Origin of the sequence: Roseateles saccharophilus (genome assembly GCF_004342485.1) — a bacterium.
GTDB lineage: Bacteria > Pseudomonadota > Gammaproteobacteria > Burkholderiales > Burkholderiaceae_C > Pelomonas > Pelomonas saccharophila.
In genome coordinates, this window is record NZ_SMBU01000028.1 from 1 (window position 1) to 56,809 (window position 56,809).

At 70.2% G+C, this 56,809-nt stretch carries 49 protein-coding genes and 1 pseudogene (1 of these 50 cut by a window edge); 20 read left to right on the top strand and 30 right to left on the bottom strand.

The window, feature by feature from the left end:
* Positions 1-197: 197 nt before the first annotated feature.
* On the top strand, positions 198-704 hold the full coding sequence (locus EV671_RS19245; protein WP_132574739.1) for a DUF6756 family protein: 507 nt from the start codon (positions 198-200) through the stop codon (positions 702-704).
* An 87-nt stretch (positions 705-791) separates the two neighbouring features.
* Here the strand turns inward: EV671_RS19245 and EV671_RS19250 are convergent, their stop codons facing one another.
* The 8 genes from EV671_RS19250 to EV671_RS19285 all read right to left on the bottom strand — a co-directional run bounded on the left by EV671_RS19250 (position 792) and on the right by EV671_RS19285 (position 12,484).
* Positions 792-2,462, bottom strand: a complete 1,671-nt coding sequence (locus EV671_RS19250) for a SulP family inorganic anion transporter (RefSeq protein WP_132574741.1) — start codon at positions 2,460-2,462, stop codon at positions 792-794.
* On the bottom strand, positions 2,462-3,448 hold the full coding sequence (locus tag EV671_RS19255; protein WP_132574743.1) for a Bug family tripartite tricarboxylate transporter substrate binding protein: 987 nt from the start codon (positions 3,446-3,448) through the stop codon (positions 2,462-2,464). The genes EV671_RS19250 and EV671_RS19255 overlap by 1 nt, the downstream gene beginning before the upstream one ends.
* A 25-nt stretch (positions 3,449-3,473) precedes the next feature.
* Positions 3,474-4,487 (bottom strand): Bug family tripartite tricarboxylate transporter substrate binding protein, encoded by a 1,014-nt coding sequence (locus tag EV671_RS19260; protein WP_132574745.1) that lies wholly within the window; start codon positions 4,485-4,487, stop codon positions 3,474-3,476.
* Positions 4,484-6,544 (bottom strand): tetratricopeptide repeat-containing diguanylate cyclase, encoded by a 2,061-nt coding sequence (locus tag EV671_RS19265; RefSeq protein WP_132574747.1) that lies wholly within the window; start codon positions 6,542-6,544, stop codon positions 4,484-4,486. Before EV671_RS19265 ends, EV671_RS19260 begins: the two co-directional genes overlap by 4 nt.
* Entirely contained in the window at positions 6,541-8,652 is a 2,112-nt protein-coding gene (locus tag EV671_RS19270) for a GGDEF domain-containing protein (RefSeq protein WP_132574749.1), read from the bottom strand. The genes EV671_RS19265 and EV671_RS19270 overlap by 4 nt, the downstream gene beginning before the upstream one ends.
* 113 nt (positions 8,653-8,765) lie before the next feature.
* On the bottom strand, positions 8,766-10,463 hold the full coding sequence (locus EV671_RS19275) for an ABC transporter ATP-binding protein (protein ID WP_132574751.1): 1,698 nt from the start codon (positions 10,461-10,463) through the stop codon (positions 8,766-8,768).
* 60 nt (positions 10,464-10,523) lie between these two features.
* Complete coding sequence (locus EV671_RS19280) at positions 10,524-11,549, bottom strand: ABC transporter permease (protein ID WP_132574753.1); 1,026 nt, start codon at positions 11,547-11,549, stop codon at positions 10,524-10,526.
* Entirely contained in the window at positions 11,546-12,484 is a 939-nt protein-coding gene (locus tag EV671_RS19285; protein ID WP_132574755.1) for an ABC transporter permease, read from the bottom strand. The genes EV671_RS19280 and EV671_RS19285 overlap by 4 nt, the downstream gene beginning before the upstream one ends.
* A gap of 155 nt (positions 12,485-12,639) precedes the next feature.
* Here EV671_RS19285 and EV671_RS19290 point away from each other — a divergent pair, with 155 nt between their 5' ends.
* The 8 genes from EV671_RS19290 (at position 12,640) to EV671_RS19325 (ending at position 21,363) form a co-directional block, all read left to right on the top strand.
* Positions 12,640-14,439: an ABC transporter substrate-binding protein gene (locus EV671_RS19290; RefSeq protein WP_132574756.1), complete on the top strand. Its 1,800-nt coding sequence runs from the start codon at positions 12,640-12,642 to the stop codon at positions 14,437-14,439.
* On the top strand, positions 14,436-16,244 hold the full coding sequence (locus tag EV671_RS19295) for an ABC transporter substrate-binding protein (RefSeq protein ID WP_132574758.1): 1,809 nt from the start codon (positions 14,436-14,438) through the stop codon (positions 16,242-16,244). Before EV671_RS19290 ends, EV671_RS19295 begins: the two co-directional genes overlap by 4 nt.
* Before the next feature lie 104 nt (positions 16,245-16,348).
* On the top strand, positions 16,349-16,678 hold the full coding sequence (locus EV671_RS19300) for a PspC domain-containing protein (protein ID WP_132574760.1): 330 nt from the start codon (positions 16,349-16,351) through the stop codon (positions 16,676-16,678).
* Positions 16,679-16,787: 109 nt separating this feature from the next.
* Entirely contained in the window at positions 16,788-18,431 is a 1,644-nt protein-coding gene (locus EV671_RS19305) for a wax ester/triacylglycerol synthase family O-acyltransferase (protein ID WP_132574762.1), read from the top strand.
* Between the two features lie 36 nt (positions 18,432-18,467).
* A complete protein-coding gene (locus tag EV671_RS19310; protein ID WP_132574764.1) occupies positions 18,468-19,310 on the top strand; it encodes an alpha/beta fold hydrolase in 843 nt (280 codons plus the stop codon).
* Positions 19,307-19,759 (top strand): GFA family protein, encoded by a 453-nt coding sequence (locus tag EV671_RS19315; RefSeq protein ID WP_132574766.1) that lies wholly within the window; start codon positions 19,307-19,309, stop codon positions 19,757-19,759. Before EV671_RS19310 ends, EV671_RS19315 begins: the two co-directional genes overlap by 4 nt.
* A gap of 28 nt (positions 19,760-19,787) precedes the next feature.
* Positions 19,788-20,390 (top strand): ATP-dependent Clp protease proteolytic subunit, encoded by a 603-nt coding sequence (locus tag EV671_RS19320; RefSeq protein ID WP_132574768.1) that lies wholly within the window; start codon positions 19,788-19,790, stop codon positions 20,388-20,390.
* 79 nt (positions 20,391-20,469) lie between these two features.
* Positions 20,470-21,363, top strand: a complete 894-nt coding sequence (locus tag EV671_RS19325) for an alpha/beta fold hydrolase (RefSeq protein WP_132574770.1) — start codon at positions 20,470-20,472, stop codon at positions 21,361-21,363.
* Between the two features lie 41 nt (positions 21,364-21,404).
* Here EV671_RS19325 and EV671_RS19330 read toward each other — a convergent pair whose 3' ends face one another.
* Entirely contained in the window at positions 21,405-21,836 is a 432-nt protein-coding gene (locus EV671_RS19330; protein WP_132574772.1) for a copper chaperone PCu(A)C, read from the bottom strand.
* Positions 21,837-21,939: 103 nt separating this feature from the next.
* On the opposite strand from EV671_RS19330, the gene EV671_RS19335 reads away from it, so the two are divergent.
* From EV671_RS19335 to EV671_RS19350, 4 genes are all read left to right on the top strand, one after another.
* Positions 21,940-22,335, top strand: a complete 396-nt coding sequence (locus tag EV671_RS19335; RefSeq protein ID WP_132574774.1) for a GntR family transcriptional regulator — start codon at positions 21,940-21,942, stop codon at positions 22,333-22,335.
* Positions 22,332-23,210 carry an ABC transporter ATP-binding protein gene (locus EV671_RS19340; protein ID WP_132574776.1) on the top strand — a complete coding sequence of 293 codons (879 nt, stop codon included), beginning with the start codon at positions 22,332-22,334 and terminating at the stop codon, positions 23,208-23,210. The genes EV671_RS19335 and EV671_RS19340 overlap by 4 nt, the downstream gene beginning before the upstream one ends.
* On the top strand, positions 23,210-24,661 hold the full coding sequence (locus tag EV671_RS19345) for a hypothetical protein (RefSeq protein WP_132574778.1): 1,452 nt from the start codon (positions 23,210-23,212) through the stop codon (positions 24,659-24,661). The genes EV671_RS19340 and EV671_RS19345 overlap by 1 nt, the downstream gene beginning before the upstream one ends.
* Before the next feature lie 124 nt (positions 24,662-24,785).
* On the top strand, positions 24,786-26,702 hold the full coding sequence (locus EV671_RS19350; RefSeq protein ID WP_415840456.1) for a potassium transporter Kup: 1,917 nt from the start codon (positions 24,786-24,788) through the stop codon (positions 26,700-26,702).
* Positions 26,703-26,708: 6 nt separating this feature from the next.
* Here the strand turns inward: EV671_RS19350 and EV671_RS19355 are convergent, their stop codons facing one another.
* Positions 26,709-27,152: an SRPBCC family protein gene (locus EV671_RS19355; protein ID WP_132574780.1), complete on the bottom strand. Its 444-nt coding sequence runs from the start codon at positions 27,150-27,152 to the stop codon at positions 26,709-26,711.
* Between the two features lie 10 nt (positions 27,153-27,162).
* Positions 27,163-27,639: a flavin reductase family protein gene (locus tag EV671_RS19360; RefSeq protein WP_243655808.1), complete on the bottom strand. Its 477-nt coding sequence runs from the start codon at positions 27,637-27,639 to the stop codon at positions 27,163-27,165.
* 39 nt (positions 27,640-27,678) lie between these two features.
* Between EV671_RS19360 and EV671_RS19365 the strand changes: the two genes are divergently transcribed.
* On the top strand, positions 27,679-28,623 hold the full coding sequence (locus tag EV671_RS19365) for a M48 family metallopeptidase (protein WP_132574782.1): 945 nt from the start codon (positions 27,679-27,681) through the stop codon (positions 28,621-28,623).
* A 13-nt stretch (positions 28,624-28,636) separates the two neighbouring features.
* Here the strand turns inward: EV671_RS19365 and EV671_RS19370 are convergent, their stop codons facing one another.
* The 3 genes from EV671_RS19370 to EV671_RS19380 form a co-directional block, all read right to left on the bottom strand.
* Entirely contained in the window at positions 28,637-29,269 is a 633-nt protein-coding gene (locus EV671_RS19370) for a Crp/Fnr family transcriptional regulator (protein WP_132574784.1), read from the bottom strand.
* 115 nt (positions 29,270-29,384) lie between these two features.
* The gene (locus EV671_RS26840; protein ID WP_165917646.1) at positions 29,385-30,062 is read right to left on the bottom strand and encodes a helix-turn-helix transcriptional regulator; all 678 of its coding nucleotides are present in this window, start codon (positions 30,060-30,062) and stop codon (positions 29,385-29,387) included.
* Positions 30,063-30,179: 117 nt separating this feature from the next.
* Entirely contained in the window at positions 30,180-30,824 is a 645-nt protein-coding gene (locus tag EV671_RS19380) for an MBL fold metallo-hydrolase (RefSeq protein WP_132574786.1), read from the bottom strand.
* Between the two features lie 49 nt (positions 30,825-30,873).
* On the opposite strand from EV671_RS19380, the gene EV671_RS27990 reads away from it, so the two are divergent.
* Positions 30,874-31,389: a DUF7482 domain-containing protein gene (locus EV671_RS27990; RefSeq protein WP_420893162.1), complete on the top strand. Its 516-nt coding sequence runs from the start codon at positions 30,874-30,876 to the stop codon at positions 31,387-31,389.
* Positions 31,390-31,445: 56 nt separating this feature from the next.
* On the opposite strand, the pseudogene EV671_RS19385 reads toward EV671_RS27990, so the two are convergent.
* The 13 genes and pseudogenes from EV671_RS19385 to EV671_RS19445 all read right to left on the bottom strand — a co-directional run.
* A pseudogene (locus tag EV671_RS19385) lies at positions 31,446-32,519 on the bottom strand (acyltransferase family protein); the annotation flags it as partial.
* A 60-nt stretch (positions 32,520-32,579) separates the two neighbouring features.
* Entirely contained in the window at positions 32,580-33,272 is a 693-nt protein-coding gene (locus tag EV671_RS19390) for a LytR/AlgR family response regulator transcription factor (RefSeq protein WP_132574790.1), read from the bottom strand.
* A complete protein-coding gene (locus EV671_RS19395; RefSeq protein ID WP_132574792.1) occupies positions 33,260-34,327 on the bottom strand; it encodes a sensor histidine kinase in 1,068 nt (355 codons plus the stop codon). The genes EV671_RS19390 and EV671_RS19395 overlap by 13 nt, the downstream gene beginning before the upstream one ends.
* Before the next feature lie 76 nt (positions 34,328-34,403).
* On the bottom strand, positions 34,404-35,792 hold the full coding sequence (locus tag EV671_RS19400; protein ID WP_165917647.1) for an efflux transporter outer membrane subunit: 1,389 nt from the start codon (positions 35,790-35,792) through the stop codon (positions 34,404-34,406).
* A 1-nt stretch (position 35,793) separates the two neighbouring features.
* Complete coding sequence (locus tag EV671_RS19405; protein WP_132574796.1) at positions 35,794-39,087, bottom strand: efflux RND transporter permease subunit; 3,294 nt, start codon at positions 39,085-39,087, stop codon at positions 35,794-35,796.
* Positions 39,088-39,105: 18 nt separating this feature from the next.
* Entirely contained in the window at positions 39,106-39,882 is a 777-nt protein-coding gene (locus tag EV671_RS19410; protein WP_132574798.1) for an efflux RND transporter periplasmic adaptor subunit, read from the bottom strand.
* Entirely contained in the window at positions 39,883-40,314 is a 432-nt protein-coding gene (locus EV671_RS19415; protein ID WP_132574800.1) for an efflux RND transporter periplasmic adaptor subunit, read from the bottom strand. It lies immediately after the preceding gene.
* A 167-nt stretch (positions 40,315-40,481) separates the two neighbouring features.
* Complete coding sequence (locus tag EV671_RS19420; RefSeq protein WP_207911206.1) at positions 40,482-42,059, bottom strand: peptide MFS transporter; 1,578 nt, start codon at positions 42,057-42,059, stop codon at positions 40,482-40,484.
* A 148-nt stretch (positions 42,060-42,207) separates the two neighbouring features.
* The gene (locus tag EV671_RS19425; RefSeq protein ID WP_132574802.1) at positions 42,208-42,771 is read right to left on the bottom strand and encodes a L,D-transpeptidase; all 564 of its coding nucleotides are present in this window, start codon (positions 42,769-42,771) and stop codon (positions 42,208-42,210) included.
* A 138-nt stretch (positions 42,772-42,909) separates the two neighbouring features.
* Entirely contained in the window at positions 42,910-43,722 is an 813-nt protein-coding gene (locus EV671_RS19430) for a hypothetical protein (RefSeq protein WP_132574804.1), read from the bottom strand.
* A gap of 37 nt (positions 43,723-43,759) precedes the next feature.
* Entirely contained in the window at positions 43,760-44,089 is a 330-nt protein-coding gene (locus EV671_RS19435; RefSeq protein WP_132574806.1) for a hypothetical protein, read from the bottom strand.
* A 180-nt stretch (positions 44,090-44,269) separates the two neighbouring features.
* A complete protein-coding gene (locus EV671_RS19440) occupies positions 44,270-46,849 on the bottom strand; it encodes a CHASE domain-containing protein (RefSeq protein WP_165917648.1) in 2,580 nt (859 codons plus the stop codon).
* Positions 46,850-47,224: 375 nt separating this feature from the next.
* On the bottom strand, positions 47,225-48,019 hold the full coding sequence (locus EV671_RS19445; RefSeq protein WP_132574810.1) for an exodeoxyribonuclease III: 795 nt from the start codon (positions 48,017-48,019) through the stop codon (positions 47,225-47,227).
* 187 nt (positions 48,020-48,206) lie between these two features.
* Between EV671_RS19445 and EV671_RS19450 the strand changes: the two genes are divergently transcribed.
* The 3 genes from EV671_RS19450 to EV671_RS19460 all read left to right on the top strand — a co-directional run bounded on the left by EV671_RS19450 (position 48,207) and on the right by EV671_RS19460 (position 51,982).
* Positions 48,207-50,522: a TonB-dependent receptor gene (locus EV671_RS19450; RefSeq protein ID WP_132574812.1), complete on the top strand. Its 2,316-nt coding sequence runs from the start codon at positions 48,207-48,209 to the stop codon at positions 50,520-50,522.
* A 108-nt stretch (positions 50,523-50,630) separates the two neighbouring features.
* Positions 50,631-51,299, top strand: a complete 669-nt coding sequence (gene pyrE / locus EV671_RS19455) for an orotate phosphoribosyltransferase (protein WP_132574814.1) — start codon at positions 50,631-50,633, stop codon at positions 51,297-51,299.
* Positions 51,299-51,982, top strand: coding sequence for a hypothetical protein (locus tag EV671_RS19460; RefSeq protein ID WP_132574816.1), 684 nt, complete (start codon positions 51,299-51,301; stop codon positions 51,980-51,982). The genes pyrE and EV671_RS19460 overlap by 1 nt, the downstream gene beginning before the upstream one ends.
* Positions 51,983-52,000: 18 nt before the next feature.
* Here the strand turns inward: EV671_RS19460 and gatB are convergent, their stop codons facing one another.
* The 3 genes from gatB to gatC form a co-directional block, all read right to left on the bottom strand.
* Positions 52,001-53,452 (bottom strand): Asp-tRNA(Asn)/Glu-tRNA(Gln) amidotransferase subunit GatB, encoded by a 1,452-nt coding sequence (gatB, locus tag EV671_RS19465; protein WP_132574818.1) that lies wholly within the window; start codon positions 53,450-53,452, stop codon positions 52,001-52,003.
* Positions 53,453-53,534: 82 nt separating this feature from the next.
* Positions 53,535-55,022 (bottom strand): Asp-tRNA(Asn)/Glu-tRNA(Gln) amidotransferase subunit GatA, encoded by a 1,488-nt coding sequence (gene gatA / locus EV671_RS19470; RefSeq protein WP_132574820.1) that lies wholly within the window; start codon positions 55,020-55,022, stop codon positions 53,535-53,537.
* Positions 55,019-55,318, bottom strand: coding sequence for an Asp-tRNA(Asn)/Glu-tRNA(Gln) amidotransferase subunit GatC (gene gatC, locus EV671_RS19475; protein WP_132574822.1), 300 nt, complete (start codon positions 55,316-55,318; stop codon positions 55,019-55,021). The genes gatA and gatC overlap by 4 nt, the downstream gene beginning before the upstream one ends.
* 210 nt (positions 55,319-55,528) lie before the next feature.
* On the opposite strand from gatC, the gene EV671_RS19480 reads away from it, so the two are divergent.
* Together EV671_RS19480 and mreC are read left to right on the top strand one after the other, a co-directional pair.
* Complete coding sequence (locus tag EV671_RS19480) at positions 55,529-56,572, top strand: rod shape-determining protein (protein WP_132574824.1); 1,044 nt, start codon at positions 55,529-55,531, stop codon at positions 56,570-56,572.
* Positions 56,573-56,595: 23 nt separating this feature from the next.
* Positions 56,596-56,809, top strand: the 5' portion of a protein-coding gene (mreC, locus tag EV671_RS19485; protein ID WP_132574826.1) for a rod shape-determining protein MreC. The gene runs 779 nt beyond the window's last position; the window shows 214 of its 993 coding nt (coding positions 1-214); the start codon lies at positions 56,596-56,598; its stop codon lies beyond the right edge, outside the window.

The following is a 56,809-nucleotide window of genomic DNA, read 5'->3' on the forward strand; positions in this document are numbered from 1 at the left end:
TGACGTGTCGGTCATCTCGGCGCTGCCGTCCACCTTGTAGCTCATCGTCGTTTCTTCAGGGACACCTGGCCCGCATGCGGGGTTGGGTTGCTCAGTGGCCAAGGCTCTGCTGTTGAAGGCGCGATGAATCGCCCAGGGCGGCATGCGGCCATGAACCGTCTCTCGCCGATGCCGGGTTTCGCGTAGGCTCTGCGCCCATGACGAGTCGCGACTTGCTTACGGACGCCTCAAAGGCGCTTGGCCTGGAGCGACAGCTCACTCTTGTTGAGCCGCATCGTTACCAAGACATTCTTGAACGCATCATTTCCGTTCGAACTTTGCTTCCTAGGCGTGCAACAAACGCGCTCTGGTGGTGGGAGTCGCTCCGTGAGCCCGTCGCTAGCTTCCAGCCGAACGCCCCATTGCAGGCGCTTCATCTGCTAATTCCGCGGGACGAGGTCGTTTGGTTCGTGGTCGAAGAACTCACCGGCTCCAAGAAGCACGGCAATTTCTGGCTCTACGAATCCACGGTCGACGTGATCTACGCTGCACTTGGGGAAATGCCGCACGTCGAGTACTACATCGTTTCAAAGAATTGCGACTGGCTGATTTGCGAGAACCACCACGGCTTGCTCATCGCAAGTGGTGAAGAGATGGCAACCAAGCTCTCCAAGTTGTCAAGACAGCTTCATCCGACCTCCACCAGCCGCTCGGCTGATCGGTGACGTTTAGCGTCTGCTAACGGGCGACCAAATCAGCGAAGTCGACGGCTGCTCAGGGTCGAAAGCCGTCCCAGCCACTCCCTACCGCCCCTACAACTGCCCCGGCGCATCGTGGTCCGCCAGGCTGGGCCGCAGCGCATGCTCGCCTGCCTGCATGCCCTCGTGGTGGCTGAGGTAGAGGGACACGTCGTAGTGCTCCAGCCAGCCAATGGCCTTGAGGCGGTCCAGCACCGGGCCCTTGACCTCGGAGAACTCCAGCCTCAGGCCCTCGGCCGCCAGTGCGCCGCGCAGCTCCTGCAGCGCCACGAGGCCCGACACGTCGATGTGGTTGACCGGCGCCATCAGCATCAGCACGCGCTGCGGCTCGCCGACGCCGCGGCGGTGCTCGCGCACATGGGCCAGCACGACGTCGACCAGGCCGCGCGCGTTCGTGAACACCAGGCTCTCGTCGATGCGCAGGCCGACGACCTCGGGCCGGCATTCGACGGCGAAGCGCTCGACATTGCGGAAATGCTGGGTGCCCGGCACGCGCCCGATGCGCGCGACATGTGGCCGCGCGGTGCGCTGGATCAGCAGCGCGACGGACCCGACGACGCCGATGGCCAGCGCCGCGCCAATGCTCCACAGCAGCACGGCCGCCGTGACGGCCGCCATCAGCAGCCCCTCGGCCCGCGCATAGCGCCAGGCCTCGCCGTAGTGGCCCAGCGTGAAGCCGCCCAGCACGGCGACGACGATGGTGGCCGCCAGCACCGGCTTGGGCAGGTGGGCCAGCGGCCCGGCCAGCATCAGCATCGCAAGGAACATGAAGCCGGCGACGAAGACCAGGCTCCAGCGGCTGTGCGAGCCGGCCTCGTGCAGCAGGATGCTGCGCGAGAAGCTGCCGGCCACCGGCATGCCGCCGGTCAGCGAAGCGACGACGTTGGCCGCCGCCAGGCCGCGCAGCTCGGCCGCCGGCAGCAGCTTCTCGCCGCGGCGCTGCGCGAGCGACTCCGACACGGCGAGGCTGGACACGAAGGCCATCAGCGCGACCAGGGCCGCGCTGGGCAGCAGTTGCAGCCACAGCGCCGCGTCCGGCGGCGGCAGGCCCAGCGGCACGGCCAGCGACGGCAGCGCGCCGACCTGGGCCACGCCGCCAGAGGCCGGCGTGAAGGCCGACAGCAGCATCGCCGTGACCAGCAGGAGCAGCGGCGCCAGCCGCGCCAGCAGCTTGGAGCCCGCGCGCCGCGACAGCAACAGCAGCACGATGGCCACGCCGCCCCAGGCCGCGCTGAGCGGATTGAGGCCGCCATGCGGCGCCGAGCGCAACAAGTCGGGCAGCGTGAAGCCGGTGGCCGCGCTGCCCAGCAGCACGGGCAGCTGACCGGCCGCGATCATCAGCGTCGCGCCGTTCTCGAAGCCGCGCAGCGCCGGCACCGACAGCAGCGAGGCCAGCGCATCCAGGCGCAGCAGCGCGGCCAGGCCGAGGACGCCGCCCACCTCGGCGGCCAGCACCAGCGCGCCGGCCTCTGCCGACACGCCGGCCGGCAGCCCGCCCAGGGCCTGGGCGATCATCAGCGCCAGCACCGCCACCGGGCCCAGGCCCAGTACCGGGCTGGAGCCCAGGGCCGCATAGGCCAGCAGCGGCAGCAGGCTGGCGTACAGGCCCACCTGCGGCGGCAGGCCGGCCAGCATCGCGTAGGCCAGACTCTGCGGGATCAGCAGCACGGCAACGACCGCGCCGGCCATCAGGTCGGCGCGCCAGTGCGAGGTCTTGTTGTCCATCAATCGACCTTCGCGCCCGACACCTTGACGACCCGCGCCCACTTGGCGGTTTCCGCAGCGATCAACGCGGCGAACTCGGCCGACGAGCCGCCGCCAGCGACAGCGCCCTGGCTGGCCAGGCGCTCGCGCAGCGCCGGCGTGTTCAGCGCCGCGGCCGCCTCGCGCTGCAGGCGCGCGACCTGCTCGGCGGGCTGGCTGCTGGGGGCCAGCAGGCCGAACCAGGAGCTGGCCTCGTAGCCCTTGAGCGCGGGGCCGCCGGCCTCTGCGATGGTGGGGAGATCGGGCACGGCCGGGCTGCGCTGTGCGCCGGTGACGGCCAGGGCCAACAGCTTGCCGGCCTTGATCTGCGGTAAGGCGGAGGGCAGGTTGTCGAACATCAGGTCCATGTTGCCGGCCACCAGATCCAGCAGGGCCGGGCCCGAGCCGCGATAGGGGAAGTGCAGCATGTAGCTGCCGGTCATGCTCTTGAAGAGCTCGCCGGCCAGGTGGATGGAGGTGCCGTTGCCGCTGGAGGCCATGTTGAGCTTGCCGGGGTTGGCGCGCGCGACACGGGCCAGGTCGGCGACGCTCCTGATGCCATAACGCGCCGCGTTGGCGGGGTTGAGCACCAGCACATTGGGCACCGCGGCGACCAGCGTGACGGGCGCGAAGTCCTTCACCGGGTCGTAGGGCAGCCGCGGGTAGAGAGCCGCGTTGATCGCGTGCGTACCGACCGTGCCCATCAGCAGCGTGTGGCCGTCGCTGGCCTTGGCGACTTCGGCCGCACCGATGTTGCCGCCGGCGCCAGCGCGGTTCTCGACGACGACCGGCTGGCCCAGGCGCTGCTGCAGCTCGGGCGCCAGCGCGCGCGCCAGCAGGTCGGTGGTGCCGCCGGGCGTGAAAGGCACGATGAGGCGGATGGGCCGGCTCGGCCAGGCGGATTGGGCGAAGGCGGGCAGCGCGAGGCTGGTTGCGAGCGCGGTGATCTGGCGCCGATTCAATGCCATGGCGGTCTCCTCTCGGTCATGGGGTTCAGCGGTCGACTTTCACGCCGGACAGCTGCGCGATCCGCGCCCATTTGGCGGTCTCGGTGGCGATCAGCGCGGCGAAGTCGCGCGCGCCACCGCCCTGGGGCTGCAGGCCCAGCGCGTTCATCTGCTCGCGCAGCCCCGGCTGGGCCAGCGCGGCGGCGGCGTCGTGCTGCAGGCGCGCAATCTGTTCGGGCGGCTGGCTGGCGGGCGCGAACAGGCCGACCCAGGCGCTGGCCTCGAAGCCCTTCAGCGCCTCACCGCCGGCCTCCTCGACGGTGGGCAGGTCGGGCAGGCTGGGGCTGCGCCGTGCACCCGCCACGGCCAGCGCGACGAGCTTGCCGGCCTTGATCCGCGGCAGGGCCGAGGGCAGGTCGTCGAACATCAGATCCATATTCCCCGCAATGACGTCCTGCCGTGCAGACGCCACGCTGCGGTAGGGATAGTGCAGCAGATCGATCTGGCCCAGGCGCTTGAAAAGCTCGCCGGCCAGGTAGGCCGGGCTGCCGTTGTCGCCCGATGCGATGTTCATCCGCCCTGGCCTTGCCGCAGCGACACGCAGCAGGTCGGCGACGCTGCGCACGCCCAGGCTGCGCGCGACGCCGACGTTGACGACGAGCACAAGCGGCGCGCCCGCGATGAGGCCGATGGGCGCGAAATCGCGCACCGCGTCGTAGGGCAGGCGCCGCGACAGCACGGGGTTGATCGCATGCGTGCCGACGGTGCCGATCAGCAGCGTGTGGCCGTCGCTCGCGCCGGCGACCTCGGCGCAGGCGATGTTGCCGTGGGCGCCGGGCTGGTTGTCGACAAGGACGGGCTGGCCCAGGCCGCGCTGCAGCTCCGCCGCGAACAGCCGCACGACGAAGTCGGCTGCGCCGCCAGCCCCGAAGGGCAGGACGAGGCGCAGCGGCCGGTTCGGCCAGGCGGGTACCGCGCCGGGCTGGGCGCCGGCGCGCGACGCGGCAGTACCGGCCAGCCACAGCAGCAGGCTGCGGCGCGACGGAAGCCCCGGCCTCATGCCGGCCCCAGCAGCAGCTTCAGGCGCACCTGGCCGTTCAGGCAGGCGGCGTCGAAGTCCTGCAGCAGCGAGGCCAGCAGGTCGGCATCGGGGGCGTCGACGGCAGTGATGCCGACGGCGCGGTTGCGGCCCTCGGCCTTGGCCTTGTAGAGCACCATGTCGGCCCAGTTGACGGCCTGCTCCCAGTGCAGGCGCAGGCCCGGGCCGGCCGAGCCGCCGAGCGGGAAGCTGGCGAAGCCGATGGAAACGGTGACGCGCAGCGGGCCCTCGCTCGTCGGGATGGGCTCGACGCCGATGCCGCGCAGGATGCGCTCGGCCATCTGGGCGAGGTCGCTGCCGGGCAGCTCGGGTGCGAAGACGAGGAACTCCTCGCCGCCCCAGCGCACGACGAGGTCGGTGTCGCGCACGGCGGCGCGGATGCGGCGCGCGACCTCGACGATGACGGCGTCGCCGGCCGCGTGGCCATGCCAGTCGTTGACGTTCTTGAAGTGATCGATGTCGATCATCATCAGCGCGCCGTGGAAGCCCTCCGCGCGGCTTTCGGCGTCGGCCTCCTGGCTGCGCTGCTCCATGACGGCGAGGAAATGCCGCCGGTTGGACAGGTCGGTCAGCGGGTCGCGCTCGCTCTGCGCGCGCAGCAGGCTCTGGTTGGCCGTGAGGCGGGCCTGCGCGCGCCGCATGCGCAGCAGCGTGACGGCGATCAGCCCCAGCGACAGCAGCAGCAGCGCGCCGACGGCGATGCCGACCTGCTGCGCGAGCTTCTGATTCTCGAGCTGCTGGTCCTTGAGCTGGCCGTCGCGGGCCAGCAGGTCGAGGTCGCGCTGCTTGGCGGCGCTGTCGTACTTTCGGCGCAGCTCCTCGAGCGCGGAGGCGCGGTTGCGCTCGTTGGCGCGGGCGTTCAGGTCGCGCTCGCCGGCGAAGGCGGCCAGCGCCTCCTTGTACTGGCCGGCCTCGGCCCAGGTGTCGCCGAGCTCGCGCAGCTCGCGGGCGCGCTGCGCGAGGGCGGCCGGGTCGATGCCGAACTCGCCGACCTTGGCGAGTTCCTGGCGCGCGGTGTCGAACTGGTGCAGCTTGATGTGGGCGACGGCGAGGTTGTGGTGCAGCAGGCGTTCGAAATAGCGGTCGTGGAAGCGCTGCAGCACCGGCAGCGCCTTCTGGCCGACGGCCAGCGCCTCCTTCAACTGGCCCTGGTGCATATAGGCGTCGACGAGGTTGGAGCGCATCATGGCGGCGAAATGCAGGGCCCCGGCCTGCTCGGCCAGCAGCAGCGCCCCCTCCAGCGCGCTGCGCGCGGCGCCGATGTCGTTGGCGCGGCGCTCGACGACGGCCTGGGCGTTGCGCACGCGGGCGCCGGCCAGCGGGTCGCCCTGGGCCTCGACCTCGGCGGCGTGCAGCTCGGCGCGCGCCGCGTCGCCATGCTCCTGGGCCTGCAGCACGGTGGCCAGCAGGCCCAGGCTCTGCACGACCAGGTATTTGTCGCCACCGGCCCGGGCCAGGGCCAGGCCGCGGCGCGTGCTGGCCTCGGAAGCGACCAGCTCGCCCTGGCTGGCCTGGTCGCGCTGGATGATGCGCAGGGCCTCCCAGGCACTGCGGAAGTCGCAGCCCAGCTCGCGCACCGCGCGCATCTCGTCGCCGGTCGGGCAGCGGGCATCCAGGCCACCGAGGGCGCGCGCGGCCAGCGCGCCGCCGGGCTTGCCAGCACGCTCCTGGGCCAGGGCACGCAGCAGCCAGCTGCGGTCCACGCCATCGGGCCGGCCCATCAGCTGCACGGCGACGGCATCGGCCGCCTCGAGCTGGCCGGCAGCCAGCAGCACGCGGCCGCGCGCCAGCAGCCAGGCGGCCTCGCGCGGCTGCCCGGGCTCGGCCTGGGTCGGCCAGCGCCGCTGCAGCTCGGCGAGCATGCCGTCGGGGTCGTCGAAGGCGCGGCGCGTGAGGTCGGCCAGCCAGTTGTCCTCGCTGGCCGGGTCGGGTGCGGTGACGGGCGTGGCCGGCACGGCGGCGGCCAGGGCCAGGGCCAGGGCCAGCGTGGCGATCAGGGTGCGGCCGGGCTGGTTCATGCGCTCGCGGCGGCGCTGGAGCCGCCGATCTGGATTTCGCCGGCCGCGCGCGCGGCGGCGGGGCCGCTGAGCAGCTGCAGGCCAACGAGGCCTTCGCTCCAGGCGGACTCGATCCGGGCCGTCAGCTGGGCGGCTGCCAGCGCGTCCTCGGCCTGGATGCGGTCGACGCCATAGGCCTTGTTGCGGCCATGGGCCTTGGCGAGATACATGACGGTGTCGACGAGGTCGATGGCGCGCTCCCAGGACAGGCGCAGGCCGTAGGGCGGGATGGGCAGGCTGACGAAGCCGATGGAGGCGGTGACGTCGATGTCGCGGCCCTCGTGGCGCACCGGCCGGCCGCCGATCAGGTCGAGCAGGCGCTGCGCGAGCTGGGGCGCGAACATGCCTTCGCGGGTGCGCGCGACGATGAGGAACTCCTCGCCGCCCCAGCGCACGATGAGGTCGTCGTCGCGCACGGCCTGGCGCAGCCGCTGCGCGATCTCGACGAGGACGGTGTCGCCGGCCGCATGGCCGAAGCCGTCGTTGATGCGCTTGAAGTGGTCGATGTCGATCAGGAAGACGCTGGCCGACAGGCCGCCCTGGCCGGACAAGCTCTTGATGGCCGCCTGGAAATGGCGGCGGTTGGCCAGCCCGGTGAGCGGGTCGGTCTCGCTCTGGCGCTTCAGCGATGCATTGCTGTGGGCCAGGGCCTCGTTGGTGCGGCGCACGCGCCGGAAGGCCTGCCAGAGCAGGCCCAGCGACACGACGACGCAGCCGCCCAGGGCCGACCACAGCGCCAGCGCGAGGTTGCGCTGGTGGACCTTCTCTGACTTGAGCGCGTTGTCGCGGTTGAGCAGCTCGATGTCGCGGGCGCGCTGCTCGGCGTCCTGGCGCTCCTGGGCCTCCAGCAGCAGCTTGCGGGTCTCGTCGCGCAGCACGCGGTCGCTCAGGCGGCGGTGCTCGCGGTAGGCCGCGACGGCACCGGCCAGGTCACCGGCCCGCTCCAGGTACTCGCCCAGCTCCTTCCAGCCGGCCGACGCATAGGCGAGCGCGCCCTGCTGCTCGTCCAGCGTGGTGGCGGCGCGCACGTCGTCGCGCCCCTCGGCGACGCGGCCCATCGCGATCTTGGCCAGACCGATGTTGGCGCGTGCCACGCTCTCAGCGCCGGTGTTGCGTGCCGCGCGCGCCAGCGGCAGGGCCTGCTCGGCCACCTCCAGCGCGCGCGCCGGGTGGCGCTGGTGCAGGTGGTAGTCGGCCAGGTTGGCGAGGTTGAGGGCGCGCACCGAGTCGGCGCCGGCGCGCACCGCCTGGTCGAGGGCGTCCGACCAGGCCTGCAGCACGATGTCGGGGTCGCCGCCCTCGTCCGAGTACAGGATGCCGCGCATCGTGTAGACGCGGTTCAGCGTCATCGGGTCGGGGTCCTTCTGGGCCTCGGCCAGGGCCTGGGCGGCGATCTGGCGCGCCCGCGCCGGCGTGTCGGCACGGTAGGTCGTGAAGGCGAGGTCGATCAGGGCCAGGGCCTGACGCCAGGGCTGGCCGAGCTGCTCGGCCAGGCGCAGCGCCGCATGGCCATAGCCCAGCGAAGCGTCGAGCTCGCCGGCGTCGCCGCTGATGGCGGCGAGCTGGTGGTAGTAGCGCCAACGGTAGACCGCCCCGGCACCATTGACCTGGGGCCCGTCGACCGCCAGCAGCAGCTTGCGCGCCTCGCGCAGGTCGCCGTTCTGGCGCACGTATTCGGCATCGATGCTGGCCGCGGCGACCGCAGCGGTCGCGCGCAGCCCGCCGTCCGGCCAGCGGCGCAGCTGCTCGGCCAGCTGCTCGCTCAGCGCGCGGTCGCGGCTCAGCGCGGCGAGCAGGCCACGCAGCGCGACGACATCGAGCTGGGCGGCGCTGCCGGCGGGCAGGGCTTCGCCACGCGCACGCAGCTCCTGCGCGAACTGGGTGGGGCGGGCCAGCGCGGCGCGCTCGATGCGCTCCAGATCCTGGGCCAACACGGCATCGGTCGGCGCCGACGCGCCGGCCGCCGGGCCGGCGGGCGCGCTGCCGCCGCCGCGCGAACAGGCGGCCAGCAGCGCCAGCGCCGACAGCGCCACGCAGAGCATGAATCGGGAAGCCAGGGATCGGTGCATCGCAGCGGCGGGTGCAGGGGGAGGTTGGCCCTCCGGCCGGATTTCAGCGCGGTTCAGCATGCCAGGAGCACGATTCACTGAAAAGTCCGTTCAAATTGCACGCGCAAACGCTGTCAGCCCACCTGAGCCACCTGCCCCTGGTAGCCGCGCGGCACGGCGCCCAGCAACCGCCGCGTGTACTCCTGGCGCGGCGCCGCGACCAGCTCGGCCGTGGCGGCCTGCTCGACGACATCGCCGTTCTGCATCACCAGCACCTCGTCGGAGATGAACTTGACGACGGCCAGGTCGTGGCTGATGAAGATGTAGCTGAGGCCGAACTCGTCCTGCAGATCCTTCAGCAGGTTCAGCACCTGGGCCTGCACCGACACGTCCAGCGCCGACACGGCCTCGTCCAGCACCAGCACCTCGGGCCGCAGCGTCAGGCAGCGCGCGATGGCGATGCGCTGGCGCTGGCCGCCCGAGAACTCGTGCGGGTACTTGGCCATCGCGCCCTCGTCCAGGCCCACGCGCCGAAGCAGCGCGATGGCCGTGGCCTCGCGCTCGGCCGCGTTCGCGCCGATGCCGTGGATCTCCATCGGCTCGCGCAGCGTCTGGGCGATGGTGAAGCGCGGGTTCAGCGAGGCATAGGGGTTCTGGAACACGACCTGGATGCGGCGGCGCATCTGCTGCCAGTCGGCGCCGTTCATCTTCAGCAGGTCGCGGCCGTCGAACAGCGCCTGGCCGCCCATCGTGCCGCCGCCCTGCTCGTGCAGGCGCAGCAGGGCCAGGCCCATCGTCGTCTTGCCCGAACCGGACTCGCCGACGACGCCCAGCGTGTGGCCACGCTTCAGCTGGAAGCTGACGCCCTTGACCGCCTTGAACTCGCGCCGGCCGAACAGGCCGTCCTTCAGCCAGAAGCTCTTGTGCAGGCCACTGACCTCCAGCACCACCGGGGCATCCGGGTCCTTGGCCTTGGTCTCGGTGGCCGCGCTGCGGCCGGCAATGTGGTCGTCGATGACTATCAGCCGCGCCGGGTTGCCGGCCAGCGACGGCCGGCAGGCCAGCAGGGCCTTGGTGTAGGCGTCCTGCGGGTCGTTGAAGATCTTCTCGACCGGCGCGTTCTCGCGCACCTGGCCGTGGCGCATCACGACGACCTGGTCCGAGATCTCGCCGACGACGCCGAGGTCGTGCGAGATGAAGAGCAGGCTCATCTTCAGGCTCTGCTTGAGCCGCGCCAGCAGCTCCATGACCTGGCGCTGGATGGTCACGTCCAGCGCCGTCGTCGGCTCGTCCGCGATCAGCAGCTTCGGGCTGCAGGCCAGGGCCACGGCGATCATCACGCGCTGCTGCTGGCCGCCCGACATCTCGTGCGGATAGGCCTTCAGCCGCCGCTTCGGTTCCGGGATGCCGACCTCGTTGAGCAGCTCCTCGGCACGCGCCAGGGCCTGGCGGCGGCTCAGGCCCATATGCTTCATCAGCGGCTCGCAGATCTGCGTGGCCACGTCGAAGACCGGGTTCAGCGAGCTCATCGGGTCCTGGAAGACGCAGGCGATGTCCTTGCCGCGGATGGCCTGCAGCTCGCGCGTGCTGCTGTGCAGCAGATCGCGGCCCTGGAACAGCACGCGGCCCTCGCGCTCGGCGTTGCTCGGCAGCAGGTTGAGGATGGACATGGCCGTCACGCTCTTGCCCGAGCCGGACTCGCCCACCAGGGCCACCGTGCTGTTCTCCGGCACGTCGAAGCTGACGCCCTTGACGGCCAGCTGGCGCTGCATGAGGCCGTCGGCCTTGCCCATGCGGAAGGCGACCTTGAGGTCCTGGATGCTCAACAACATAAATGCCTCAGTCAGTTGGGGTCAGAACTACTCGCTTCGCTCGGGCGGTCTGACCCGCAATTACTCAAGACCTCGCAGCTTCGGGTCGAGCGCATCGCGCAGCGCATCGGTGAACAGCGCGAACGCGGTGACGAAGACGGCCATGAAGGCGGTCACGGCGGCGAGCTGCCACCAGTAGCCGAGGATGAGCTCGTTCTGCGCCTCGCTGAGCATCGTGCCCCAGGAGACCTGGTCCACGCCGACGCCCAGGCCCAGATAGCTCAGGATGACCTCGCTCTTGATGAAGCCGACGACATGCAGCGACAGCTGCACCAGCGCCACATGCGACACATTGGGCAGGATGTGCCTGAACATGCGCGACCAGGGGCTGGCGCCTATGGCCTCGGCCGAGCGCACGTATTCGCGCACGCGATGCTTGATGAACTCGGCACGGATCAGGCGGTAGATGCCGGTCCAACCCGTGAGCGCGAGGATCAGCACGACCGAGCCGACACCGCGGTGCACGACGGCCGCGAACGCGAAGATCAACAGGATGTTGGGAATGGCCGTGAAGACGTTGTAGACCCACTCCAGCGCGTCACCCACCTTGCCGCCGAAGAAGCCCGACAGCGCGCCCAGCACGGTGCCGATCAGCGTCGCGGCCAGGGCCGCGGCCAGGCCGACGAAGATGGACACCTCGGCGCCCTTGACGACCTTGGCCAGCACGTCGCGGCCGAGGCGGTCGCCGCCGAGCGGCAGGGTCTCGGACTTGGGCGTCTCCTCGGTCTTGAAGGCCTTGGCGCGCTCGGCCCATTCGGCATAGCGGGGCGCCAGCGGGTCGATGTCGGACAGGTCGACGTTGGGGCCCTTGGGCGCGACGATGACGCCGGTGTCCTCGGGCGGCTGCGGGCCGACGACGGTGGGAGGCGCATTGGGCACGCCGACCTCCTTCTGCCAACCCGCGGCGACGATGCCGGCCGCGGCCAGCAGCACCAGCACGAGAAAGGCGGCGACGATGCCCATCGACGCGATGCCGACGCGGTCGGTCTTCAGGCGCCGCCAGGAGGCGGCCCAGACGCCGCCGGAAGAGGAGAGGGTCGCGCTCATTTCAGAACGACTCGCGGGTCGGCGAGCTTGTAGAGCATGTCCACGACGAGATTGACGGTCATCGTCAGCATCGCGAGATAGATCGCGAAGGCCTGGATGACGGGGTAGTCGCTGCGGTTGACGGCCAGCAGCAGTTCGCGGCCCAGACCCGGGATGGAGAAAAAGACCTCGAGCAGGAAGGAGCCGACCAGCACGCCCGGCAGCAGCACGGACACATTGGTGAGGATGGGGATCATCGCGTTGCGCAGCACGTGGCGCAGCAGTACGACGCCCTCGGTCATGCCCTTGGCGCGCGCGGTGCGCACATAGTCGTGGCCGATCTCGTCGAGGAAGAAGCTGCGGTACAGGCGGATCTGCGGCGCCATCGACACCATCACCGCGACGAGCACGGGCAGCGGCGCATAGGTGGTCAGGTTGGTCCAGTGGTTGCCCGTCCAGCCCTGCACCGGGAACCAGCCGAGGCGGAAGGCGAAGACGTACTGGGCCAGGATGACGTAGACCAGCAGCGACACCGACACCGCCACCGTCGAGCAGATCATCACGGCGCGGTCGGTCAGGCTGCCGCGCACGGTGGCAACGGCCAGCGCGAAGGGCACGGCCAGCAGCACCTCGAGGAAGAGGATGGGCAGCGTGATCGTCAGCGTGGCCGGCAGGCGGGTGGCGAACAGGTGGCCCACCGGCTCCTGCGTGGCCCAGCTCTTGCCCCAGTCGAAGCTGACGATCTGCTTGACGAAGATCCACAGCTGTGCCCAGACCGGCTTGTTCAGGCCGAGCTGCTCGCGGATGGACTGGATGGTCTCGGGGCTGGCGTTCAGGCCGGCCAGCGCGACGGCCGGGTCGCCGCCGAAGTACTTGAACAGGAAGAACACCAGCAGCACGACGCCGACCAGGGTCGGGATCATTTGCCACAGGCGACGGATCAGATAGGCCGCCATTCGGGACTCCAGCGGGGCTCCAGAAATTGCAAACCCCGCCGAAGGGAGCGGGGTGGCGAGGAAAGCGGGGCGGAGTCTATGCGAGCACCGCGCTTCCGCGGACTGCCGGTTTCACTAGACTCCGCGCTTTTCCAGCCCCGCCCCCTCCCCTGCTCATGAAGCTCGCGTCCCTGCTGACCGCCCTGCTGCTGGCCTGCGCCGCGACGGGCGCGCACGCCGCCGACAAGCTGCTGCGCTACGCCTTCCGCGTGGCCGAGACCGGCTTCGACCCGGTGCAGGTGTCCGACAAATACTCCAAGGACGTGATCGCCGGCATCTTCGACGCGCCGCTGGAGTACGACTTCGGCGCCCGCCCCTTCACGCTGCGCCCGGCCACGCTGGCGGCCATGCCCGAGGTCAGCGCCGACTTCAGGACACTGACCTTCCGCGTCAAGCCCGGCATCTATTTCTCCGACGACCCGGCCTTCGGCGGCAGGAAGCGCGAGCTCGTCGCGCAGGACTATGTCTACTCCCTCAAGCGCCACTACGACCCGCGCTGGAAGAGCGGCAACCTCTATCTGCTGGAGAACGCCAGGATCCTCGGCCTGTCGGAGCTGCGCCGCGAGCTGATGAAGGCCGGCAAGCCCTTCGACTACGACCGCGAGGTCGAGGGCCTGAAGACGCTGGACCGCTATACCTTCCAGATCAGGCTGGGCCTGGGCGACCCGCGCTTCATCGACAACTTCGCCGACGCCGGCACCTTCGGCGCGGTCGCGCGCGAGGTCGTCGAGCGCTATGGCGACCACATCATGGAGCACCCGGTCGGCACCAATGCCTTCCGGCTCGCGCAGTGGCGGCGCAGCTCGCGCATCGTGCTCGAGAGGAACCCCAACTTCCGCGACCTCCGCTATGCCGAGAGCGCGCCGCCCGATGCCGATGCGCGGCTGCAGGCCGAGGTGGCCGCGCTGCAGGGCCGCAGGCTGCCGCTGGTGGACCGGGTGCAGATCGACGTCATCGAGGAGAACCAGCCGCGCTGGCTGTCCTTCCTGCGCGGCGAGTTCGACGTCATCGAGGAGGTGCCGCAGGACTTCGCCGGCGAGGCCATGCCCCGCGGCCGTCTCGCGCCCCACCTGGCCCGGCGCGGACTGCACATGCAGCGCTACCCGCGGGTGGACGTGTGGGTCAGCTACTTCAACATGGAGGACCCGGTCGTCGGCGGCTACACGCCGGAGAAGACCGCGCTGCGCCGCGCGATCAACCTGGCCGTGGACCTGGACCGGGAGATCCGCCTCGTGCGCCGCGGCCAGGCCGTGCCGAGCCAGGGGCCGGTGCCGCCGATCGCCTATGGCGGCTCGCCGAGCTTCAAGACCGAGATGAGCGAGTTCGACCCGGCCAGGGCCAAGGCCCTGCTGGACCTGTATGGCTATGTCGACCGGGACGGCGACGGCTGGCGCGACCTGCCCGACGGCGCGCCGCTGCGCATCGAGTACGCGACCCAGCCCGATGCGCAGAGCCGCCAGCTCATCGAGCAGTGGCAGAAGAACATGGACGCCATCGGCATCCGCATGAGCTTCAAGGTGGCCAAATGGCCGGAGAACCTGAAGGCCTCCAGCGCCGCCAGGCTGCAGATGTGGGGCGTGGGCTGGACGGGCACGACGCCCGACGGCGACACCTTCCTGGCGATGGGCTCCAGCAAGTCCAAGGGCGCCGCCAACCGCGCGCGCTTCGACCTGCCCGCCTTCGAGGCGCTGTACAACCGGCAGAAGGCCCTGCCCGACGGCCCCGAGCGCCTGGCCGTCATGCAGGACGCCCAGCGCCTGCTGGTGGCCTATGCGCCCTACAAGTTCCACGTCCACCGCATCTGGACCGACATGGCCCAGCCCTGGGTCAAGGGCTATAGCCGCAACCTGTTCGTGCGCGACTTCTGGAAATACGTCGACATCGACACCGACGCCAGCCCCAAGGCCCACCGATGAAACCCCTGCTCGCCGCGCTCGCCACCTGCCTCGCCCTGCTCGCACCGGCCCGCGCGGCCGAGCCCGCCGCGACGCCGGTCAAGACGCTGCGCTATGCGCTCAAGGTCGCCGAGACCGGCCTGGACCCGGCCCATGTGTCCGACATCTATTCCCGCACGCTGACCAGCCACATCTTCGAGGGCCTCTACACCTACGACCCGCTGGCGCGGCCGACACGCATCGTGCCGCTGATCGCCGCCGGCGAGCCCGAGACCAGCGCCGACTTCAGGACCTTCACCATCCAGGTCCGCCCCGGCATCTATTTCGCCGACGACCCGGCCTTCAAGGGACGGCGGCGCGAGGTCACCGCGGCCGACTTCGTCTACAGCATCAAGCGCTTCGCCGACCCGGCCAACAATTCGCCGGCCTGGCCGAGCTACGAGGAGATGGGCATCGTCGGCCTCAACGAGCTGCGCGAGAAGGTGGACAGGTCGGGCAAGCCCTTCCCCTACGACGCCGAGGTGGAGGGCCTGAAGGCGACGGGCCGCTACACGCTGCAGGTCCGCACACGCGAGGCGCGGCCACGCCTGATCGAATCCGTCTTCGCCGGCAACGACCTCTACGGCGCCGTCGCGCGCGAGGTGGTCGAGTTCTACGGCGACAAGATCTCCGAGCACCCGGTCGGCACCGGCCCCTTCATGCTGAAGGCCTGGCGGCGCAGCTCACAGCTCGTCTTCGAGCGCAACCCGGGCTACCGCGAGCGCCGCTACGAGGCCAGCCCGGCGCCCGGCGACGCGGAGGCCCAGGCCATCTACACCCGGTTCAAGGGCCGCCGCATCCCGATGGTGGACCGCGTCGTCGTCGACATCATTGTCGAGAACCAGCCGCGCTGGCTGGCCTTCCTGAACAACGAGCACGACTTCATCGAGCGCGTGCCCGAGGACTTCATCACCCAGGCCGCGCCGGCCCGCAGGCTCGCACCCAACCTCGCCAGGCGCGGCATGCACGCGGTGTTCACGCTGGCACCCGACTCGACGCTGACCTGCTTCAACCTCGACGACCCCGTCGTCGGCGGCATGGCGCCGGCCCGGGTCGCGCTGCGCCGCGCGATCTCGCTGGCCTACGACACGACGCGCGAGATCCAGCTCGCGCGCCGCGGCCAGGCCGAGCCGGCGCAGTCGCCGCTGATGCCCGGCACCAGCGGTTTCGACGCCAGCTTCAAGAGCGAGATGGGCGACTACGACCCGGCGCGCGCCCGCGCTCTGCTCGACATGTATGGCTATGTCGACCGTGACGGCGACGGCTGGCGCGACCTGCCCGACGGCAGCCCCCTCGTCATCACGCGCAACACCGAGGCCAACTCGCTGAGCCGCGCCATCGACGAACTCTGGGACAAGTCGCTACGCGCGGTCGGCATCAAGCTGCAGCTCAAGGTGCAGCAGTGGCCCGAGAACCTGAAGGCCGCGCAGTCCGGCCACTACCAGATGTGGCCCGTGGTCTTCTCGGCCGCCCAGCCGGACGGCATCGGCGCGCTGCAGTTCTACTACGGCCCGGCCATCGGCACGCAGAACCTGGCACGCTTCAAGGACGCCCGCTTCGACGCGCTCTACGACCGCATGCAGGCCCTGCCCGACGGCCCCGAGCGTGAGGCCCTGTTCCGCGAGGCCAAGCGCATGACGGTGGCCTACATGCCCTACAAGGTGCACGCCCACCGCGTCATCACCGACATCGAGCAGCCCTGGATGAGCGGCTTCTACCGGCCGCTGTTCTGGCAGGACTTCTGGCAGTTCGTCGACATCGACGCCGCCAGGCAGCCTGTCCGATGAAAACACCGCGTGCATCCCATCGTTTCGACGGCCCGTCGCAAGCGGCTGGCTCGCATGTGCACGGCCGCTAGGCTTCACCCCATCAACACCGCAAGGAGCATGAAATGAACGACGCAGAAGAACTCAACAAGCTGGCCGACCTGCACGCCCGCGGCGTGCTCAACGACGAGGAGTTCGCCAAGGCCAAGGCCCGCGTGCTGAGCGGTTCGACCGCGAGCGCCGCCGGCGCAACACCCGGCCCCAATGTCGGCGCCGTCAACGGCCTGCGCCGCAGCCGCATGGACCGCTGGCTGGGCGGCGTCTGCGGCGGCATCGCCCGCGCGACGGGGCTGGACTCCTGGGTCTGGCGCCTGATCTTCACGGTGCTCTTCCTCGCCTTCGGCAGCGGCATACTCCTCTACATCCTCCTCTGGATATTCGTTCCGGAGGAATAACAGAGGCCGCAAGGCCGACTCCTCAAGCGACTGCCACGGAACCGGCTTTGCCGGGCCGTCGGCAGTGCCCCCTTGAGGGGGCGGCCGTCAGGCCGTAGGGGGTGGTCTCATGAAACAGCTTGCGGGGCTAGACGCCAGCTTCCTCTATCTGGAAACACCGCAGATGCCGATGCATGTCGGCGCGCTGCATCTGCTGGAGCTGCCCGTCGGCTACGACGGCGACTATGCCGAGGACCTGCGCGAGCACATGCGCGCCCGCATGCCGCTGCTGCCGGCCCTGCGCCGTCGGCTGCTGGCGATGCCGCTGGGCCTGTCCAACCCCGGCTGGGTGGACGCCGAGCCCGACCTCGACGAGCACATCGTGGAGATCGCCCTGCCGAATGTGAACGGTCAGGGCAGCGGCATGGCCGAGCTGGAGGCCCAGGTCGGCCTGCTGCACCCGGTGCTGCTGGACCGCAGCCGGCCGCTGTGGAAGTTCCATGTCTTCACCGGCCTCGAATCCGGCCCCGAGGGCCAGCCGCGCGTGGCCCTCTACACCCAGCTCCACCATGCCGCGGTGGACGGCCAGGCCGCGGTCGCGCTGGCCCAGGTCATCCTCGACCTCAGCCCCGAGCCCCGCGCCATCGACACCCTCGCCGCGCGCGGCCGCAGGCGCGGCCAGCTCGGCACCGTCGGCATGCTGCGCGCGGCGGTCGGCCAGCAGTGGAAGCAGACCGTCAAGCTGGCGCGCTCCCTGCCCAACGCGGCCACCATCCTCGGCGGCATGGCGGTCAAGTCCCTCGGCGGCGCGGCGGCCGAGGCCTCGGTGGACAAGCTGCGCACGCTGCTGTCCAGCGTCGCCGAGCAGACCACCGCCGTCGTGCGCGGCAGGAAGTCGGTCGCCAGCCTCGGCCCCGCGCCGCGCACGCGCTTCAACGTCAGCCTGTCGGCCACGCGCTCGTTCGCCGGCGTCACGCTGCCGCTGGCCGATCTCAACCGAACGCGCAAGCGCCACGGCGCGAGCCTGAACGACGCGGTGCTCTTCGTCATCGGCGGCGCGCTGCGACGCTATTTCGCCAAGCACGGCCCGCTGCCGCGCCGCAGCCTGATCGCCGCCGTTCCCGTGTCCACGCGCGCGGCCGGCGACACCACGTCCAACAACCAGGCCACGATGACCTTCATGAGCCTGGGCACGCAGCTGGGCGACCCGGCCGAGCGCCTGACCCATGTGATGGCGTCCAGCAAGGCGATGAAGGCCCAGATGGCCCAGCTCAAGAGCCTGATGCCGACCGACTTCCCGTCCATGGGCATCCCCTGGCTGATGCAGGCCGGCGCGATGCTCTACGGCCGCGCCAGGGTGGCCGAGAAGCTGCCCGTCGTCGCCAACGTCGTCATCTCCAACGTACCGGGGCCGCAGCTGCCGCTCTATCTGGCCGGCGCGAAGATGCTGACCAACTACCCCACGTCCATCGCCGTGCACGGCCTGGCGCTGAACGTGACGGTGCAGACCTACAACCAGTCGCTGGACATCGGCCTGATGGCCTGCGGCGAGGCCCTGCCCGAGACGGCCGAACTGGCCGCCTATGTGGAGGCGGCCTTCATGGAGTTCCAGGCCCTGCCCGTGGCCGAGGCGGCACCCGCGCCGGCGCCCACCGCGAGGAAGGCTGCGGCGAAGAAGGCCCCGTCCAAGAAGGTGGCGGCCAAGAAACCCGTCGCCAAGGCGACACCCCGGCCCCGGGCAAGCACGGCCCGCAGGAAGGCCGCCGCTGGCTAACAATGGCCGGGCCCTGCCCGACCCCGTTTTTTCCGCATGTCCGCCTCCCACTCGCCGCGCCCGTCTTCCCGTTTCCTGCACTGGCAACAGCCCGCCACCCTGCCCCACCCCGACTGGTCCGACCTGCGCGCCCCCAACGCCTGGCTGCTGATGCTGGAGGGCCGCGCGCCCTGGGAGTACGCGGCCCTGCTCACCACCATGCCGTGGATGAAGAAGCTGCCCCAGGGTGATGGCCATCCCGTCCTCGTCTTCCCGGGCCTGGGGGCGCACGACTTCACCACGGCTCCGCTGCGCGCCATGCTGGACTCCCTCGGCTACGCCACCCAGGGCTGGGGCCAGGGCTTCAATTTCGGGCCGCGCGCCGGCGTGCTGGAGCAGATCAAGCACGACCTGCAGGCCCTGTACCGCCGCCACCACCGCAAGGTCAGCCTGCTGGGCTGGAGCCTGGGCGGCATCTATGCCCGCGAGCTGGCCAAGGAATGCCCGGAGCTGACGCGCTGCGTCGTCACGCTGGGCACGCCCTTCACCGGTCACCCGCGCGCAACCAATGCCTGGCGTTTCTTCGAGATGGTCAGCGGCCATGCGTCCGACGACCCCGAGCTGATCGAGGCCATCCGCCAGCCGCCGCCGGTGCCGACGACCTCCATCTACTCCAAGAGCGACGGCGTCGTCGCCTGGCGCTGCAGCGTCAACGAACCCTCGCCGCTGGCCGAGAACATCGAGGTCCAGGCCAGCCACATCGGCCTGGGCGTGAACCCGATCGCGCTGTACGCGCTGGCCGACCGGCTGGCGCAGCCGGAGGGGCAGTGGCAGCACTTCGAGCCCAAGGGGGTGAGGCGGTGGTTCTACCGGACGCCGGCCGGCCCGAAGACGGCATGACGCGCGCGGCGCCAACGACCTTTTCGATCCGCTGCTACTGCTCGGCCGTGAGCCTGCAGGCCGACGCGCCCCCGACGAGCGTCGTCCATTGCCATTGCGGCCAGTGCCGGCGCCTGAGCGGCGCCGCCTTCACGACCTGGGTGAGCTTCCCGAGGGCCGCCCTCGCCACCGGCAGCCACGAGGCGCTGAGCGCCTTCCGGGCCACGCCCAACGTCAGGCGGCATTTCTGCCGCATCTGCGGCTGCCACGTCTTCTCCGAGGACGCCCGCCTGCCGACGATCCTGGGCGTGCCCGCGGGCGCGCTGGGGGACGGGTCGCCCGAGCTGCGGCCCAGCGCCCATTACTTCGTCGATCACAGGGCGGCCTGGCATGCCCTCGGCGACGAGCTGCCGCGGTTCGGCGGCGAGTCCGGCGTGGAGCCCTCTGCCGCGTCGCGCAACTCGCGGTAAGGTAGCGCCCTCAACCCGGACCCCGACCATGCAACACCACACCCTCGCCGCCGCCGATGACAAGGCCGCCGCCAAGAAAGACGCCCCCGAGAAGATGGAAGAGCAGCTGCTGTTCAAGAGCCGCTTCGTCATGGTCTTCGGCGAGATCGACGACAAGATGGCGCTGGCCACCTGCCGCCGCCTGCTGGCGCTGAGCCAGGAGTCGGAAGCGCCGATCACGCTGCTGATCTCCTCGCCCGGCGGCCATGTGGAGAGCGGCGACGCCATCCACGACATGATCCGCTTCGTGCGCGCGCCGGTGACGACCGTCGGCACCGGCTGGGTCGCCAGCGCCGGCACCCACATCTACCTGGCCGCGCCCAAGGACAGGCGCCTGGCACTGCCGAACACGCGCTTCATGATCCACCAGCCGGCCGGCGGCGCCGGCGGCCAGGCCAGCGACATCGCCATTCAGGCCCGCGAGATCATCCGCACCCGCGAGCGCATCGCCGCCACCATCGCCAAGGAGACCGGCCAGCCGCTGGAGCGCGTGGCCGCCGACATCGAGCGCGATTTCTGGATGAGCACCGGCGAGGCCATCGAATACGGCCTGGTGTCGCGCGTCATCGAGAAGCAGGCCGACCTGGGCTGATGACGGTGCCCCCACGTCGGCTTCGCCTCCTGCCCCCCGCGGGGGCGTCTGCGCCCTTGGGGCGGCCCGGCGGTCCCTGATGCAGGTCAGCGCCAACGGCGTCCGCATCGAGGTCGACATCCACGGCCCGGACAGCGGCGAGCCGCTGCTGATGATCATGGGCCTGGGCATGCAGCTCATCGCCTGGCCCGAGGGCCTGGTGGACGAGCTGGTGGCGAGGGGCTTTCGCGTCATCCGCTTCGACAACCGCGACGTCGGCCTGAGCCAGCCCTTCGACCAGTTGGGCCTGCCCAACATCCCGCTGGCGGCGCTGCTGCACACCTTGCGGCTGCCGCTGAAGGCGCCCTACCAGATCGCCGACCTGGCGCGCGACGCGGTCGGCGTGCTGGACGCCTTGGGGCTGCCCAAGGCCCATGTCTGCGGTGCGTCCATGGGCGGCATGATCGCCCAGCACCTGGGCTTCGCCCACGCCGGCCGCGTGAAGAGCCTGACGCTGATGATGACGACCAGCGGCGCGCGGCAACTGCCCAAGGAGAGCCTGAAGGTGCGCCGCGCGCTGCTGTCGCGACCGCGCCCCGGAAGCACGCCGGAGCAGAAGCTGGAGAACGTGCTGGACCACTACGTGGGCCTGTACGGCGTCATCGGCAGCCCGGCCTACCCGCCCGAGCCCCGCGCGCTGCGCGAGCGCATCGCACGCGGCGTGCGGCGGTCCTTCCGGCCGCAGGCGGTGGCGCGCCAGCTCGTCGCCATCGCAGCAGACTCGCATCGCGCCGCGCGCCTGCCACGCATCACGGCGCCCACCTTGGTCATCCACGGCGAGGCCGACGCGCTGATCCCGGTGGCCGCCGCGCACGACCTGGCGCAGCGCATCCCGGGCGCGCGGCTGGAACTCATCCCCGGCTGGGGCCACGACCTGCCCGAGCCGCTGTGGCCGCGGCTGGCCGACGCGGTGGCGCGAAACGCCGGGCTCTGAGCACCCCCGTCAGGACAAACCGCGGCGACGGCCCTGAAGTGTCAGCGCGCGCCACGCGCCTCGGCCTTGATCTCGACGCTGCTGCGCTGCCGGTCCTCGCCCTCGACGGTCAGCGTCAGCGGCACCGTCTCGCCGGCCTGGATGGGGCGCTGCAGGCCCATTAGCATGACGTGGTAGCTGCCCGGCTTCAGCGCCACGGCCTGGCCGGCCGGCAGCGGCAGCGCGTCGACGGCGCGCATCTTCATGACGCCGCCGTCCATCTTCATCTCGTGGATCTCGACCACCGCCGCCAGCGGCGAGCTGACCGCGACGACCTTGAGCGGCCGGCTCGCCGTCAGCTGCATGAAGGCGCCGGTGGTCTTCTGCGGCGCGACGGTGGCGCGCACCCAGGCGTCCTCGACCTTGACGGGGCTCTGGGCCTGGGCGGAGAGCACGGTGGCGAGCAGGGCGGCGGTGATGAGCAGGCGGGGCATGGCGGTGTGTCGGCAGCAACGGGAGCCGCCATTGTGCGCAGCCCGGCCGCTTGACCCCACTGTCCATGTGTACTATCGTACTAGTACACATAGTCAGACAGCCATGGAAGCCGCGCACTTCGTCCAGATCAACACCGGCTCGCCCGAGCCCATCTACCGCCAGCTCATCGAGCAGGTGCGCCGGCGCATCGCGGCCGGCCAGCTGAGCGCCGGCGACGAGATCCCGTCGGTGCGCGAGCTGGCCCAGGCGCTGGCCGTGCACCCGATGACCATCTCCAAGGCCTATTCCATGCTGGAGATGGAGGGCCTGCTGGAGCGCCGGCGCGGCCTGTCCATGGTGGTCGCGGCCCAGCACCGGCGCGCCCAGCCGCCGGCCTCGCGCATCGAGCTGCTGCGCCCCGCTCTGCAGAAGGCCGCCGACGAGGCCCGCCAGCTGGAGCTGCCGGCGGCCGAGGTCATCGCCCTGTTCACCCAACTCCTCACCGAGAGCCAAGCATGACTGCCCACTTCCCCCACACCGAGACGCCCAGCGCCGCGCTGGCGGGCGTCAGCCTGAGCTACCCCCGCGGCGACGCCGTGCTGCGCGGGCTGGACTGGACGCTGCTGCCCGGCCAGGTCGTCGGCCTGCTGGGCCGCAACGGCGCGGGCAAGACGACGCTGCTGGAGACCCTGCTGGGCCTGCGCCAACCGCAGGCGGGCCAGGTGCAGCTGTTCGGCCAGGACGTCATGCAGCTCGACGACGCGGCGCGCGCCCGCATCGGCTATGTGCCGCAGAGCAGCGACCTGTTCGAGGCCTTCACGCCGGCCCAACTGCTGGCCTATTTCAGGAGCTTCTACCCGCGCTGGAACGAGGCCAAGGTCGAGGGCCTGCTGTCGCGCTGGGACATTGCGCGCGACAAGCCCATCCGCAAGCTCTCGGGCGGCCAGCAGCAGCGCCTGTCCATCATCCGTGCGCTGGCCCACGAGCCCGACCTGCTGGTGCTGGACGAGCCCGTCGCCAGCCTGGACCCGGTGGGCCGGCGCGACTTCCTGCGCGAGCTGGTCGACCAGGTGCTGGACCGCGGCACCACCGTCGTGTTCTCGACCCACATCCTGTCCGACCTGGAGCGCGTGGCCTTCAACCTCGCCTTCCTCAGCGAGGGCCGCATCGCGCTGCAGGCGCCGCTGGACGAGCTGCTGGAGCAGGTGCGCGCCTTCACCGGCAGCGTCACCGAGCTGGCGGGCCTGTTCGCGCGCCTGGGTGCCCAGCCGCTCAAGCGCACGCCGCTGGAGGCCGGCCGCGAACGCGTGCTGGCGCGGCTGCCGGCCGGCGTCAGCGCGCCGCTGGACGCGCAGGCCGTCAACCTCGAAGACCTATTCGCGGAGCTGACCTGATGAACGCCGCCACCTCCAGCCAGATGCTGCTGGCCTTCTGGCGCCAGCGCGACCACGAAGCGCCCTGGGGACGGCGGCTGCTGCTGGCACTGACGCTGCTGGGCCTGGGCGCCGCCCTCTACGCCGCGCCCGGCCTGTGGCCGACGGTGCTGGCCGGCAGCGCCGCGCTGGCCCTGGCCGCGCTGTGGACGGCCGTCGCCGGCAGCCTACTGCTGCAGAACCACCCGCATGCCGCTCGCTTCGTGCCCGGCCATCTGCAGCGGCTGCGCGAGCTGGCGCTCGCGGCCTGGGCCGCGGTGACGCTGGCCTGCACGCTGCTGCTCTGGCTGAGCCTGTCGCGGCTGCCGCCTTTCCCCGCGCTGCTGCTGATCGTCGCAGCCACGCTGGCGTTCACGGCCTGGGCGCTGCGTGCCTGGATGCTGTGGATGCTGCTGTCCTTCGGGCCGGCGCTGTTCTTCGGCTTCGGGCTGGACCGGCGCCTCGCGCCGCTGTGGAGCCTGCTGCGCGAGCTGTGGGCGGCGCAGACCGCGACGGTGGCGGCGCTGTGCCTGCTGGTGCTGGGCTGGTCCATCACGCGGCTGTTCGGCAACGGCGACACGGCGCACAGCCAGGGCTATGCCCGCCGCGCCCGCATGCGGCGCGCCTCGCGCGACGGCATGATGGGCAACCGCGCCGGCCTGGCCACCTTCGGCCGCCCGGGCGAGTGCCTGGGCCAGCCGTTCGAGCGCGCGGCCTCGGCCTGGCTGCGGCATGTGCTCGCCCGGGCCCGGGCCACGCCCGCCAGCGTGCTGCAGCGGGCCGAGATCGTGCTGCACGGCCAGCAGCACTGGCTGCGCCAGGGGCTGGGCGTGCTGGTGGCGCTGGCCATCACGGCGCTGAGCTTCGGCCTCCTGCTTGCGATGGGCGGCCTGGGCCCGGACAAGGCCTGGGCGCAGGGCGCCTTCGGCATGGCCATCGGCGTTGCGAGCGCGGGCTTCAACCCGAGCTTTGCACTGCCCAATATGCTGTGGCAAAGCCGCCGCGAGCAGGCGCTGTTGAGGCTGCTGCCGGGCATGCCGCAGGGCACGGCGATGAACCGCGGCGTGGCCTGGCTGCAGCTGCGCCATGCGCTGCTGGCGTGGACCCTGACGGCGCTGACCCTGGGCCTGCTGGCCTGGGCGGCTGACGACCTGGCCCTGCTGTGCCTGGCCTTCGGCGCGCTGCCGCTGAGCGCCAGCTGGCTGCTGCGCGCGCCGGCCCGCATGCAGGCACCGTCGTCGTGGACCGCCGTGCTGCCGATACTCGCCTTCCTGCTACTGGCCTGGGGCATGTACGCCGCCAACAGGAAGCTGGACGTGCCGCTGGCGGCGCTGCTGGGCGCCAGCGTGGTCGCCAGCCTCGTGCTGGGGCTGTGGCGCTGGCGCGTGGTCTGCCGCGCGCCGCAGCCCCTGCCGGCGGGCCGCCTGGGCTGAAAACGCGCCGCCCCGCCAGCAATCGCTCGAAAAGAGGCAACAAATCGCGCGGCTGGCAAGGCGGCTGCAAGCTCGCAACAGGTCAAGGTGGCAAGCTGCCGCCGCCTGAGCGATGCTAGCCCCCATGCCGATGACGACCGCCCCCGACTCCTCCACCGATGCCACGCACTCGCCCGCCCGCCACGGGCTCGCGGCGCTGACGCTGGGCGCCATCGGCGTCGTCTATGGCGACATCGGCACCAGCCCGCTCTATACGGTCAAGGAGGTGTTCACGCCGGCCACCGGCGTCGCCGTCGCGCCGGACGCCGTGATCGGCTCGATCTCCGCCATCGTCTGGGCGCTGATGCTGGTGGTCACGCTGAAATACGTCATCCTCATCCTGCGCGCCGACAACCGCGGCGAGGGCGGCGGGTTGGCGCTCACGGCCCTGGCTACCCAGGCCGTTCGCAACCGCCCCGGGCTGCGCCGCTTCCTGCTGCTGATGGGCGTGTTCGGCGCGACGCTGTTCTATGGCGACAGCGTCATCACGCCGGCCGTGTCGGTGATGGGCGCCATCGAGGGCCTGGAAATCGCCAGCCCGCAGTTCACGAGCTATGTGCTGCCGCTGTCCCTGGTCGTGCTGGTGCTGCTATTCGTCGTGCAGAAGCACGGCACCCACGTCGTCGGCCGCATCTTCGGGCCGGTCATCCTGCTGTGGTTCGGCGTGCTGGCCGTGACCGGCTCACTGCAGATCGCCCAGCAACCGGCCATCCTCGGGGCGCTGAACCCCTTGCGGGCGCTGGAGTTCCTGGCCGGCCGCGGCTGGCAGGTCTTCGCCGTCGTCGGCGCCATCGTGCTGGCGCTGACCGGTGCCGAGGCGCTGTACGCCGACATGGGCCACTTCGGCGCCAGGCCCATCCGCGTCGCCTGGACGGGCATCGTCTTCCCGGCCCTGGTGCTGAACTACCTCGGCCAGGGCGCGCTGCTGATCGGCGACCCGGGCGCCATCGACAACCCCTTCTACCGCCTCTTCCCCGCGCCGCTGGTACTGCCCGCCGTCGTGCTGGCCGCGGCGGCCGCCGTCATCGCGTCGCAGGCCGTCATCTCGGGCGCCTACTCGATGACCAAGCAGGCCATCCAGCTCGGCTTTCTGCCGCGCATGCCGGTGCGCAACACCTCGGCGGCCGAGGCCGGCCAGATCTACATCGCCAGCGTGAACTGGGCACTGCTGGCCGGCGTCGTCGGCGCGGTGCTGCTGTTCCGCAGCTCCTCGGCGCTGGCCGGCGCCTACGGCATCGCCGTCACGCTGACGATGTTGATCACGACGGTGCTGACCTTCTTCGTCATCCGACACGGCTGGCGGCTGCCGGCGCCGGTGGCCTGGGGCGCGACGGCCTTCTTCCTCGTGCTGGATACGCTGCTGGTGGCCGGCTGCGCGATCAAGATCGTCGATGGCGGCTGGTTCCCGCTGGCCCTGGGCGGCCTGCTCTTCGTGCTGATGAGCACCTGGGCGCGTGGCCGCAAGGCCTTGCAGGTCCACCTCGCCGACGAGGGCCTGCCGCTGCTGCCCTTCGTCGAGAGCCTGCATAGCTTCGGCGACGCCGAGCGCCCGCGCGCGGCGCGCACGGCCATCTACCCCGTCGCCAACCCCGAGCTCGTGCCGCCGGCCCTGCTGCACAACCTCAAGCACTACCAAGTGCTGCACGAGCGCAATGTCGTGCTGACCGTGACCTTCTGCGAACGGCCCTATGTGCCCGAGGCCGAGCGCCCCCACCTGGAGGCCCTGGCGCCGGGCTTCTGGCGGCTGACGCTGACCTATGGCTTCATGGACCAGGTCGACGTTCCGGCCGCACTGGCCTCGTGCAGCGCCAAGGGCCTGCAGACCGAGCCGGCCGAGACCAGCTACTTCCTGAGCCGCGAGACCCTGGTGCCGCGCGCCGGCATGGTGCACTGGCGCGAGTCCCTGTTCGCCACGATGAGCCGCAATGCCAGCAGCGCGGCGGACTACTTCCGGCTGCCGGGCAACGCGGTGGTCGAGCTCGGCACCAAGGTGCAGCTGTAGGCCGGCCTACTGCCGGATTTCCGGCTCGGCCAGCTGGGCCAGCAGCTGCAGGGATTCCTGCCAACCCATATAGCAGGCCTCGGCCGGGATCACGGCCGGGATGCCCTCCTGCCTGACGTGCATCTCGGTGCCGCAGAACACCGCCCTGAGCTCGACCGTCGTCGTCATCTCGCCGGGCAGATTGGGGTCGTCGAAGGCCGCCGTGTAGCGCAGCTTCCGGCCCGGCACGAGCTCCAGGTAGCGGCCGCCGAAGCTGTGGCTGGCGCCGGTCGTGAGGTTGGTGAAGGACATGCGCCAGCTGCCGCCCAACCTCGCGTCCATCTCATGGACCGTCCCCATGAAGCCATGCGGCGGCAACCATTTGGCCAACGCGGCGGGCGTCGTGAAGGCCCGGTAGACGCGCTCGGGCGGGCAGCGCAGCACGCGATGCAGGGTGACGGTCTGGGTCATGACAGGACTCCTACAGCGGAAGCTCGGTGAAATACCGGCCGCCGTGGAAGATCAGCGGCTGCGCACCGGCGCGGGCCATGCAGCGCTCCACCTCGCCGACGAAGATGACGTGGTCGCCCTCTTCGTACTGACTGCGGTTGGCGCATTCGAACGCGGCCACGACGCCTTCCAGCACCGGCGCGCCGCCCGCGCCCTCGCGCCAGGCCACGCCGGCAAAGCGGTCGATGTCGCGCATCGCGAAGCGCTGGGCCAGCTCCTTCTGGTCAGCCGCCAGGATGTTGATCGCATAGTGGGTGCCGCGCGCGAACACCGGCAGCGAGCCGGCGCGGCGCGCCAGGCTCCACAGCACCAGCGGCGGGTCCAGCGACACGGAATTGAAGGAATTGGCGGTGAGGCCGACGAGGCCGCCGTCCGCCGCGCGCACGGTGATGATGGTCACGCCGGTCGCGAACATGCCGAGGGCGGCGCGGAATTGCTGGCTGTCCATGCCGGCATTGTCGCCAGTCCGGCGAAGCACAATGCCGGCATGGACGCCGACTTCACGCTGACCGACCTCGACCTGCCCCATGCGCCCGCCGGCTGCGCCTGCTGCGCGCCGCGCCTGAACCGCCGCCTGTTCACCGGCCTGCTCGGCGCAGGTGGCGCCATGGCCTTCGTGCCGGCCTGGGCGCGCGAAGGCGTGGACGTCGGCCCCAAGAGCAAGTTCGTCGGCCTGATCTCGGCCGAGGACATCGAGCGCTCCGGCACCCAGCAGTACGCGCAGATGATGAGCCAGGCCGCCCAGCAGCGTGCGCTGGCGCCGATGCAGCACCCGCAGCTGCAGAGGCTGCGCTATATCGCGCAGCGCATCATCCCGTTCAGCTACGAGTGGAACGAGCGCGCGCGGCAGTGGAAGTGGGAGGTCAACCTGCTCGGCAGCCCCGAGCTGAATGCCTTCTGCATGCCGGGCGGCAAGATCGCCTTCTATTACGGCATCCTCGAGAAGCTGAAGCTGGAAGACGACGAGGTCGCCGCCATCATGGGCCACGAGGTCTCGCACGCGCTGCGCGAGCATGCGCGCGAGCGCATGGGCAAGTCGACGGCGACGCAGGTGGGCGCGGGCGTGCTGTCCGCACTGCTCGGCCTGGGCAACCTCGGCAACGCGGCGCTCAACGCCGGCAGCCAGCTGCTGGGCCTGAGGTTCAGCCGCGAGGACGAGACCGAGGCCGACCTCGTCGGCATCGAGCTGGCCGCGCGCGCCGGCTACGACCCGGCCGCCGCCGTGCGGCTGTGGGAAAAGATGATGGCCGCCAACAAGGGCGCGCCGCCGCAATGGCTGTCCACCCACCCGGCCAGCGAGACGCGCATCCGCGACATCCAGGCCAACCTGCCCAAGGTGGCCGGCCTCTACGAGCGCGCGCCCAAGCCGGACAAGCGCTTCCCGGTGGCGCCGCCGCTCAGGTCGCGGCCGCAGCAGGCGCCGGACAACTGAGCCTCCAGGCCGGTCACCAGCGGGCCGGCAGGGCCTTGAGGCGCTGGTACTCGCCGGCGGTGACCCGACGCAGATAACCGCCCAGTTCCAGGTCCTTGACCAGCTTGGACACCATCTCGCGCGAGCAGCCCAGGCGCTGGGCCATGCCCTGGTGGGTCAGCGCCAGGTGGCGGCCGTCGCCGGTGGTTTCGTCGACGAGGTTCTTCAGCCGGCCGTAGACGTCGTTCAGCGCCAGCTGCTTGGTCGACAGCGTGGCGGCACGCGCGCGGCGGATGACCTTGGTCAGCAGCTCGAAGGCGAACTCCGGGTGGTCGCTGATGTGGGTCAGCAGGCTGGCCCGTGTGACCATGACGAGGCGGCTGGCTTCCTCGGTGATGACGCTGGCCGAGCGCGGCCCGCCGTCCAGGCTCATCTCGCCGACGTATTCGCCGGGGCCATAGACGCCGTAGGTAATCTCGCGGCCGCGCGCGTCGCTGCTGTAGGCACGCAGCGATCCGGAAAGGATGAGATAGAGGTTGTCGCCGATCGAGCCTTCCTCGATCAGCACGACGCCCCTGCGGTAGCTGCGCGCCATGCCGCGCGCGGCAAGCAGGCGCAGCGAGGGCGGCAGGAGCAGGAGTTCGGTGTCGGAAGAGGCGTCGGGCATCCGGTCAGTGCAGCGGGCAAGAGGCCCGCGGCGCGCCGGAATGTTAGCCCCTCGTCCAAGGATTGCCTTGACCGGCCCCGGGGGGACGGCGCTCCGCCCGAACGCTTGATTAGGATCAGTTCACCAGCTTCGCCGGCCGCAGCGACGACACCAGCGGCGGCAGCAGCGCCAGCTGGCGCATCAGCTCGCCGATGCTGTCGGCCCCGCTCTTGGCGCGGATGCTCTGGATCTGGCTGCGCACCGTAGAGATGGCCACGCCCTGGCGCTGCGCGACCTCGGTGGGCTTGACGCCGTTGGACAGGGCCTTGAGCACCTCGGTCTCGGCCGGCGTGAGCTGGTAGCGCAGCGCGAACCACTGCGCGGCCAGGTCGCCGCAGAGCTGGCGGCGCTCCAGGATCAGCAGCACGGCGGCCTGGCTGACGTCGCGGTTCAGCGGCACGACGACGACGTTGGCGCGGCCGCATTCGGAGCGATCGTCACCCAGGCGCAGCAGGCAGCGCCGCCCGCCGGATTCGGCACCCGCCAGCGCCTCCGCCAACGGCACCGCGTCGGTCAGCAGCCGCGCGCGCAGGTGCTGGCCGACCATCTCGAGCGGATGGTTTTCCTGCAGCGACGCGCGCGCCGCGAGGTTGGTGTGCAGAACCCGGGCTGCCCCGTTGAGCAGCACGACGCCGTGATCGAGCTCCTCGAGCACCAGGCCCAGCCACTGGCTGGACAGCGAGGCCGCCGCACGGCGCTCGCGAGGACGGGGGCCGGGTGCCTGGCCCGGCTGGACAAACTCGGACAGAAACATCGCAGCACTCCTCGACCCGCCGATTGCGAGCCATCCTCAAAGCGTAGGAGAGCATGTTTGACCTTGGTCGTAAATGTTGCGGGACGTGTTTGTGAACGAATTACGGCGGCGCGTGTCTCAGGCGCCGGAACCGCCAACATAGGGATTGTGTTGACGCTCGTGACCGATGCTGCTTTCGGGGCCGTGGCCGGGGATGAACACGGTGTCGTCGCCCATGGGCCAGAGCCGCTCGCGGATCGCGTCGAGCAGCTGCTGGTGGTTGCCGCCGGGGAAGTCGGTGCGGCCGATGCTGCCGGCGAACAGCACGTCGCCGACGAAGGCGCGCCGGGCCGAGGCCGAGTGGAAGACGACGTGGCCGGGCGTGTGGCCCGGGCAGTGGCGCACGGCCAGCGTCTCCCGGCCGATCTGCACCGTGTCGCCGTCCTCCAGCCAGCGGTCGGGCGTGAAGCCCTCGGCCGGCGGGAAGCCGAACATCTTGCTCTGCTGCGCCAGGCCGGCTATCCAGAACTGGTCGCCGGGGTGCGGCCCGATGATGGGCAGGCCCTGCTCGCGGGCGAGCTGGCCGGTGCCGCCGGCATGGTCGATGTGGGCATGCGTCAGCCAGATCGCCTTCAGGTTCAGGCCGCGCTCGCGCACGGCCGCCAGCAGCCGCGGCAACTCGCCGCCGGGATCGATGACGGCGGCGTCCTTCGTGACGTCGCACCAGACGAGGGAGCAGTTCTGCTGAAAGGGCGTGACGGGGAGGGTCAGGTACTGGAGCATGTGGCATTGTGTTCGCCGCACAACCGCACCCGGACGACCACCCCGAGCCATGACGATTTCGCACCTTCCCATCCTGCTGGCCCTGAGCCTGGCGCTGGCCGCCTGCGGCCAGGCGCCGCCGCGCCCCGACGAGATCGTGCTGCCGCGGCAGCAGGCCTGGGTCGACGGCCGGCGCGTCGACTATGTGACGACGGACATCTCCGATGCGGCCATGGCCGCCCGGCTCGGCGTCAACCATGTGCCGCGGCTGCGTGACGCCATCGGCAGCGGCCGGGCCTCGGTCACCGAGCGCGTCTACAAGTTCGCCGACGGCAGCCAGATCAGCATCTTCCCGTCCGGCCCCGCGGCCCAGGGCGCGCCGCGGCCGGACCCGAACTACAGCCCGCTGTGGCGGCTGGTGCTGGTGACCTGGAAGCCCGGCGCCGCGGCGCGCGAGCTGCGCTCGGAAGAGGCCGTGCTGGAGGCCGCCGAGGCTGGCGAACTCGCGCTGGCGGTGACCGACATCGTCGTCAACTGCCCCATCACCCGCCCCGCCGAAGGCCCGGCGCTGCGCGGCGTGCGCTGAATGCCGACCAGCAGGGCCAGGCCCGGCACGCGGCGCAGCAGCCGATAGCCGGCGGCGCAGACCGCGAAGGTCAGCGCGATCAGCGCCAGCGCCTCCAGGCCCCAGGGCAGGCCGAGGGGTTTCAGCGCCTGCGTCAGCAGCACGATGACGGTCTGGTGCAGCACATAGAAGCAGAACACCGCCGCACTGGCCGCGCGCAGCCGCGGCGACTCGACGGTGAAGGCCCGCTGCGCCCAGCCGCAGGCGGCCAGCATGGACCACCAGCTCATGCAGGCCCACAGCAGGCGCTGCGCCGCGAGCACGGATGGCAAGGGAGTCACATCGGCATAACGGGCGAAGTAGGCGACCAGCAGCGCCCAGCCGCCCAGGGCACCGGCCAGTGCCAGCCAGCGCCACCGCAGCGCGGCCGGCCACAGGCCGGCGGCCAGCGGTGTGCGGCTGGCCCAGCCGAGCGCGAACAGGCCGCCGTATTGCAGGTGGTTGTAGAGATCGTGCACGAGGTCGTGCGTGCTCGGGTGATGCGGGAAGACCAGGGCCCGTGCCAGCGCCAGCGGCAGGGCCGGCAGCAGCAGCCAGCTCCAGCCCGGCAGGCGCGGCGCGGGCACGCGACCGCGCAGCAGCGCGGCCAGCCCGACGCCGAGCAGCGCGTACAGCCACAGATAGGGCAGGAACCAAAGGTGGTTCCAGGTCGGCACGCTCATGCAGTCGCTGCCACGGCAATACCTGCCGCCGTGCAGATAGGCCCACCAGAAGTCCAGGTAGCCACCATTGCCGGGCAGCTGGGCCGGCACCTTGGTCAGCACCTCGAAATAGGCCTGCGGCGTGACGATGACGGCCATGCCGAACAGCAGCGGCAGCAGCAGGCGCAGCGAGCGGTCCTTCACCGCGCCCCAGGCGCCACGCCGCGCCATCAGGCCCTGGCAGGCCGCGCCGGCGATCAGGAAGAGCAGCCCCAGCCGCCAGGGCGCGGTCAGCAGCATGAAGGGCTCCAGCGTGCCGCTGGCCGCCGGGCTCTTCACATGCCAGTCCCAGCTGACGTAGTACATGCCGACGTGATAGGGGATCAGCAGCGCGAACGCGGCGGTGCGCAGGCCATCGAGAAAGGGCAGGCGGGTGGCGGTGGTGTTCATGGCCGCCAGCTTCGCGTTGCCTCCCGGCGCGCGCCAGCCGGCTGGGGCGAAGCGCGCGGCTCAGGGGGCGAGTTGATCGAGCACCGCGCGGTGGCCGCGCGACACGCGCAGCGTGGCGCCGCAGGCCAGCATCAGCACGGCCTCGCCGCTGGGCAGGCGCTCGATGCGCCGCACATGCGCCGGGTTGACCGCGTGGCTGCGGTGCACGCGCAGGAAGCGCGCGGCCCAGCCGGGACGCTGCAGCGCATCGGCCAGCGTCGCGCGCTCCAGCAGGCTGCGCGGCGGCAGGTGCAGCTCGACGTAGTTGTCGGCGGCCGAGATCCACTGCACGTCAGCGAGCCGCAGGCGTTCGCCCTCCACCCACCACTCGCCGGGCGGCGCCGCGGGCCGCGCGATCAGCTCGCGCGCGCGGGCCAGCGCCGCGGCCAGGCGTTCGGCCGTGTAGGGCTTGAGCAGATAGTCCAGCGCCGCGAGCTCGAAGGCCTGCAGCGCATGCTCGGCGTGGGCCGTCGAGAAGACCACACAACGCACGCCGGCCTCGCGCAGCGCCGCAGCCAGCTGCACGCCGTTACCGCCGGGCATCTCGATGTCGAGCAGGGCCAGGTCGGGCGGCACGGCCAGCGCATGCACGAGGGCCAGCGCCGCGGGCGCGTCGGGCGCTTCGTGCAGCTCGGCCACATCGGCCTCGGCCGCGAGCAGGCGGCGCAGCCTGGCGCGCGCGGCGGGTTCGTCGTCGACGATCAGGACTCGCATGGCAGGTCCAGGTGCAGGGCCATGCCACTGCCGTCCGGGCCGAACGCGATGCGGGCCGCATGGCCGTAGCGGCCCTCGATCCGCTCGTGCAGATTGCGCAGGCCGAGGCCGCCGTCGGGATCGGGCGGCGATTCGGGCACCGGCGTATCGCCATGGTTGCTGACGCTCAGGTGCAGGCGCCCGCCCGCTCGCCTCGCGACGACGCTGACCGTCACGCGGCCGCGGTGCCGCGCAACGTCGTGCTTGACCGCGTTCTCCACCGGCGCGAACAGCAGCAGGGCCGGCAGCCGGCAGGCGCCCGCCCCCTCCTGCGCCTCGATGTGCACGACCAGGCGTTCGGGGCCGAAGCGGGCCTGCATCAGCTCGAGAAAGGGCTGCACCAGGGCCAGCTCCTCGCGCACCGAATGCTCGGCGCGCTGCTGCGCCGCCAGCGTCTGGCGCAGCAGGTCGGCGAGCTGGCAGAGCAGCCGGTCGGCACGGGCCACGTCCTCGTACATGACCGAGGAGATCAGGTTCAGCGTGTTGAAGAGGAAATGCGGCTGCACCTGGTCGGCCAGGCGTGCGAGCTGCAGTTCGGCCAGCTCGCGGCGGGCGCGCTCCAGCTCCTGCGCACGCGCCGCCGCGGCCTGCGCCATCCAGACGCCGCGTGCGATCAGGCAGAAGCTGATGTAGGTGACCGCGTCCTTGCCGCCCTCGTAGACCAGCAGCGTCGGCAGCGGGTCGGGGTGGTAGTCCACGCCCACGAGGCCGTAGACGAGCAAGCGCAGCCCGAACATGCCGCCGACATGCAGCAGGCTGAATGCGGGCAGCGCCAGCGCATGCACTGCCATTTGCCGCGGCCAGGGCTGGCCGCGCAGCGCGCCCACCAGAGCGTGCACGCCCAGCGCCAGCAGGCCGATGACGGCGACCGAACTGAACTCCCACAGGAAGGGCTCCCAGGGCCGCGTACCGCCGCCGAGGCGATAGGCCTGCAGCGCCGACGTGCTCAGCAGCAGGCCGACGACGGCCAGCAGCGCGATGTAGGGCAGGCGCCAGCGGCGCGCGAGGAGGGGCATGGCCGCGAGTGTGCCGCGGTCAGCGGGCACGGGGCCGCCGCTCACCCCACGGGGCCAACGGCCGGCCCCAGCAGATTCACTGCGCGGTCAACTTGGCCGCGAAGGCCTTGTGCACCGCCAGCAGCGCGCTGGCGCGGCCGGTCTGCACCTGCACCAGCGCGTCCTGCGCGGTCAGCCGGTCCTGCTCGGCGCTGAGCAGCGCGTAGAAGTCGGACACGCCGGCCTCGTAGCGCTTCAGGGCCAGGTCGCGGGCCCGCGTCGTCGCCTCGGCGGCGGTGGCCTGGGCCGCGGCCTGCAGTTCGGTCTCGCGCAACGTGGAGAGGCTGCCCTGGGCGTCCTGCAGCGCGATCAGCTGGGCCTGCTCGGCGGCGGCCACGGCGGCGTCGAAGCCGGCGCGGGCGGCCGTCTCCTCGGCCTTGCGGGCGCCGAAGTCGAGGAAGTTCCAGTTCAGCGCGCCGGCGATGGAGTGGATCTCGGTGGCGCTCTTGAACAGGTTGCTGGTGCTGGCGGCGCTCCAGCCGATCTGGCCGGTCAGGCCCAGGCTGGGCCAGCGCGCGGCCCAGGCGACGTGGGCACGCGCAGCGGCGGCCTGGGCGCGCACGGCCGCGGCCTTCACGTCCGGGCGGGCAGCGAGCAGGCCGGCCGGATCGGGCAGCGTGCCGAGGCTGACGAGGCGGGGCTCGGGCATGGCGGGCAGCGGGTCGCTGTCGGCCTTGTCACAGTCGGCCGGCGCCTGACCGCGCAGCACGTCGAGCTGCAGGCGCGTCAGGCAGGCGGCGTTGCGCAGCGCCGGCACGCTGGCCGAGGTCTGCGCCACCAGCGCCTCGGCACGGGCCTGGTCGACGGCTGTGCCGCGGCCGGCGCCAACACGGGCCTTCACGAGGTCGAGCAGCTGGTTCTGCACGACCAGGGCTTCCTTGGCGAGTTTGAGGCGCTGGCCGAGGCCGATGAGCTGGGTCTGCAGGTTGAGCGCGGTGCCGGCCAGGCTGAGCTGGGCGGCATCGCGGTCGAGCGCGGCGCTCTCGGCGTCATAACCGGCCGCCTGGGCGGTGGCGGAGGCGCGGCCCCAGAGGTCGACTTCCCAGCGCGCCGTCGCATTGACGCCGTAGCTGTTGAAGTTGTTGAACTGGCCCAGGTCGTTGGCGGCGCGCTGGCGGCTGGCGTTGGCGCCGAGACCGACGGTGGGCAGGCGCTGGGCGCCGGCCGAGTCGGCCAGCGCTTGGGCCTGCTTGAGGCGGGCCGCGGCGGCGCGCAGGTCGCGGTTGTTGGCCAGCACTTCGTCGACGATGCGCTGCAGCTGGGCGCTGTCGACGAAGGCGGTGGTCATCGTCGCGGCACCGGGGTTGGCGGCGGGCGTCTGGGCGAACTTCTCGGGAGCGAGGTTCTGGGGACCGGGCGGCAAGGCAGGCCCGGCGCAGGCGGCCAGCAGCGCGGCGGCAGCGAGAGGGGTCAGGCGGATGAGCATGTCAGTGGCCCTCGTTCTTCGTCGTGGGGGCGGCGTCATCGATGCCGGGGTGGAAGGCATGGGCCGAGGCGTCGATCTGGGCGTGCAGCGCGGCAGCGCGGGCGCGGCGCTTCGCGGTGCTACTGCGCAACAGGCTGTAGAAGACCGGCGTCAGGAAGATGCCGAAGAAGGTCACGCCCAGCATGCCGGCGAACACGGCGATGCCCATCGCGCGGCGCATCTCGCTGCCGGCGCCGCTGCCCAGGATCAGCGGGACGACGCCGGCGCAGAAGGCGATGGAGGTCATCAGGATGGGGCGCAGGCGCAGGCGGCAGGCCTCGATGACGGCGTCGTACATGGACTTGCCGTGCTCCTCCAGCTCCTTCGCGAACTCGACGATCAGGATGGCGTTCTTGCAGGCCAGGCCGACGAGCACGACCAGGGCCACCTGCGTGAAGATGTTCAGGTCCCCTGCCTGCATGAAGGGCGGGAAGTGCGACAGCCAGACGCCGAACAGCGCCGACAGGATGCACATCGGCACGATCAGGATGATGGCCAGCGGCAGGCTCCAGCTCTCGTACTGCGCGGCCAGCACCAGCACGACGAGCACGACGGAGAACATCAGCACGGCGGCCAGCGTCGGGATCTTGACGCCCAGCCCCGGGACGGTCACGTCGCGGGTCAGGCGGTCCTGGTAGCTGAGGTCGGTGAACTCGTAGCCGAAACCACGCGGCAGGGTCTTCAGGATGCGCTCGATCTCACCCTCGGCCTGACCCGACGAGAAGCCGGGCTTGGGCGCGCCGTTGATGTCGGCGCTGGGGAAGCCGTTGTAGCGCGTGACACGGGTGGGGCCGAAGGTGGGCTCCACGCTCATCAGCGAACCCAGCGGCACCATCTGGCCGGCGTCGTTGCGGGTCTTGAGCTGGGTGATGTCCTCGGCCTTGGCGCGGAAGGGCGCGTCGGCCTGCACGATGACCTGGTAGGTCTTGCCGAACTTGGTGAAGTCGTTGACGTAGAGCGAGCCGAGGTTGATCTGCAGCGTGTCGTAGATGGAGCCGAGCGGCACGCCCATCTGCTTGGCCTTCACGCGGTCCACGTTGGCGAACAGCTGGGGCACGTTGATGTCGTAGTTGGAATAGGGCGTGCCGATGCTGGTGCCCGGGTTGCCGTAGATCTGGCCGAGCGAACCCCAGACCGCGCCGTACAGGGCCTGCTCGCCCTGGCTGCTGCGGTCCTGCACCTGGATCTTGAAGCCGCCGGCGATGCCCAGCCCGTCCACCGGGGGCGGCGGCAGCACGAACATGCGCGCGCCCTGGATCTGCTGGATGGCCCCGTTGACCTTGCCGAGGATGGCTTCCTTGCTCTTGTCGCGCGAGGTGCGCTCGTCGAAGCTGTCCAGGCCGAAGAAGACGATGCCCTCGTTGGGCGCGGCCGAGAAGCCGGCGCTGGACAGGCCCGGGAAGGCGACCGAGTCCTTGATGCCGGGCACCTTCAGCGCGATGTCGCTCATGCGGCGGATGACCTCGTCCGTGCGATCCAGGCTGGCGCCGGCCGGCAGCTGGGCCACGCCGATCAGGTACTGCTTGTCGGGCGCGGGCACGAAACCGCTCGGGATGCGCGTGAACATGAAGCCGGTGGCCGCAAGCAGCACGAGGTAGACACCGACGGCCATCGACTTGCGTTTCAGGATGCCGGTGACGCCGCGGCCGTAATCGGACGAGCGGCGCTGGAAGACGCAGTTGAACCAGTGGAAGAAGCGGCCGAAGACCTTGTCCATGGCCTGCATCAGCCGGTCCTTGGGCGCGTCATGCGGGCGCAGCAGGATGGCCGCGAGCGCGGGCGACAGCGTCAGCGAGTTGAAGGCCGAGATCACCGTCGAGATCGCGATGGTGACGGCGAACTGCTTGTAGAACTGGCCCGACAGGCCCGGCACCAGCGTCAGTGGGATGAACACCGCGCACAGCACCAGCGCGATGGCGATGATGGGGCCGGAGACCTCCTGCATGGCCTTCACGGTGGCGTTGTGCGGCGTCAATCCATCCTGGATGTTGCGCTCGACGTTCTCGACGACCACGATGGCGTCGTCCACGACGATGCCGATGGCCAGCACGAGGCCGAACAGCGTGAGCGTGTTGATCGAGAAGCCCAACAGCAGCAGCACGGCGAAGGTGCCGACGATGGACACCGGCACGGCGACCAGCGGGATGATGGACGCGCGCCAGGTCTGCAGGAAGATGATGACGACGAGCACGACCAGGCCGACCGCCTCGAACAGCGTGTGCACGACCTTCTCGATGGAGGTCTGCACGAAGCGGGTCGGGTCGTAGACGATGCTGTAGTCGACACCGGCGGGGAAGCTGGGCTTGAGCCTCTCCATCGTCTCGCGCACATTGTTCGAGATCGCCAGCGCATTGGAGCCCGGCGCCTGGAACACGGCGATGGCGGCGGCCTCCTTGTTGTTCAGCAGGCTGCGCAGCGCGAAGGTGCCGGCGCTGATCTCGACGCGGCCGACGTCCTTGACCCGCACCATGGCGCCGGTCTTGGTGTCGCTACGGACGATGATGTTGCCGAACTCCTCCTCGCTGGCGAGGCGGCCCTGCGCGTTGATGGCGAGCTGGAAGTCCGTGCCCTTGGGCGATGGTGCGGCGCCGATGACGCCGGCCGCAACCTGGGTGTTCTGCTCGCGGATGGCGCCGACGACCTCGGAGGCCGTCATGCTGCGGCTGGCGAGCTTCTGCGGGTCCAGCCAGATGCGCATCGCGTAGTCGCCGGCGCCGAACATCAGCACCGAGCCCATGCCGGGCACGCGCAGCAGCTCGTCGCGCACGTTGAGGTTGCCGTAGTTGCGCAGGTAGAGGGCGTCGCGCGAGTTGTCCGGGCTGACGAGGTGGACCACCATCGTCAGGTTGGGGCTGCTCTTCTCCGTCGTCACGCCGATCTGGCGCACGATGTCGGGCAGGCGGGGCAGCGCGCGGTTGATGCGGTTCTGCACCGCGGTCTCGGCGGCTTCGGGGTGGGTGCCGATCTTGAACGTGACCGTCAGCGTCATGCCACCGTCGCCGGTGGCCTGGCTGTCGAAATACAGCACGTTCTCGAGGCCGTTGATCTGCTCCTCGAGCGGCGTGGCCACCGTCTCGGAGATGACGCGCGGGTTGGCGCCGGGATACTGGGCGCGCACGACGACCTGGGGCGGCGCGACCTCGGGATATTCCGAGACCGGCAGCAGCGGGATGGCCAGCGCGCCGATCAGGAAGATGAAGAGGGACAACACGGTCGCGAAGCGCGGCCGGTCGATGAAGAAGCGTGAGATGTCCATGGCAGGGGCCGCCTTTGCTTACTTCGAGGCGGCAGAAGCCGGAGACGGGGCCGCGCCCGGAGGGCCCTGCGGCGGCACGGGGAAGGGCATGCCCTTGTCATCGACCTTGAGCACCTGCGGCGTGACCGGCGCGCCGGGGAAGGCACGCAGCAGGCCATCGACGATGACCATTTCGCCGGCCTTGACGCCTTCCACGACACGCATGCCGTCGACCAGCGCGCCCGGCGTGACCGGGCGCGGCTGCACGATGTTGTTGGGGCCGACGACGAGGACGATCTTGCGGGTTTGGTCGGTGGTGACGGCGCGGTCGGGCACGACGACACCCTGGTAGCTGGCGCTGCCGCCGAGCTTGATGCGGGCGTACAGGCCCGGCGTGAACTGGCCGCCCTTGTTGTCGAACACCGCACGCGCGCGGATGGAGGCGGTGGCGGGGTTCAGGCGGTTGTCGACGAAGTCGAGCTTGCCGGTGTGCGGGTAGCCCTCCTCGTTGGACAGGCCCATCTGCACGGCCACCGCATCGCGCGACACGAGCTTGCCATCACGGGCGGCACGCATGTACTTCAGGTAGGTGGCCTCGCTGGCGTCGAAATAGGCATAGACCCTGTCGCTGGAGACCAGCGTCGTCAGCACCGGGTCGCCGACGCCGACGAGGTTGCCGGGCGTGACGTTGGCGCGCGAGGTGCGGCCGCTGACCGGGGCCGTCACGTTGGCGTACTCGACATTGAGCCGGGACTGCACCAGCGCCGCCTCGGCGGCTTTCTGGCTGGATTCGGCCGAGCGCAGCGTCGCGCGCAGCTAGTCGATCTCCTGCGGGCTGACGGCATTCACGCTGACCAGCTTCTCGGCGCGTGCAAGGTCGGCCCTGGCGAGTTCGGCCTGGGTCTTGGCGGCTGCGACCTGGGCCTCGGCGCGGGCCACGTCGGCCTTGAAGGCGCGGGCGTCGATGCTGAACAGCGGCTCGCCCTTCCTGACGAGCTGGCCTTCCTTGAAGCGCACCGCCTCGACGGTGCCGGCCACCCGGGCGCGGACGTCCACCGTGTCGGGCGCCTCCAGGCGTGCGGTGAACTCGTCGAACTCCTGCACCTCGCGCTGCGTGGCGGGCGCGACGGACACGGGCGGCGGCCCGCCGGCGTGGCCGCCGGGACCTCCCGGCTGCTGGCCACAGGCGGCAAGCAGGACGGCGGCGAGAAGGGGGCTCAGGTTCAGCGCCAGGCTTTTGTTGATCATGGAGGGCTCCGAATGCAAGCGGGCGACTGTAATCAGATCACCCCGACGCTGACTACCGCCAACCTGAAACCCCTGCGCGCTGCTGACATTGCTTGTCAACAGCCGCCGTCTGGGTACAAAAAAGCCGCCCGAAGGCGGCTTTTCAACGTAATCAAGTAACGGCCGACTCAGTGGACACCGTGCATCTTCTTCTTCATCCAGGGCGTCAGCAGCATCAGCACGACGCCGGCGCCGATGGGGATGGCCGTGAAGATCAGGAAGAAGACCGACATCGAGTAGTGGTTGGAGATCTCATCGATGTAGGAACCCGTCTTGCCGGCCAGCCAGTTGGCGATGGCCGTGTTCAGGAACCAGACGCCGAACATCAGACCCAGCAGGCGCGTGGGTGCCAGCTTGGAGATATAGGACAGGCCGACCGGCGACAGGCAGAGCTCGCCCATCGTGTGGAAGAGGTAGGCCAGGCACAGGAAGGCCATGCTGATCTGGGCCGTCTTGGCGCCCGCCGGGATGCCGGCCGAGCCATAGGACAGCGCGGCGAAGCCCAGGCCCAGCAGCACCAGGCCGACGCCGAACTTGACCGGGCCGGCCGGGTTCCAGTGCTTCTCCCACATCTTGGAGAACATCGGCGCCAGGATGACGAGGAAGAAGCTGTTCAGCACGCCGAACCAGCTCGCCGGCACCTCGGACTGCTCCAGCGCGAACTCGCGGCCCAGCATCCAGACGACGAGGCCCCAGATGACCGCGAAGGCCAGCGCCAGCAGGCCGTTGGCCAGCAGGTAGCGGCTGCCGGTGCTGCGGTTGAGCTTCCACAGCAGCCAGGTCAGGATCATCGCGGGCAGCACCGTCATCAGCGAGTTGACGACCTTGAACGCGAAACCGCTGGTGCCGACCAGGCTGCGGTCGGTGTAGTCGGCCGCGAAGATGGTCATCGAGCCACCGGCCTGCTCGAAGGCGAACCAGAAGAAGATCGTGAAGAAGGAGAAGACGACGATGGCCTTCAGGCGGTCTGCGACGACATGGGCGGGCGCCTCGTCGGCCGCCGTCACGGCCGCCTTGGCGCGGTCCTCGGCCGTCGGCGGGCTGCCGATGTCGCCGAAGAGGTGCTGGCTGAAATAGAACTGCAGCGCGCCCAGGATCATGAACAGGCCAGCCAGGCCGAAGCCCAGGTGCCAGGACACCTTCTCGCCGATGTAGCCGCACAGCAGGATGCCGAAGAAGGCGCCGGCATTCACGCCCATGTAGAACAGCGTGTAGCCGCCGTCGCGGGCGTTGTCTTCCTTGGGGCCGTAGAGCTGGCCCACGATGGCCGACACGTTGGGCTTGAACAGGCCCGTGCCGATCACGACCAGGCCCAGGCCGATGTAGAAGCTCGGCACCGTGTTCAGGAACATCGAGATATGCCCCGCCGCGATGACGAAGCCGCCGACGACGACCGCGCGGCGCGTGCCCAGGTAGCGGTCGGCCAGGTAGCCGCCCAGCACCGGCAGCAGATAGGCCATGCCCGTGTACCAGCCGTACAGCGAGGTCGCATCCGCCCGGTTCCAGCCCCAGCCGCCCTTGGCCGCCTCGGACACCAGGAACAGCACGAGCAGGCCGCGCATGCCGTAGTAGGAGAAGCGCTCCCACATCTCCGTGAAGAAGAGGACGAAGAGCTGGTTGGGCTGGCCGAGGATGGCAGCCGACGCCTGGCGGGGCGCCGCGTGGCCGGACGCGGCCGGGTTGGCCACGGGGGAGGTGGTAGTCACGTCAATCGTTCCAGGTGAGCCCCACCGGGTGGGACGGGGCGGTCGGGGCGGGCGGTAGCCCGCGGCGGAAGGCCGGAATTGTCCGGCCTGGCGTGCGCTTTCCGCCGCCGGCCGACCCAGGGATTGCCCTGGGTGGCCTGGCCCGGAATCAGGGCGCCGCGGCGTGCGGCACGCCGCCGCCGGCCACGACGACGGGCTCGCGCTCCGGCAGGATGTAGACGAGGCCGCCGGCGCCGCTGCCCAGGCTGGGCAGCACGACGCCCTCGAAGAAGGCCGGCTCGACGACGACGCAGCCCAGCGTGATGCGGTGGTCCTGCGGGTTGGCGGAGGCCAGCCGCTCGGGTCGGCGCTCGCGCGCCGGCGCCGGGCGCAGCCGGTGGATCGCGAGGCTGGCCTCGTAGTCGATCCAGACGATGCGCTCGCCATGGATGTTGTGGCCCGGTCGGGCCTCGAAGCGCCCGGCCGGCGTCGTGCGCTCCTGGGTGTTCAGGGCTTCGGGGGCCTTCCCCCGCGAGCCCGGCGCCTGCGCATCCCCGGGCGTGAGCCCGAGCAGCGCGGCCGTGCGGCCCAGCAGGCGGCCGTCGGCGGCATAGACCGACAGTGTCGCGGCACGCTTGTCCACGACGGCGAACGGCCGGCCGTCACCGGCGTCATTCGCGTCCGGCCTCGGCGCAACGCCCTGCGCCGCCGCGCCCGCGCCCCACATGGCCATGATGCCGAACACTCCGGCCCTGGCCCGGCCCGCCCAATTGCTGCCCACTCGCTGCCCCGTTTGGTGGCGGCGGCGCAGCCTCGCGCCAGCCTTGCAGGCAGTCTAGGAAGGCGGCCGTGCCGCACCCAGGCAAGGAGTTCACGGTTTGGCGCTGTTACCGCGGCGCGGGATGGCCTGGGCCAGCACCGCCGGGGCGGCAGCGGGGAAGAAGGCCGTCAGCGCGCGGGTTTCGGGCAGCACATAGACGACGCCCCGGCCATGGCCGAGTTGGGGCCAGACGATCTGGTCGAAGAAGGCGACCGGGACGTTGATGCAGCCCCAGCTGATGCGCTTGTCGGCCGCCGACGGCGTGGCCAGACGCTCCAGGCGGCGCTCCCTGGGGTCGGTGACGCGCACCCGGTGCATGGAAACGGCGGCCTCGTAATCGACCCAGACAACCTCGTGGCCGAGCGAGTTGCGCCCGGGCGTCGATTCGAAGCGGCCCGCCGGCGTCGTGCGCTCCTGGGGCCGGATGTCGTCGATGGCCTTGTGGCCGATGCCGGTCACCGAGAAGTCGCCAACGGCGTAGCCGAGCAGCACGGGGCTGGTGCCGAGCAGCCTGCCGCCCGCGGCGAAGACGTAGACCCGCGCACGGCGCTTGTCGACGATGGCGAAGGCGCGGTCGCCGTTGTCCGCCTCGCGCACCGCCCAGGCGGCGACCTGGGTCACGTCGCGCGGGGCGCGCACGTCGCCGAAGTCCAGCCGGCGCACCAGCGGCGACGCGGCCGGTGCTGCGGCGACGCGCTGCGCAGCAGCAGGCGCAGGGTGGCGCCAGAGGGCGCCGCCGAGGAAGGGGAAGAGCGCGGCCAGCACCAGCGCGGCGATGAGGCCGCCCTGGCGCAGGCCGGCAAGGATGTCGCGCCGCTGGCGGGCGGCGGCAGCGGCGTCTGCGGGGCGAGCTCCGGGGCCCACGGTTCTGGGAATGGAGTTCGCCAAGAGGCCTTGGGCCTCAGTTGCGGTCGGCCTTGGGCGCGGGCTCGCTGCGCTGCGGCTCGGGAGCCGGCGTGGCGGGCATGCTGTCCTGCGCGGCGGGCTTGGCGAGCGGATCGCTCGGCGTGGGCTGCGCCGGGTTGGTGCTGGGCTGCTGCTGGGCCTGCGCGGCATCGGCCTGCGGCATCGCGTTCGGGTCGGCGGCCGGCGGGGTTTCCTCGCTGGCCAGGGGCATCGCGGGCTGGGTGTCCGCGGGGGGCTGGTCTTGCGACTGAGCAAAGGCCAGGCCGATGCTGGTCACGAGGACGGCCGCGGTGACGGCGCTGGTGAGGGTCTTGAGCTTGGACATCGGGGACTCCTTTCAAAGCGGACGGGCCGGCCCTGGCGGCCGGGGGGCGGGACCAGGCTTTGACCGGCTGCCGACGACTCTAGGACCGTGGCAGTGCCGATGACGTCGGCCCCAGGGCCGACGTGCTGTAGGAATGCCCCGACACGGGTAGCGGCTGGTTACGCCACCCCAGGGAAGGCCTCAGCCGGATGCAGCGGGCAGCCAGAGCGTGACCGTCGTGCCCGCGCCCACCTGGGAATGGACGGCAAGCCGGCCGCCCAGGACCTTGAGGGTTTCCTTGACGATGGCCATGCCCAGGCCGCTGCCCGGGATATTGCCCGAGTTGTCGGCGCGGAAGAATCTCTCCCCGACGCGGGCCGCATGTTCCGGTGTCATGCCGATACCCTGGTCCGATACCGCGATGCTCACGGTGGGGGTGGCGCCGCCTTCTTCGGACAGGCCGTGTATGCGGATGCTGCCGCCCCGCGGGGAATATTTGACCGCGTTGCTCAGGACATTGACGAATACGGCCCGCAGCTTGCTGCGGTCACCCATCACCTGCGGCAATGCCGCCGGAATATCGACCAGGAGTGGCCAGCGGGCCGCGTCCAGCTTCATCGCCTCCAGCACCTCGTCGACCACCTCGGCGGCCGAAATCTTCTCGATGTTGAAGTCTTCGCCGCGCCGCGCATCGATGCGGCTCAGGTCCAGCAGTTCGTTGATGATTTCGATCAGCCAGGCCGTCTGCTTGTGGATCGACGTCAGTATTTCGCGCAACGTCTTGCTGTCGACGTTGCGGCTGAGCACGAGCTCGCTGAACCCGTAGATCGTGGTCATCGGCGTCCGCAGTTCGTGGGCGGCGTGGGTGAGGAACTCGCTCTTCATGCGATCCACCTCGGTCTCGTGGGTGATGTCGCGGACATAGAAGAGATGGCCGATGGCGGCCGAGTCGCCGCTGACGCCCTGGATCTGCAGCACCCTGGGATTGGGCTTCTGCAACTCCAGCGTATTCCTTCGCGCGCCGCCCCCAGCGTCATAGAGTGGCTCGGAGCAGCTCTCGAATCCCGACCAATGCTCGGCATTCCCGCCGCGGCGGCGGATATGGCCCTCCAGTTCCGCGAGTGGCCGCCCGATCACCTGTTCGGCCGAGAGTCCGAGCATGGACAGAAACGCCGGGTTGGCGAATCGAATCTCGCGCCGCTGATCGCAGCACACCAGGCCGTCGGGGCACAGCTTGTAGATGGCCGAGATTTCCGCGGTGCGCTCGTCGACCAGGATCTCCTCCCTGTAGGTCATGCCTGTCGTCAGCAGCATGAGCGCGCCGAACAGGCCGGCGCCGAGCGTGCCGGCCACCAGCACGGCCCAGCTTTGCAGGCTGGCGTTCGACCGGGTGTATTTGGCCGTGGGCGTGATGCGCAGCTGATACTCCCGGCCGCCAAACTCGATCTTCTGGCTGTATTCGATCGGGCCGCGCGGCGCGGCGAGACCGCCGTGCAGCATCTCGCCCGAGCGAACGTCGGCCAGGGCCAGCTCGACGAGGGCGTCCCGCGGCACGAAGGCCGACACGAAATCCCCGATGCGAATGACGGTCAGCACCAGATCCTGAGCCGGCGTGTTCACCCGCTGCAGCAGCAGGGTGCCCATCTGCGAGCCTTTTTCCTGGACCAGCTTGATCGGCTCCGTGGCAACCGGTTTCCCGCTGGCCAGCGCCTGGGAAATGGCCGCCGCGCGGGCAGGGTTGGAGAACAGGTCGAAACCGACGGCCTTCTCGTTGCCCGGCAGCGGCTCGACGTAGGTGACCGGGAAATAGGCCGGCCGTTGCGCCGCAGCAATCATCTTGCCGGCGTCGCTGCGCTCCCGGATTTCGAACTCCGGCATCGTTGCCCGCTGTTCCTGCTCGAACCCGGCACGCCGCGTCAAATGCACATGCGGTATCCACTCGATGGCCTGCAGCATCGGGAAGCGGCCCAGCGCCGGCTGCACATAGGCTTTGAATTCGACCCGCGAGACATGCGTGCTCGCCTTGGAGAAATAGGTTTCCAGCTGCTCCAGCAGATAGGCCTGCTCGTCGAATCTCTCCTGCAGGCGCACGGCGATGCGGCCGGCCTCGTAATTGAAGGCCTGCTTCTGCCGATCCAGTTCGGTGGCGCTGGATCTCTGGTAGGCCAGGACGGCCAGGGCCAGGCACAGCACGGTGGTCGACACCACCAGCAGGCGCCGCCGGCGCCAGGCAGCAGCAGGCTTGCCGCAGAAGGCCAGCACCAGCGGAAAGAACACGACCACGCCCAATGCGTCGGCAATCCAGCGCGTCGCCCATTGCTCCCGGACGCCATCGCCTCCCGCGAGCCCGAGCGCGACCAGGGCGATCACGGACAACGTGGCACCGACCAGCGCGGCCAACGGCGCGATCAGCAGATAGCGCCCGATCTGGCGGCCTTCGTCGAGCGCCGCGTTCGTGCCGAGCACCTGGCGCAGCAGCCGCCCGCCGATCAGCGCCTCGAGGACGGCCGCCGATGTGAGCAAGGCGGCCGCGAGTGCGCCGCCCGTCCCGGGTCCAGCATGACCCCATGCCAGCACCAGCGCGCCCAGGGCGATCCAGGGCACCGCTGACCGGCCCCACAGGTAGACGGCGGCAACGCCGATGCCTGCGGCGGGAAAGACACCTGCCGTTTCAACGGGTGGCAGTGCCAGCAGCAACCCCAGCTTGCCGGCGACGAAATATGCAAACGCGAGCCACATCCCCCATCGGATATGCCCGACCCAAGCGGGATAGCGTTTCAAGGCAACTCCTCTCGAACACGGCACCCGTCCAGGGGCCATGCGCCCCACGGAGTCAGTACACCGGCGGTCTGGTCATCGCACACATCACCGCAACGCAGGCCCCACGGACAAGCCGCTCCCCCCCGCGCCACGCTCTCGAGCACCCCACGGCCTGCGATCGGCCCGACCCGGCCGTCACAAGCGCATCCCCACGGAACCGCCCTGTAATCGGGCGCCACATCTGGTGTCAATTGAAACAATAACATCAGATTTATCAAATATCAATCCGCGCTGAGGGCAAAGCCATGCGGCGGCGGACCTCTCGACCGTGCGCGAGGCAGAAGTCACGAAGAAGAGGTGGCGCGTTGTGCGGCCGGCGCCGCGGGCAGCGCCGGGTTACAGCGCGAAGTCGTAATCGATGCTCAGCGGCGCGTGGTCGCTGAACATCTCGCCGGTGTAGATGGCTTCCTTCTTCGCGAGCGCGGCGACGCCGGGCGTGGCGAGGTGGTAGTCCAGCCGCCACCCGACGTTGTTGGCGCGCGCCGCGCCGCGGGCGCTCCACCAGGTGTATTGCTCGGCGCGGTCGTTCAGCGTGCGGAACACGTCGACCAAGCCTGCGCCATTCGCGCCCCCGTCGAAGAGCCGCGTCAGCCAGGCCCGCTCCTCGGGCAGGAAGCCGCTGTTCTTCTGGTTGCTACGCCAGTTCTTCAGGTCGATTTCCTTGTGCGCGATGTTGACGTCGGCGACCAGGATGAACTCACGCTCGGCCTTCAGCGCCATCAGGTGGGGGTAGAGGGCGTCGAGGAAACGGAACTTGACCTGCTGGCGCTCCTCGCCGCTGGTGCCGCTCGGAAAGTAGACGCTGATGAGGCTGAGCTTGCGGCCGGGCTTGTCGAAGCGCTTCTCGATCCAGCGGCCCTCCTGGTCGAACTCCGCAATCCCGAGGCCGGTGACGACGTCGCTCGGCGCCTCCTTCGTGTACAGGCCGACGCCCGAGTAGCCCTTCTTCTCGGCGTAGTGGAAGTGACCGGTCAGCCTGCCGCAGCTCGGGAACTGGCTCTCGACGACGTCGGCCTGGGCCTTGAGCTCCTGCACGCCGACGGCGTCGGCCTTCTGCTTGGCGAGCCAGTCGAAGAAGCCCTTGCTGGCGGCGGAACGCACGCCGTTGAGGTTGGCGGTGATGAAGCGCATCGGAAGTTGGCGGATTGACAGCGTCCCGTCAGTATCGCTTGCAGCGAAAGCACAACACCGAGGGGCTTTGCCGTCCCGCGAACGGGACGTGATCTTTACTATCCCGTAGCAATCAAGAGGCATGCCGACAAATGCCCTCCGGCCCTCGCCCCCTTGTTCGTCCTACCCGTCAACCCGAGGATCACCCATGCCGAAACACCGCATTTCCCCGACCCTGCTCGCGCTAGCGCTGGGCGCGGCCTTCCCGATGCAGGCCGCCATGGCGCAGACCGCGCCGGCGCCCGAGGCCAAGAAGGATGTCAACCAGCTCGAAGCCGTCATCGTCACCGGCAGCCGCCGCGCCGAGAACCTGAAGGACGTGTCGCTGTCGATCTCGGCGATCAAGTCCGAGGAACTGGACACCTACAACGCCAGCGGTCAGGACGTGCGTGCGCTGTCCGGCAAGGTGCCGAGCCTGAACATCGAGTCCGACTACGGCCGCACGTTCCCGCGCTTCTATGTGCGCGGCCTGGGCAACACCGACTTCGACATGAACGCGTCCCAGCCCGTGGGCCTGGTCTATGACGACGTCGTGCAGGAAAGCATCGCGCTGAAGGGCTTCCCGGTCTTCGACATGGAGCAGGTCGAGCTGCTGCGCGGCCCGCAGGGCACGCTGTTCGGCCGCAACTCGCCGGCCGGCGTGATGAAGTTCGACTCCGCCAAGCCGACCAAGCGCCTCGAGGGCTATGCCAACTTCAGCTACGGACGCTGGAACTCCGCCAACCTGGAGGCCGCCGTCAACGTGCCGCTGAACGACGACTGGCAGATGCGCGTCGCCGGCATCGCGCAGCACCAGGACAACCGCGTCCACAACCCGCTGCCCACCGGGACCAAGGATCTCGAGGGCTACAACGACAAGGCGCTGCGCGTGCAGGCGGCCTACAAGAACGGCGGCTTCTCGGCCCTGCTCAAGGTCCAGGCCCGCGACTACGCCGGCACCGCGACGACCTTCCGCGCCAACATCATCAAGCGCGGCACCAACGACCTCGTCGACGGCTACAGCGATGGCTACTACCCGACCGACGGCTACAACAGCCAGACGCTGAAATCCAGCGAGGTCAGCGCCCGCCTGCGCTGGGACTTCGACGGCATGTCGCTGTACTCGATCACCGCGCACGACCAGGCCAAGTTCTACAGCCGCGGCGACGTGGACGGCGGCTTCGGCTGCCGCTTCTGCAACATCCCGGACGGCCCGAGCTACCCCGGCCAGCCGGCGCTGATCCCCTTCGACGCACAGACCGCCGACGGCATCCCCTATCTGCGCCAGACGACGCAGGAGTTCCGCCTGCAGTCCAACACCGGCGACCCGCTGCAGTGGATCGGCGGCCTGTACTACTTCAACGAGAAGCTGCAGGTGGACAGCTTCAACTTCGACAGCTTCACCGCCGGCGGCCCGCAGAACGGTTACGCGGTGCAGCACCAGGAGGCCAAGTCCTGGGCCGCGTTCGGCAACGTGAAGTACGCCGTCACGCCCGCCCTCAAGGTCACGGCGGGCCTGCGCTACACCGACGACAAGAAGGACTTCGACGCGCAGCGCACCCAGCACCCCACCCTGCCCAACATCGCCCTCGTGACGGCCCACCCCAAGTCAAGCAACTGGAGCTGGGACCTGAGCGCGAACTACAGCATCGACAAGTCCACCAGCGTGTTCACGCGCGTCGCCACCGGCTACCGCGCGCCGTCGATCCAGGGCCGCATCCTGTTCTTCGACGCATCCAGCGTCCCGGCCGGCACGTCGCCGATCTCGATCGCCAACTCCGAGAAGGTGCTGTCCGTCGAAGCCGGCTTCAAGGCCGACCTGCTGGACAACACCGCCCGCATCACCGGCACGGTGTTCAAGTACCGAGTGAAGGACATGCAGCTGACCGCCGGCAGCGGCTCGATCAACCAGAACCGCCTCGTCAACGCGGCCAGGGCCGAGGGCCAGGGCTTCGAGATCGACGGCCAGGCCATCATCGCGCGCGACTGGCGCACGACGCTGGGCCTGTCTTACAACGACACGGAGATCAAGGACCCCAACCTCTACGTCGCGCCCTGCGGCAACGCCAACTTCCAGTTCCTCCAGGCCAACACGGGCTGCACGGTGACCAATGCCGCCGGCCCGAACGGCACCGTCAGCATCAACGGCAACCCGCTGCCGCGCGCTCCGAAGTGGGTGGCGAACTGGACGCTGAAGTACAGCACCGAGATCGGCAACGGCGAACTGACCGTGCTGACCGACTGGGCCTACAAGGACAAGTACAACATGTTCCTGTACGAGGCCAAGGAGTACACCGCCAAGGCGGCGCTGGAAGGCGGCCTGCGCGTCGGCTACGGCTGGGCCAACGGCAAGTACGAGGTGGCGGCCTATTCGCGCAACATCACCAACCACCGCCAGATCATCGCCGCCATCGACTTCGACAACCTGACCGGCATCGTCAACGAGCCGCGCAGCTACGGCGTTCAGTTCAAGGCCTCTTTCTGACCCCGCAAGACGCCATGCGGGCCTGACCCGCGACTCGGTGAAAACCAGCGACGGCCCGGCCCCTTCCAGGGGCCGGGCCACTTTTTTTGACCTCTAGAATCTTCAGGCATGTCAGCCGCGCCCACCGATTCCCTCGCCCAGTCCTTTGTCGCCTTTGCCGTCGAGGCGGGCGTGTTGCGCTTCGGCGAGTTCAAGACCAAGGCTGGCCGGCTCAGCCCCTATTTCTTCAACGCCGGCCTGTTCGACGACGGCGCCAAGCTCGGCCGCCTGGCCAGCTTCTACGCCGAGCGCCTGATCGCCTCGGGCCTGCCCTTCGACATGATCTTCGGCCCGGCCTACAAGGGCATCACGCTGGCGGCCGCCGTCGCGATGGAACTGGCCCGCCGCGGCCACAACCTGCCCTTCGCCTACAACCGCAAGGAAGCCAAGGACCACGGCGAGGGCGGCACGCTGGTCGGCGCGCCGGTGCAGGGCCGCGTGCTGATCATCGACGACGTGATCTCCGCCGGCACCTCGGTACGCGAGTCCATCCAGATGATCGAAGCCGCCGGCGCCAAGCCCTGCGGCGTCGCCATCGCGCTGGACCGCCAGGAAAAGGCCGCCGAGAACGGCGTCGACAGCGAGCACTCGGCCGTGCAGCAGGTGCAGCAGCGCTACGGCCTGCCGGTCGTCGCCATAGCCGGCCTGGCCGACCTGCTGGCCTATCTGGACGGCGCGCCCGAGCTCGCCTCCCACCGCCCGGCCGTGCTGGCCTACCGACAGCGTTACGGAGTCTGATGCGCCACCTGCTCGTCGCCGGCCTGCTGTTGTTCGCGTCCGCCTCCTGGGCCCAGGAGGCCTCGCCGGGCAAGGGCATCTACACCTGCACGACGCCCGACGGCCGGCGGCTCACCAGCGACCGCCCCATCCTCGAATGCACGTCGCGCGAGCAGCGCGTGCTCAATGCCGACGGCTCGCAGCGCGCGACGCTGCCGCCCTTCCTCAGCCCCGAGGAACGCGCCGCCAAGGAAGCCGCCGACCGCCGCGCCGCGGCCGAGCGCCTGGCCCAGCTGGACGCCGCCCGCCGCGACCGCACGCTGATGCAGCGCTACCCCAACGAGGCCGCCCACCAGCGCGCGCGCAGTCTGGCGCTGGACGACGCCAACAAAGCCACGCGCATCTCCGAACACCGCATCAAGGACCTCGGCGCCGAGCGCAAGCCGCTGCTGGACGAGGCCGAGTTCTACAAGGGCAAGCCCCTGCCGGCCAAGCTCAAGCAGGCGCTGGACGCCAACGACGCCAGCGTCGAGGCGCAGCAGGTGCTCATCGAGAACCAGAAGGCCGAGATCGTGCGCATCAACTCGCGCTTCGACGCCGAGCTGGCACGGCTGCGCAAGCTCTGGGCCGGCGCCGCGCCGGGCTCGCTGCCACCGCTGACCGAGCAGCCGAAGCCGGCTGCCAAACCCGCCGCCCCGAAGTAGCGGCGGGGGGCTCGGCCGTCAACCGAGCTTTTTCTTCAACAGCTCATTGACGAGCGCCGGATTGGCCTTGCCCTTGGTCGCCTTCATCGCCTGGCCGACCAGCGCGTTGAAGGCCTTGTCCTTGCCGGCGCGGTACTCGTCGACCGATTTCTGGTTGGCGGCCAGCACCTCGTCGAGGATGGCCTCGATGGCGCCGGTGTCGCTGACCTGCTTCAGGCCCTTGGCGTCGATGACGGCGTCGACGTCACTCGCCTCGCCGCTCCAAAGCGCTTCGAACACCTGCTTGGCGGCGTTGTTCGAGATCGTGCCGTCAGAGATGCGGGCGATCAGCCTGGCCAGCAGCTCGGGGCTGACAGGCGCGGTGTCGATCTCGCCGCCCGTGGCGTTCAGCCGCTTGCTGATCTCGCCCATCACCCAGTTGGCCACCAGCTTCGGAACCGCACCCGCGGCCTTCGCGGCCTCGTAGTAGCGCGCCGTGGGCAGGCTCTGCGTCATCATCGTCGCGTCATAGGCCGGCAAGCCATCGGCGCTCTCGAAGCGGGTGGCCATCACGGCCGGCAGCTCCGGCATCTCGCCCTTCACGCGCTCCACCCAGTCCGCACCGATGACCAGCGGCGGCAGGTCGGGGTCGGGGAAGTAGCGGTAGTCGGCCGAGTCTTCCTTGCTGCGCATCGCGCGGGTCTCGCCGGTGTCAGGGTTGTACAAGACCGTGGCCTGCTGGATCTTGCGGCCGTCCTCGATCTCGTCGATCTGCCAGTTGACCTCGTAGTTCACCGCGTCGACGAGGAAGCGGAAGCTGTTGAGGTTCTTGATCTCGCGGCGCGTGCCGAAGGGCTCGCCGGGCTTGCGCACCGACACATTGACGTCGCAGCGGAACGAGCCTTCCTGCATATTGCCGTCGCAGATACCCAGCCACATCACGAGAGCATGCAGGGTCTTGGCGTACTCGGCCGCCTCGGCGCCCGAGCGCATGTCGGGCTCCGAGACGATCTCCAGCAGTGGCGTGCCGGCGCGGTTCAGGTCGATGCCGCTTTGCCCGTGGTAGTCCTCGTGCAGGCTCTTGCCTGCGTCTTCCTCGAGGTGGGCGCGGGTCAGGTTGACCTTGTGCCTGACGTCGCCGACGAAGAACTCCACCGCGCCGCCCTGCACCACCGGGATCTCGAACTGGCTGATCTGGTAGCCCTTGGGCAGGTCGGGGTAGAAGTAGTTCTTGCGCGCGAAGATGGACAGCGGCGCGACCTTGGCGCCCACGGCCAGGCCGAAGCGGATCGCGCGCTCCACCGCCGCGCGGTTCAGCACCGGCAGCGTGCCCGGCAGGGCCAGGTCCACGGGCGAGGCCTGGGTGTTGGGCGCCGCGCCGAAGGCGGTCGAGCTGCCGCTGAAGATCTTGCTCCGCGTCGAGAGCTGGACGTGGTTTTCGAGGCCGATGACGACCTCGTAGCCGCGGATGAGTTTGGGGGTGGTGGGCATGTTCAGATCGGACTCCGCAGAGCCGCCTCAAGGAGGCCGACGCCCCCTCGGGGGGCAGCGAACAAAGTGAGCGTGGGGGCCATCAGATTCCTGCGGGCGCGGCGAGATGCCAGTCGGTCGCCTGCTGGAGGGCATGGGCCGCATGCAGCAGCTGCCCTTCCTTGAAGTAGTTGCCGATCAGCTGCAGGCCGACGGGCATGCCGCCCGCGCCGCTGCCCACCGGCACGCTCATGCCGGGCAGGCCGGCCAGCGAACCGGGCAGCGTGAAGATGTCGGCGAGGTAGGCCTGGGTCGGGTCCTCGGCGCCGGTGCCGGCCTTCCAGGCCACCGTGGGCGCCACCGGGCCGGCGATCAGGTCGCACTGCGTGAAGCACTGCTGGAAGTCGTCCGCGATCATGCGGCGCAGCTTCTGGGCCTGCAGGTAGTAGGCGTCGTAGTAGCCGTGCGAGAGCACATAGGTGCCGATCATGATGCGGCGCTTGACCTCGGGGCCGAAGCCCTCGGCGCGCGTCTTCTTGTACATGTCGAGCAGGTCGTCGTAGTTCGCTGCGCGATGGCCGAACTTGACGCCGTCGAAGCGCGAGAGGTTGGAGCTCGCCTCGGCCGGGGCAATGATGTAGTAGACGGGGATGGCCAGCTCCGTGCGAGGCAGGCTGACGTCCACCAGCGTCGCGCCCAGCTTCTCCAGCTCGGCCAGGCCGGCGCGCACCGCGGCATCGACGTCGGCGGACAGGCCGGCGGGGAAGAACTCCTTGGGCAGGCCGATGCGCAGGCCCTTGAGCGGTTGCACCGCCGTGGCGCCCTCGCGGGCGGCCAGCATCTGCGCGTGAAAGTCCTGCGGCGGCTGGTTCACGCTGGTCGCGTCGCGCTCGTCGAAGCCGCTCATCGTCGACAGCAGCAGCGCGCAGTCCTCGGCCGAGCGGGCCATGGGGCCGGCCTGATCCAGGCTGGAGGCGAAGGCGATCATGCCGTAGCGGCTGCACACGCCATAGGTCGGCTTGATGCCGGTGATGCCGCAGAAGCTGGCCGGCTGGCGGATGGAGCCGCCGGTGTCGGTGCCGGTGACGCCGGGCACCAGGCGCGCCGCCACGGCCACGGCCGAGCCGCCCGAGGAGCCGCCGGGCACGCGGCTGCGGTCCCAGGGGTTGTGGGCCGGGCCATAGGCACTGTTCTCGTTGGCCGAGCCCATCGCGAACTCGTCGCAGTTCAGCTTGCCCAGGCTCACCATGCCGGCGGCATTGAGCCGCGCCACGACGGTGGCGTCGAAGGGGCTGCGGTAGCCGGCCAGGATTTTGGAGCCGGCCGTCGTCGGCATGTCGGCCGTGACGTAGATGTCCTTGTGCGCGATGGGCACGCCGGCCAGCGCAGCGGCGCTGCCGGCCGCCAGCGCCGCATCCGCCGCGTCGGCGCGGGCCAGGGCGCCATCGGCATCGACGTGCAGGAAGGCGCCCAGCGCCTCGTGGCTGCGGATGCGCGCCAGCAGGTCCTGCGTGGCCTCGCGGCTGGAGACGGCACGGCTCCTCAGGGCGGCGGCCAGCTCGGCCACGCCCATGTCGTGAACGGGTTTCATTCGATGACCTTGGGAACGAGGAAGAGGCCGTCCTCGACGGCCGGGGCGCTGCGCTGGTTGAGCTCGCGCTGGTTGCTCTCGGTGACCACGTCGTCACGCAGGCGCAGCTGCACCTGCTGGATGGCCGACAGCGGCGTGTACAGCGGCTCGACGCCGGCGGTGTCGACGGCGCTCATCTGGTCCACGATCTTGAAGAAGCCGTTGAGCTGTTGCCGAAGCGCGTCGGACTCGGCCGGCTTCAGCTCCAGCCGCGCCAGATTGGCAATGCGGCTCACGTCGTCAGGGGTGAGGCTCATGAAGGGTTTTCAGATGTAAGCCTGGGGCCAGAAACCTAGTGCTGGCGGGCTAAAAACAGGGGGGTTCGGTTATTATCGCTGCCCATCTTCATGGCCTTCGGGGCTGCCCCCTCAGCGACTGATTTCGTCGCCAGCCGGGCGGCCTCGCTGCTTTAAGCACCCCCCATCTTTCGGGCCACGCCCCGCCGGCGAGGCTCCCAGCGCCACACCATGTTCGCCTCCCTGCGCCGCTATTTCTCCACCGACCTCGCCATCGACCTCGGCACCGCCAACACCCTGATCTACGTGCGTGGCAAGGGCATCGTCCTCGACGAGCCCTCCGTCGTGTCGATCCGCCACGAGGGCGGCCCCAACGGCAAGAAAACCATCCAGGCCGTCGGCCGCGAGGCCAAGGCCATGCTGGGCAAGGTGCCCGGCAACATCGAGGCCATTCGCCCGATGAAGGACGGCGTCATCGCCGACTTCACGGTCGCCGAGCAGATGCTCAAGCAGTTCATCAAGATGGTCCACGACTCGAAGACGTTCAAGCCGTCGCCGAGGATCATCATCTGCGTGCCCTGCGGCTCCACCCAGGTGGAGCGCCGCGCGATCCGCGAGAGCGCGCTGGGCGCCGGCGCCAGCGAGGTCTACCTGATCGAGGAACCGATGGCCGCCGCGATCGGCGCCGGCCTGCCGGTGGCCGAGGCCTCGGGCTCGATGGTCGTCGACATCGGCGGCGGCACCACCGAAGTGGGTGTCATCTCGCTGGGCGGCATGGTCTACAAGGGCAGCGTGCGCGTCGGCGGCGACAAGTTCGACGAGGCCATCATCAACTACATCCGCCGCAACTACGGCATGCTGATCGGCGAGCCCACCGCCGAGGCGATCAAGAAGAACATCGGCAGCGCCTTCCCCGGCTCCGAGGTCAAGGAGATGGAGGTCAAGGGCCGCAACCTCTCCGAAGGCGTGCCGCGCAGCTTCACGATCTCGTCCAACGAGATCCTGGAAGCCCTCACCGACCCGCTGGACCAGATCGTCAGCGCCGTGAAGAACGCGCTGGAGCAGACGCCGCCCGAGCTGGGCGCCGACATCGCCGAGCGCGGCATGATGCTGACCGGCGGCGGCGCGCTGCTGCGCGACCTGGACCGCCTGCTGGGCGAGGAAACCGGCCTGCCGGTGCTGGTGGCCGAAGACCCGCTGACCTGTGTCGTGCGCGGCTGCGGCATGGCGCTGGAGCGCATGGAGCGCCTGGGCAGCATCTTCACCTCCGAATAAGCAGCCAACGCGCCCCGCGCGCCATGCCCCTCGGCACCCTCGACCGCTCCCCGCCGCCGTTCTTCCGCCAAGGTCCGTCGGCGCTGACCAAGCTCGCGCTGTGTTCGGCGCTGGCCCTGCTGCTGATGGTGGCGGACGCCCGCTTCAAGCTGATGCTGCCGGCCCGCGCCGCGCTGGCGCTGGTGCTGCAGCCGGTGCAGCGCCTGCTGCTGGTGCCGGTTGACGCCTGGGAGAACG

Bases quoted from the DNA above. Each gene is read 5' to 3' on its own strand.
- EV671_RS19245 (WP_132574739.1), top strand. From the start codon at position 198: ATGACGAGTCGCGACTTGCTTACGGACGCCTCAAAGGCGCTTGGCCTG.
- EV671_RS19250 (WP_132574741.1), bottom strand. From the start codon at position 2,462: ATGGACAACAAGACCTCGCACTGGCGCGCCGACCTGATGGCCGGCGCG.
- EV671_RS19255 (WP_132574743.1), bottom strand. From the start codon at position 3,448: ATGGCATTGAATCGGCGCCAGATCACCGCGCTCGCAACCAGCCTCGCG.
- EV671_RS19260 (WP_132574745.1), bottom strand. From the start codon at position 4,487: ATGAGGCCGGGGCTTCCGTCGCGCCGCAGCCTGCTGCTGTGGCTGGCC.
- EV671_RS19265 (WP_132574747.1), bottom strand. From the start codon at position 6,544: ATGAACCAGCCCGGCCGCACCCTGATCGCCACGCTGGCCCTGGCCCTG.
- EV671_RS19270 (WP_132574749.1), bottom strand. From the start codon at position 8,652: ATGCACCGATCCCTGGCTTCCCGATTCATGCTCTGCGTGGCGCTGTCG.
- EV671_RS19275 (WP_132574751.1), bottom strand. From the start codon at position 10,463: ATGTTGTTGAGCATCCAGGACCTCAAGGTCGCCTTCCGCATGGGCAAG.
- EV671_RS19280 (WP_132574753.1), bottom strand. From the start codon at position 11,549: ATGAGCGCGACCCTCTCCTCTTCCGGCGGCGTCTGGGCCGCCTCCTGG.
- EV671_RS19285 (WP_132574755.1), bottom strand. From the start codon at position 12,484: ATGGCGGCCTATCTGATCCGTCGCCTGTGGCAAATGATCCCGACCCTG.
- EV671_RS19290 (WP_132574756.1), top strand. From the start codon at position 12,640: ATGAAGCTCGCGTCCCTGCTGACCGCCCTGCTGCTGGCCTGCGCCGCG.
- EV671_RS19295 (WP_132574758.1), top strand. From the start codon at position 14,436: ATGAAACCCCTGCTCGCCGCGCTCGCCACCTGCCTCGCCCTGCTCGCA.
- EV671_RS19300 (WP_132574760.1), top strand. From the start codon at position 16,349: ATGAACGACGCAGAAGAACTCAACAAGCTGGCCGACCTGCACGCCCGC.
- EV671_RS19305 (WP_132574762.1), top strand. From the start codon at position 16,788: ATGAAACAGCTTGCGGGGCTAGACGCCAGCTTCCTCTATCTGGAAACA.
- EV671_RS19310 (WP_132574764.1), top strand. From the start codon at position 18,468: ATGTCCGCCTCCCACTCGCCGCGCCCGTCTTCCCGTTTCCTGCACTGG.
- EV671_RS19315 (WP_132574766.1), top strand. From the start codon at position 19,307: ATGACGCGCGCGGCGCCAACGACCTTTTCGATCCGCTGCTACTGCTCG.
- EV671_RS19320 (WP_132574768.1), top strand. From the start codon at position 19,788: ATGCAACACCACACCCTCGCCGCCGCCGATGACAAGGCCGCCGCCAAG.
- EV671_RS19325 (WP_132574770.1), top strand. From the start codon at position 20,470: ATGCAGGTCAGCGCCAACGGCGTCCGCATCGAGGTCGACATCCACGGC.
- EV671_RS19330 (WP_132574772.1), bottom strand. From the start codon at position 21,836: ATGCCCCGCCTGCTCATCACCGCCGCCCTGCTCGCCACCGTGCTCTCC.
- EV671_RS19335 (WP_132574774.1), top strand. From the start codon at position 21,940: ATGGAAGCCGCGCACTTCGTCCAGATCAACACCGGCTCGCCCGAGCCC.
- EV671_RS19340 (WP_132574776.1), top strand. From the start codon at position 22,332: ATGACTGCCCACTTCCCCCACACCGAGACGCCCAGCGCCGCGCTGGCG.
- EV671_RS19345 (WP_132574778.1), top strand. From the start codon at position 23,210: ATGAACGCCGCCACCTCCAGCCAGATGCTGCTGGCCTTCTGGCGCCAG.
- EV671_RS19350 (WP_415840456.1), top strand. From the start codon at position 24,786: ATGCCGATGACGACCGCCCCCGACTCCTCCACCGATGCCACGCACTCG.
- EV671_RS19355 (WP_132574780.1), bottom strand. From the start codon at position 27,152: ATGACCCAGACCGTCACCCTGCATCGCGTGCTGCGCTGCCCGCCCGAG.
- EV671_RS19360 (WP_243655808.1), bottom strand. From the start codon at position 27,639: ATGGACAGCCAGCAATTCCGCGCCGCCCTCGGCATGTTCGCGACCGGC.
- EV671_RS19365 (WP_132574782.1), top strand. From the start codon at position 27,679: ATGGACGCCGACTTCACGCTGACCGACCTCGACCTGCCCCATGCGCCC.
- EV671_RS19370 (WP_132574784.1), bottom strand. From the start codon at position 29,269: ATGCCCGACGCCTCTTCCGACACCGAACTCCTGCTCCTGCCGCCCTCG.
- EV671_RS26840 (WP_165917646.1), bottom strand. From the start codon at position 30,062: ATGTTTCTGTCCGAGTTTGTCCAGCCGGGCCAGGCACCCGGCCCCCGT.
- EV671_RS19380 (WP_132574786.1), bottom strand. From the start codon at position 30,824: ATGCTCCAGTACCTGACCCTCCCCGTCACGCCCTTTCAGCAGAACTGC.
- EV671_RS27990 (WP_420893162.1), top strand. From the start codon at position 30,874: ATGACGATTTCGCACCTTCCCATCCTGCTGGCCCTGAGCCTGGCGCTG.
- EV671_RS19390 (WP_132574790.1), bottom strand. From the start codon at position 33,272: ATGCGAGTCCTGATCGTCGACGACGAACCCGCCGCGCGCGCCAGGCTG.
- EV671_RS19395 (WP_132574792.1), bottom strand. From the start codon at position 34,327: ATGCCCCTCCTCGCGCGCCGCTGGCGCCTGCCCTACATCGCGCTGCTG.
- EV671_RS19400 (WP_165917647.1), bottom strand. From the start codon at position 35,792: ATGCTCATCCGCCTGACCCCTCTCGCTGCCGCCGCGCTGCTGGCCGCC.
- EV671_RS19405 (WP_132574796.1), bottom strand. From the start codon at position 39,087: ATGGACATCTCACGCTTCTTCATCGACCGGCCGCGCTTCGCGACCGTG.
- EV671_RS19415 (WP_132574800.1), bottom strand. From the start codon at position 40,314: ATGATCAACAAAAGCCTGGCGCTGAACCTGAGCCCCCTTCTCGCCGCC.
- EV671_RS19425 (WP_132574802.1), bottom strand. From the start codon at position 42,771: ATGGCCATGTGGGGCGCGGGCGCGGCGGCGCAGGGCGTTGCGCCGAGG.
- EV671_RS19435 (WP_132574806.1), bottom strand. From the start codon at position 44,089: ATGTCCAAGCTCAAGACCCTCACCAGCGCCGTCACCGCGGCCGTCCTC.
- EV671_RS19445 (WP_132574810.1), bottom strand. From the start codon at position 48,019: ATGCGCTTCATCACCGCCAACCTCAACGGCGTGCGTTCCGCCGCCAGC.
- EV671_RS19450 (WP_132574812.1), top strand. From the start codon at position 48,207: ATGCCGAAACACCGCATTTCCCCGACCCTGCTCGCGCTAGCGCTGGGC.
- pyrE (WP_132574814.1), top strand. From the start codon at position 50,631: ATGTCAGCCGCGCCCACCGATTCCCTCGCCCAGTCCTTTGTCGCCTTT.
- EV671_RS19460 (WP_132574816.1), top strand. From the start codon at position 51,299: ATGCGCCACCTGCTCGTCGCCGGCCTGCTGTTGTTCGCGTCCGCCTCC.
- gatB (WP_132574818.1), bottom strand. From the start codon at position 53,452: ATGCCCACCACCCCCAAACTCATCCGCGGCTACGAGGTCGTCATCGGC.
- gatA (WP_132574820.1), bottom strand. From the start codon at position 55,022: ATGAAACCCGTTCACGACATGGGCGTGGCCGAGCTGGCCGCCGCCCTG.
- gatC (WP_132574822.1), bottom strand. From the start codon at position 55,318: ATGAGCCTCACCCCTGACGACGTGAGCCGCATTGCCAATCTGGCGCGG.
- EV671_RS19480 (WP_132574824.1), top strand. From the start codon at position 55,529: ATGTTCGCCTCCCTGCGCCGCTATTTCTCCACCGACCTCGCCATCGAC.